General features: G+C 43.9%; 50 protein-coding genes (2 of these 50 only partly in view). 17 read left to right on the top strand and 33 right to left on the bottom strand.

Annotation, left to right across the window (positions count from 1 at the left end; genetic code table 11):
- The 3 genes from C5749_RS07115 to C5749_RS07125 all read right to left on the bottom strand — a co-directional run.
- Positions 1–787, bottom strand: the 5' portion of a protein-coding gene (locus C5749_RS07115; protein ID WP_105724312.1) for an alpha/beta hydrolase. Its footprint begins 23 nt before the window's first position; 787 of the gene's 810 nt are visible here — the first part of the coding sequence; its start codon is at positions 785–787; its stop codon lies beyond the left edge, outside the window.
- A gap of 9 nt (positions 788–796) precedes the next feature.
- Positions 797–1,438 carry a hypothetical protein gene (locus C5749_RS07120; RefSeq protein WP_105724314.1) on the bottom strand — a complete coding sequence of 214 codons (642 nt, stop codon included), beginning with the start codon at positions 1,436–1,438 and terminating at the stop codon, positions 797–799.
- Between the two features lie 113 nt (positions 1,439–1,551).
- The gene (locus tag C5749_RS07125; RefSeq protein ID WP_342748689.1) at positions 1,552–4,473 is read right to left on the bottom strand and encodes an FAD-binding and (Fe-S)-binding domain-containing protein; all 2,922 of its coding nucleotides are present in this window, start codon (positions 4,471–4,473) and stop codon (positions 1,552–1,554) included.
- Positions 4,474–4,704: 231 nt separating this feature from the next.
- Here C5749_RS07125 and C5749_RS07130 point away from each other — a divergent pair, with 231 nt between their 5' ends.
- From C5749_RS07130 to C5749_RS07145, 4 genes are all read left to right on the top strand, one after another.
- On the top strand, positions 4,705–5,187 hold the full coding sequence (locus C5749_RS07130) for an Lrp/AsnC family transcriptional regulator (RefSeq protein WP_105724316.1): 483 nt from the start codon (positions 4,705–4,707) through the stop codon (positions 5,185–5,187).
- Between the two features lies 1 nt (position 5,188).
- Positions 5,189–6,289, top strand: a complete 1,101-nt coding sequence (locus C5749_RS07135) for a DMT family transporter (protein WP_105724318.1) — start codon at positions 5,189–5,191, stop codon at positions 6,287–6,289.
- 104 nt (positions 6,290–6,393) lie between these two features.
- Positions 6,394–7,158 (top strand): DUF4397 domain-containing protein, encoded by a 765-nt coding sequence (locus C5749_RS07140; protein WP_105724320.1) that lies wholly within the window; start codon positions 6,394–6,396, stop codon positions 7,156–7,158.
- Positions 7,159–7,289: 131 nt separating this feature from the next.
- On the top strand, positions 7,290–8,249 hold the full coding sequence (locus C5749_RS07145; RefSeq protein ID WP_105724322.1) for a glycoside hydrolase family 43 protein: 960 nt from the start codon (positions 7,290–7,292) through the stop codon (positions 8,247–8,249).
- Between the two features lie 299 nt (positions 8,250–8,548).
- Here C5749_RS07145 and C5749_RS07150 read toward each other — a convergent pair whose 3' ends face one another.
- The 5 genes from C5749_RS07150 to C5749_RS07170 form a co-directional block, all read right to left on the bottom strand.
- Positions 8,549–9,208: a response regulator transcription factor gene (locus C5749_RS07150; protein ID WP_105724324.1), complete on the bottom strand. Its 660-nt coding sequence runs from the start codon at positions 9,206–9,208 to the stop codon at positions 8,549–8,551.
- Positions 9,201–9,983, bottom strand: coding sequence for a sensor histidine kinase (locus C5749_RS07155; RefSeq protein WP_105724326.1), 783 nt, complete (start codon positions 9,981–9,983; stop codon positions 9,201–9,203). The genes C5749_RS07150 and C5749_RS07155 overlap by 8 nt, the downstream gene beginning before the upstream one ends.
- Positions 9,953–10,606, bottom strand: coding sequence for a hypothetical protein (locus C5749_RS07160; RefSeq protein ID WP_105724328.1), 654 nt, complete (start codon positions 10,604–10,606; stop codon positions 9,953–9,955). The genes C5749_RS07155 and C5749_RS07160 overlap by 31 nt, the downstream gene beginning before the upstream one ends.
- Positions 10,607–10,619: 13 nt before the next feature.
- Positions 10,620–11,387 carry a hypothetical protein gene (locus C5749_RS07165; RefSeq protein WP_105724330.1) on the bottom strand — a complete coding sequence of 256 codons (768 nt, stop codon included), beginning with the start codon at positions 11,385–11,387 and terminating at the stop codon, positions 10,620–10,622.
- A gap of 430 nt (positions 11,388–11,817) precedes the next feature.
- Positions 11,818–12,432, bottom strand: a complete 615-nt coding sequence (locus C5749_RS07170; protein ID WP_105724332.1) for a S24 family peptidase — start codon at positions 12,430–12,432, stop codon at positions 11,818–11,820.
- A gap of 36 nt (positions 12,433–12,468) precedes the next feature.
- On the opposite strand from C5749_RS07170, the gene C5749_RS07175 reads away from it, so the two are divergent.
- The 5 genes from C5749_RS07175 (at position 12,469) to smc (ending at position 21,892) form a co-directional block, all read left to right on the top strand.
- Positions 12,469–12,897, top strand: coding sequence for a hypothetical protein (locus tag C5749_RS07175; RefSeq protein WP_105724334.1), 429 nt, complete (start codon positions 12,469–12,471; stop codon positions 12,895–12,897).
- Positions 12,898–13,020: 123 nt separating this feature from the next.
- Positions 13,021–16,071, top strand: a complete 3,051-nt coding sequence (locus tag C5749_RS07180) for a collagen-like triple helix repeat-containing protein (RefSeq protein ID WP_105724336.1) — start codon at positions 13,021–13,023, stop codon at positions 16,069–16,071.
- Positions 16,072–16,164: 93 nt separating this feature from the next.
- Positions 16,165–16,959, top strand: a complete 795-nt coding sequence (locus C5749_RS07185) for a DUF3575 domain-containing protein (protein ID WP_105724338.1) — start codon at positions 16,165–16,167, stop codon at positions 16,957–16,959.
- 156 nt (positions 16,960–17,115) lie between these two features.
- The gene (locus C5749_RS07190; protein ID WP_105724340.1) at positions 17,116–18,249 is read left to right on the top strand and encodes a clostripain-related cysteine peptidase; all 1,134 of its coding nucleotides are present in this window, start codon (positions 17,116–17,118) and stop codon (positions 18,247–18,249) included.
- A gap of 106 nt (positions 18,250–18,355) precedes the next feature.
- A complete protein-coding gene (gene smc / locus C5749_RS07195) occupies positions 18,356–21,892 on the top strand; it encodes a chromosome segregation protein SMC (protein WP_105724342.1) in 3,537 nt (1,178 codons plus the stop codon).
- Positions 21,893–21,898: 6 nt separating this feature from the next.
- Here smc and C5749_RS07200 read toward each other — a convergent pair whose 3' ends face one another.
- From C5749_RS07200 to C5749_RS07240, 9 genes are all read right to left on the bottom strand, one after another.
- On the bottom strand, positions 21,899–23,122 hold the full coding sequence (locus C5749_RS07200; protein WP_105724344.1) for an MFS transporter: 1,224 nt from the start codon (positions 23,120–23,122) through the stop codon (positions 21,899–21,901).
- On the bottom strand, positions 23,119–24,204 hold the full coding sequence (locus tag C5749_RS07205) for a galactose oxidase (RefSeq protein ID WP_105724346.1): 1,086 nt from the start codon (positions 24,202–24,204) through the stop codon (positions 23,119–23,121). Before C5749_RS07205 ends, C5749_RS07200 begins: the two co-directional genes overlap by 4 nt.
- Positions 24,205–24,212: 8 nt before the next feature.
- Positions 24,213–25,124 (bottom strand): dihydrodipicolinate synthase family protein, encoded by a 912-nt coding sequence (locus C5749_RS07210; RefSeq protein ID WP_105724348.1) that lies wholly within the window; start codon positions 25,122–25,124, stop codon positions 24,213–24,215.
- 19 nt (positions 25,125–25,143) lie between these two features.
- On the bottom strand, positions 25,144–26,823 hold the full coding sequence (locus tag C5749_RS07215; RefSeq protein WP_219847915.1) for a sialidase family protein: 1,680 nt from the start codon (positions 26,821–26,823) through the stop codon (positions 25,144–25,146).
- Between the two features lie 2 nt (positions 26,824–26,825).
- Positions 26,826–28,322 carry a LamG-like jellyroll fold domain-containing protein gene (locus C5749_RS07220; RefSeq protein ID WP_181151304.1) on the bottom strand — a complete coding sequence of 499 codons (1,497 nt, stop codon included), beginning with the start codon at positions 28,320–28,322 and terminating at the stop codon, positions 26,826–26,828.
- 8 nt (positions 28,323–28,330) lie between these two features.
- Positions 28,331–29,443, bottom strand: coding sequence for a sialidase family protein (locus tag C5749_RS07225; RefSeq protein ID WP_105724352.1), 1,113 nt, complete (start codon positions 29,441–29,443; stop codon positions 28,331–28,333).
- 12 nt (positions 29,444–29,455) lie between these two features.
- Entirely contained in the window at positions 29,456–30,922 is a 1,467-nt protein-coding gene (locus C5749_RS07230) for a RagB/SusD family nutrient uptake outer membrane protein (RefSeq protein ID WP_219847916.1), read from the bottom strand.
- A 24-nt stretch (positions 30,923–30,946) separates the two neighbouring features.
- Complete coding sequence (locus tag C5749_RS07235) at positions 30,947–34,120, bottom strand: SusC/RagA family TonB-linked outer membrane protein (protein WP_219847917.1); 3,174 nt, start codon at positions 34,118–34,120, stop codon at positions 30,947–30,949.
- 251 nt (positions 34,121–34,371) lie between these two features.
- Positions 34,372–35,067, bottom strand: a complete 696-nt coding sequence (locus tag C5749_RS07240; protein WP_105724358.1) for a FadR/GntR family transcriptional regulator — start codon at positions 35,065–35,067, stop codon at positions 34,372–34,374.
- 189 nt (positions 35,068–35,256) lie between these two features.
- Between C5749_RS07240 and C5749_RS07245 the strand changes: the two genes are divergently transcribed.
- On the top strand, positions 35,257–35,976 hold the full coding sequence (locus tag C5749_RS07245) for a DUF4198 domain-containing protein (protein WP_105724360.1): 720 nt from the start codon (positions 35,257–35,259) through the stop codon (positions 35,974–35,976).
- 95 nt (positions 35,977–36,071) lie between these two features.
- Here the strand turns inward: C5749_RS07245 and C5749_RS07250 are convergent, their stop codons facing one another.
- The 4 genes from C5749_RS07250 to C5749_RS07265 are packed head-to-tail and all read right to left on the bottom strand — an operon-like array spanning position 36,072 to position 43,209.
- The gene (locus C5749_RS07250; RefSeq protein WP_105724362.1) at positions 36,072–39,920 is read right to left on the bottom strand and encodes a cobaltochelatase subunit CobN; all 3,849 of its coding nucleotides are present in this window, start codon (positions 39,918–39,920) and stop codon (positions 36,072–36,074) included.
- Positions 39,920–40,258, bottom strand: coding sequence for a DUF2149 domain-containing protein (locus C5749_RS07255; RefSeq protein WP_105724364.1), 339 nt, complete (start codon positions 40,256–40,258; stop codon positions 39,920–39,922). Before C5749_RS07255 ends, C5749_RS07250 begins: the two co-directional genes overlap by 1 nt.
- A gap of 3 nt (positions 40,259–40,261) precedes the next feature.
- On the bottom strand, positions 40,262–40,852 hold the full coding sequence (locus C5749_RS07260) for a MotA/TolQ/ExbB proton channel family protein (protein ID WP_105724366.1): 591 nt from the start codon (positions 40,850–40,852) through the stop codon (positions 40,262–40,264).
- Positions 40,853–40,866: 14 nt separating this feature from the next.
- Positions 40,867–43,209 (bottom strand): TonB-dependent receptor, encoded by a 2,343-nt coding sequence (locus C5749_RS07265; protein ID WP_105724368.1) that lies wholly within the window; start codon positions 43,207–43,209, stop codon positions 40,867–40,869.
- 153 nt (positions 43,210–43,362) lie between these two features.
- Between C5749_RS07265 and msrA the strand changes: the two genes are divergently transcribed.
- Positions 43,363–44,034, top strand: a complete 672-nt coding sequence (gene msrA, locus C5749_RS07270; RefSeq protein WP_105724370.1) for a peptide-methionine (S)-S-oxide reductase MsrA — start codon at positions 43,363–43,365, stop codon at positions 44,032–44,034.
- Here the strand turns inward: msrA and C5749_RS07275 are convergent.
- From C5749_RS07275 to C5749_RS07315, 9 genes are all read right to left on the bottom strand, one after another.
- Positions 44,020–44,253: a hypothetical protein gene (locus C5749_RS07275; protein WP_105724372.1), complete on the bottom strand. Its 234-nt coding sequence runs from the start codon at positions 44,251–44,253 to the stop codon at positions 44,020–44,022. The two genes, msrA and C5749_RS07275, sit on opposite strands and share 15 nt — an antisense overlap.
- Positions 44,254–44,530: 277 nt before the next feature.
- The gene (locus C5749_RS07280; RefSeq protein ID WP_105724374.1) at positions 44,531–44,914 is read right to left on the bottom strand and encodes a DoxX family protein; all 384 of its coding nucleotides are present in this window, start codon (positions 44,912–44,914) and stop codon (positions 44,531–44,533) included.
- A 7-nt stretch (positions 44,915–44,921) separates the two neighbouring features.
- On the bottom strand, positions 44,922–45,389 hold the full coding sequence (locus tag C5749_RS07285; RefSeq protein WP_105724377.1) for an SRPBCC domain-containing protein: 468 nt from the start codon (positions 45,387–45,389) through the stop codon (positions 44,922–44,924).
- A 9-nt stretch (positions 45,390–45,398) separates the two neighbouring features.
- The gene (locus C5749_RS07290) at positions 45,399–45,719 is read right to left on the bottom strand and encodes an ArsR/SmtB family transcription factor (RefSeq protein WP_105724379.1); all 321 of its coding nucleotides are present in this window, start codon (positions 45,717–45,719) and stop codon (positions 45,399–45,401) included.
- Between the two features lie 67 nt (positions 45,720–45,786).
- Positions 45,787–46,188: a VOC family protein gene (locus tag C5749_RS07295; RefSeq protein WP_105724381.1), complete on the bottom strand. Its 402-nt coding sequence runs from the start codon at positions 46,186–46,188 to the stop codon at positions 45,787–45,789.
- A 3-nt stretch (positions 46,189–46,191) separates the two neighbouring features.
- A complete protein-coding gene (locus C5749_RS07300; RefSeq protein WP_105724383.1) occupies positions 46,192–46,644 on the bottom strand; it encodes an SRPBCC family protein in 453 nt (150 codons plus the stop codon).
- Positions 46,645–46,664: 20 nt separating this feature from the next.
- The gene (locus C5749_RS07305; RefSeq protein WP_105724385.1) at positions 46,665–47,042 is read right to left on the bottom strand and encodes an iron chaperone; all 378 of its coding nucleotides are present in this window, start codon (positions 47,040–47,042) and stop codon (positions 46,665–46,667) included.
- Complete coding sequence (locus C5749_RS07310) at positions 47,035–47,409, bottom strand: DoxX family protein (protein WP_105724387.1); 375 nt, start codon at positions 47,407–47,409, stop codon at positions 47,035–47,037. The genes C5749_RS07305 and C5749_RS07310 overlap by 8 nt, the downstream gene beginning before the upstream one ends.
- 18 nt (positions 47,410–47,427) lie before the next feature.
- Positions 47,428–47,853 carry an SRPBCC family protein gene (locus tag C5749_RS07315; protein WP_105724389.1) on the bottom strand — a complete coding sequence of 142 codons (426 nt, stop codon included), beginning with the start codon at positions 47,851–47,853 and terminating at the stop codon, positions 47,428–47,430.
- Positions 47,854–47,994: 141 nt separating this feature from the next.
- Between C5749_RS07315 and C5749_RS07320 the strand changes: the two genes are divergently transcribed.
- Positions 47,995–48,972: a GlxA family transcriptional regulator gene (locus C5749_RS07320; protein WP_105724391.1), complete on the top strand. Its 978-nt coding sequence runs from the start codon at positions 47,995–47,997 to the stop codon at positions 48,970–48,972.
- A 4-nt stretch (positions 48,973–48,976) separates the two neighbouring features.
- Entirely contained in the window at positions 48,977–50,398 is a 1,422-nt protein-coding gene (locus C5749_RS07325) for an RtcB family protein (RefSeq protein ID WP_105724393.1), read from the top strand.
- 9 nt (positions 50,399–50,407) lie between these two features.
- On the opposite strand, the gene C5749_RS07330 is transcribed toward C5749_RS07325, so the two are convergent.
- Together C5749_RS07330 and C5749_RS07335 are read right to left on the bottom strand one after the other, a co-directional pair.
- A complete protein-coding gene (locus tag C5749_RS07330; protein ID WP_181151305.1) occupies positions 50,408–51,511 on the bottom strand; it encodes a PepSY-associated TM helix domain-containing protein in 1,104 nt (367 codons plus the stop codon).
- Positions 51,512–51,519: 8 nt separating this feature from the next.
- Positions 51,520–53,685, bottom strand: a complete 2,166-nt coding sequence (locus C5749_RS07335; protein WP_105724398.1) for a TonB-dependent receptor — start codon at positions 53,683–53,685, stop codon at positions 51,520–51,522.
- Between the two features lie 241 nt (positions 53,686–53,926).
- Between C5749_RS07335 and C5749_RS07340 the strand changes: the two genes are divergently transcribed.
- From C5749_RS07340 to C5749_RS07355, 4 genes are all read left to right on the top strand, one after another.
- Positions 53,927–54,682, top strand: coding sequence for an SDR family NAD(P)-dependent oxidoreductase (locus tag C5749_RS07340; protein ID WP_105724400.1), 756 nt, complete (start codon positions 53,927–53,929; stop codon positions 54,680–54,682).
- Positions 54,683–54,745: 63 nt separating this feature from the next.
- Positions 54,746–55,663, top strand: a complete 918-nt coding sequence (locus tag C5749_RS07345) for a helix-turn-helix domain-containing protein (RefSeq protein ID WP_105724402.1) — start codon at positions 54,746–54,748, stop codon at positions 55,661–55,663.
- Between the two features lie 181 nt (positions 55,664–55,844).
- Positions 55,845–56,588 carry a hypothetical protein gene (locus C5749_RS07350; RefSeq protein WP_105724404.1) on the top strand — a complete coding sequence of 248 codons (744 nt, stop codon included), beginning with the start codon at positions 55,845–55,847 and terminating at the stop codon, positions 56,586–56,588.
- An 11-nt stretch (positions 56,589–56,599) separates the two neighbouring features.
- Positions 56,600–57,478 carry a PPK2 family polyphosphate kinase gene (locus C5749_RS07355; RefSeq protein ID WP_105724406.1) on the top strand — a complete coding sequence of 293 codons (879 nt, stop codon included), beginning with the start codon at positions 56,600–56,602 and terminating at the stop codon, positions 57,476–57,478.
- Between the two features lie 22 nt (positions 57,479–57,500).
- Here C5749_RS07355 and C5749_RS07360 read toward each other — a convergent pair whose 3' ends face one another.
- Positions 57,501–57,671, bottom strand: the end of a protein-coding gene (locus C5749_RS07360; RefSeq protein ID WP_342748690.1) for a helix-turn-helix domain-containing protein. The gene runs 747 nt beyond the window's last position; 171 of the gene's 918 nt are visible here — the last part of the coding sequence; its start codon lies beyond the right edge, outside the window; it ends in the stop codon at positions 57,501–57,503.

Consider the following 57,671-nt stretch of genomic DNA (forward strand, 5'->3'; position numbering starts at 1 on the left):
AACACTGTGCAAAAAATGCCATCTGAAAATCTATCGAGCGCGCCCAATATTCTCCGTTATGTTTACCCGGCATCGTGAGATAATGATGCGCTATATTCATATAGGTAAGCTTTTCATGCAACTTATTATTCACCTCGAAAAAGAAATCTTCTGTTCCACAATCTATAAATAATTCAAGGGATTTCGGTTTAACCAGGTGAGTTAATTCGATAACCGTATGCGCGTCCCATGTTTTCGGTTCTTGATGATATTCGCCTAAATGCGTCTTCATCCCCCAATTATCGGGAAAAGGACGGATATCCACACCGCCCGAGGTGCTACCCGCGAAAGCAAAAAGATCCTGATTGCGAAACGCCAAATACAATGCTCCATGTCCCCCCATACTGAGTCCCGTTATTGCCCGGTTAATCCGGTCACTTCCAACCTGATATTGTTGTTCTATAAAAGGTATTAGTTCTTTCGTAATATAGCTCTCGTAAAGGTAATTGTTCTTAGGGGTATCCCAATACCAGCTATTGAAACCACCATCAGGACAAACCACCAAATATCCATAGGTATCGACAAGTTGCTCGATATGGGGTGCAGTTTTGATCCAACTTGCATAATTGCCTGAATATCCGTGCAGCAAATAAAGAGTGGAGGTTGCCTTTTTATTTTCTGGAGAAATAACAACAGCCTTGATATCTTTGTTCATCTGTGCACTCCGTACGTTGATCGTATCGACAGTCGCGGCATGCAATTGTAGCATACCAGCGATTGTCGCTAGTAAAAGAAAAATATATTTCATATCTCCCTTTTACAAACCACTTGTAAATGCCGACAATATACGTGGATATTGCTCACCATCTTTCGCCCACATTTTGAATGAGCGATTATACAAATTCAATTCTGCAAACATTTCGGCTTCTTCTCCAACACTATTGGCCAAAAATAGCTTAAACGCATAAGTTCCATTTCCGGTTAAATCCACTACAGTCTTGTTGGAGGAAAATACAAGAGGTGCTATTACGGCGGCCGTCATCCCGCTATCAACTTGCTGCTTATAAAGCGTCGCCACAGCCTTCACAAATCTGTCAGACTCATTTCCGATGGAACTGAATTTGATCGCTCCCTTATGAAAGGCTTTTTCTTCGTTTACGTTTCCATCCTCAAAAACACCTGCCGGAATATTTTTAGTTATCTCGATTTGAAGTCCAATCGTATCTTTGTCGTTTAAGGACTTTCCAATATATACCATAGCGGAATCCGTCTCTGTCGATTTTACCAAGGACAAGAAGATAGCCGGATTATCCGTCGTAGACGTTGCTACATACTGCCTAAGGTTAGCCGTCAAGGCATCTTCGGTTGCATTTTCGTTACCCTTTTGGTTATTGCCACAGCTTATTAATGTCGAGGCCAACATCATAACTGCTGTCGCTTGTAAAATTGTACTTTTCATATTCCAATTGTATTATTTATTGAATAAATACAAACCTAAAAAAAATGCTTAGCATTCACGAATCCAATGTTAAATGAGTTTCATTCATGCCGATGCGCAACTCTTTTGTAGCATCATTGTAATAAAGCATCATATAATATTTCTACGGGATGATAAGATCTTCTTCCCGCACCATCCTTGATTTGATGACGACAAGACGTTCCTGCAGCGGCAATAAGCGTGTGTTCATCCGTCGCACGTACCGTCGGTAAAAGGACAAGTTCTCCTACTTTCATGGATACCTCATAATGCTCCTCCTCATACCCGAAGGAGCCCGCCATACCACAACAACCCGAAGGTATAATTTCCACACCGTAATTCTGAGGAAACGACAATAATCTCTCTGTATAACCAACCAAATGAAAGGCTTTTTGATAACAATGTCCGTGCAGCTTGACCGTCTTTATCTCCTTCGTAAACTGCTCTTGATGGATCTTACCAGCATCTATCTCCCTAACAAGAAACTCATCAATCATCCATGTCCGATTGGCTAACTCACGCGCCGCCTCGTACAGGTGCGGATCAACCAATTCCACGTACTCATCTCGAAAGGTAAGAATAGCAGAAGGCTCTATCCCCAAAAGAGGCGTCTCTTCTGTTATCAAGTCTTTTAAGAGTTCTACGTTTTTTTCAGCTATCTTTTTAGCTTCCTTTACAAAACCTTTAGATAAGTATGTCCGGCCGCTTTCCACGTGTTTTGGTATAATAACTTCATACCCCAATGATGTCAATAATTTATAGGCTGTTATACCAATAGCCGTATCGTTATATTCCGTAAACTCATCGCTAAACAAATACACCTTTCGTTTGTGGCTTTTCGCAGGTTGTTTCCGCACCCATTTAGATAACGTCGTGAAATTTACGGTTGGCAACGAACGTTTAGGCGCAAAACCTACCACAGATTTCACCATATCCGCAAGAAACGGTGTTTTGACTACCAAGTTATACAGCGGCGCAACATAAGATCCTAACCGCTGACTTTTGGTAAAATTGGCGATGACTGAAGAGCGGAATGGCACACCGTGTGCATCATAATAATGTTGTAGGAACTCCGCTTTCATCTTGGCGACATCTACGCGCGATGGGCATTCGCTTTTACAAGCTTTGCAGCTTAAACACAAATCCATCACCTCTTTTATCTCCTCATGGTCAAACCGATTTGCTTTTGTCGAATTTGTCAGAAATTGACGAAGCATATTTGCCCTTGCCCTCGTAGTATCTTTTTCATTCCGAGTCGCCATAAATGATGGACACATCGTGCCTCCAGTAATTTCTGTTTTCCGGCAATCACCGGAACCGGAACATTTTTCTGCTAGACGTAGAATATCCTCGTCTTTTGTAAAATCAAAATAGGTTTTTATCTGTTTACCATCTACCACTTTATCATAGCGCAAAGAAGTATCCATCGGCGGAGTATTAACAATCTTATTTGCATTGAACACACCCCGAGGATCGAAAATTGCTTTTGTCTCCTGCAACAATTTGTATACCTGTTCACCCAGCACTTTCCCGATAAATTCACCTCGCAAACGCCCATCACCATGTTCTCCACTCAACGAACCATTATACTTCAAAACCAAATCTGTGGTACGTTCCAAGATTGATCGGAATTTCTGACGCCCTTGCGTCGTTTTTAGATTAATAAAAGGCTCAATATGCAACTCTCCCGCTCCTGCATGTGCATAATAAGAAGCATGCACATTTTCCTCCTCCAGCAAGACCTGTATATCTTTTACGTATGCCGGTAGGTCTTCCGGCGAAACGGCACAGTCTTCAATGAGATTAACTGGTTGTTCATCACCTGGAAGATTCCGTATTAAGCCCAATCCCGCTTTACGCACATCCCAGACCAGGTTTGTTTGTTCTGCACCTACAACAAAAGGATAAGCATAGCCCAATCCCTTGTCGACCAAATCTTTTTTCAATGCATCTGCTTTCTGATAAAGCGCAGTTTCATCATCTGCTCTAAACTCGATAATGAGCAATGCTTGCGGATCACCTTCAATGAAAAAACGATTATATTGATAAGTAGGGTGCCCCACTGTAAAATCCAAAATGTATTTATCTACCAACTCCGAAGCTTCCGGGTGATGGGACAGCGCAACGATATTACCCTCCATACATTCCACCATGTCAGCAAAATGCACACATAATAACCCAATTTCCTTGGGAGGAAGCGGCATTAGGCTTAATTTCGCTTCAGTCACAATGCCAATTGTGCCCTCCGATCCTGCCAACAACTCACATAAGTTAAACGGTTTCTCGTCATCTATCAAAAAATCCAATGCATATCCCGTATTTCGCCGGGTCAAGATCTTTTTAGGATATCCCGATGCTATTGCCTCCTTATTTTCCGGAAGCGACAACAATGCATTCAGCTCTCGGTAAATTTTACCCTCCCGCGTCTGGGAAGCCAATTTTTTGAAAAGCGCAGCCTCATCCATCGCCTTAAAAACAACCTCTGACGTATCATCGAGCAACACCTTAGCTTCCAATAAGCACTTGCGCGTATCTCCCCAAACGATGGAATGTAAACCGGAGGAATTATTACCAATCATACCTCCAATCATCGCACGACTTGCTGTCGAAGTTTCTGGACCAAACATTAATCCATGCGCCCGAAGATAGTTATTCAAGTCATCACGGATTACACCGGGCTGTACACGCACCCAACGTTCACTCACATTCAACTCCAAAATTTGATTAAAACAGTGCGATACATCGACGACTATGCCGCTCCCTACTACTTGGCCTGCTAGGGAGGTACCGGCTGTCCGTGGAATGAGTGTCAAACGCTGTTCACCCGCAAATAAAATAAGGTTCTTTAAATCTTCCTTGCCTTGTGGAATCGCCACCGCAAGGGGGATTTCCTGATATACGGAAGCATCGGTTGCATAAGCCAATCGCATCGTCTGATGCTGTGGGTTTTCAGGCAAATAAAACAGCTCGCCCATTAGCAAGGAAGAAAGTCGGTTTAGTTCTTGTATAATCTGCACGTTTGTTTAATAGTTTGACAGGAACAAATTTATGTTCTTTTTTCCGTAAAAAGAACCAGAATCTCGTCGCTTCGGATATTTGAAATAATAGATAGAGCAAAGGAGGAACCCCTACATACTTTCAAAAAACATAATAGAAATAATATTCACTCAAAAAACATAATAAAAGAATTTTATTCTAAATAAATTAGAATGTTTTGAATATAATTCACAAATACTTATCTTTGCAGCATGACAACAAAACTGGAATTCAGCTTAGATCAAATTGATTATCAGATTCTTCGAATTATGCAAGAAAACGCTCGTACAAACAATGCGGATATTGCGCGGGAGCTGGGAATGGCACCCTCTGCTATCCTAGAACGGGTCAAGAAATTGGAGCAAAAACAGGTCATCCTCCAGTATAATGCGAAAATCAATCCAGATGCACTCGATCAAAAGCTATTGTCTTTTATTTTCATTAAGGCACAAGATCCGATTGGAACGCAAAAGGTAGGAATACTTTTAGCTAAAATTCCGGAGGTACAAGAGGTACATGATATTGCAGGTGATGACGGGTATCTAATTAAGGTACGCACGAATGATGCAGCCGGTTTAGTAGATTTGATGCGCAATTCATTAGGAAAAATAGAAGAGATTATTTCCACACGCACCACCATTGTATTAGAAACAGTGAAAGAAGAACAAAAACTTGTTATTCCGACAGAAGATTAATATGACAAAAGGAAATCAAAGTATACCTACTACAGGCAGTATAATTTTTGCTTACCTCGTAGTATACATCGTATGGGGTTCTACCTTTTTCTTTATTGAAAAGGCGTTGCGGAGCTTTAGTCCCTTTGTATTAGGTTCTATCCGCTTTATTATAGCCGGCTCGCTATTGATGGGATATTGTTATTTTAAGGGCTACAAACTCTTTGCAAAAACAGCCGTAAAAGATGCCCTATTTGTTGGTTTTTTATTGCTCTTCGTCGACATGGCCGCAATTATTTGGGCCGAACAGTATATTTCGAGTGCTATTGTTACTATTATCGCAGCAGCGACAGCTATCTGGTTTGTTGTTTTTGACAAACCAAAATGGAAAGAGAACTTTTCTAGTTTACCTACCGTATTAGGGTTGATTTTTGGCTTTCTGGGTGTATTTATGTTGTTTGCCGAACAACTTTTTGCACAGGAGGGCCCCTCTGGGGATAAAAGCATAAAAATTACAGCCATGTTCGTACTGGTCTTCGGAACTATTGCTTGGACAGTAGGGTCTCTTATATCCAAATATAGCAAAGAAAAAAGAACACTACAGATGCAGAAACGTGGAGAAGATGATGTACACGTCTTGGTAAAAACAGCCTGGCAAATGGTCTGCGCTGGCGTTGCCTTTACCGTAGTTGCCAGCATAAACGGTGAATATGCCCGTTTTCAAATACAAGACGTACTCCTAGCGGACTGGGGAGGAATTATCTACCTAGCTACTATGGGGTCGATTTTGGCTTTCGGTAGTTATATATGGTTATTACAGCACAGACCTGCAACGGAAGTCAGTACACACGCATATATAAATCCCATCGTTGCCTTGGTTTTGGCACACTATTTCACCGACCATCATGTCACCTCATTGCAGATTATAGGATTATTTATCGTATTAGGCAGCGTCTTACTAATGAACTGGAATCTTTACAAAAACAATAAAAAAGTTCGAGTCTACAAACGTGCGAAACGGATAAAGAAACTACGAGAATTAGCATCACATAGTAGTATCCCCCGTATTATGGCGCTTTCTAACTTTAATCAAAAACACGAAAAGAGAAAAGAGCACCTATGACTCATTAACCATCTAAGGATTATATGTATGATAAAAACTTTTTTTAGCTGTAGCATTTGCTTACTGTTACCCGTATTAATTCCAAAATATATCGAGCAAATACAATGAAAAAGTTATCACTACAATTTTGTTTTTTGTTACTTATCAGCCTCTTCACATTTAGCAGTTGTCTGAAAGATAATGATGATGGTCCGTGGAATGACATGCCTGCAGCTGGCGTCATGTATTTCGTAAATAGTTTTCCTGATGCAACGTCTGGTTTACTGTATCAACTAGACGGCAACACCATTAGCAATCCGCTAAACGGTGTGCCCATGGTATTAGAATATCAAAAATTTTCTGGCGCCCAGTTATTACACCCAGGTAATCGCAAATTAACGATAAGGAATTACAACAACGGTCAAGACGTTTTAGCAGACACGACACTGACCATCAAGGTAGATAGCGGCTATACTTCTTTTGTATATGGAACAGCAGAACAACCTATATTTGCCCTGGCGCAGGATAAGGTTGTGGAAAACTTGGGAGAAAATGAATCCGGCATACGCTTCTTGAACTTAGCAAATGGTGTGGGCGCTGTAAATTTACTTATTGAAGGCGAAGATGAGCCATTATACAATAATCGACCTATCGAAACAGGATCTTCAGTGGTAGCACACCAAGCTTTCCAAGCACAAACAAGCGGTACTTATACACTTAAGGTCACTGATGCGAGTGGCAACGTACTGGCAACAAGAGAAGGAAGAGAATTAAAAAGAAGCGAATTGGTAAATGGCCAACGGTATCACGCTTATTATACCATTATGTTGATAGGTAAAGCCGGCGACGAGAACACACCATTATATATTGGCGTGGTAGAACACCGCTGATTATCTTTTGACATGCAGTAGAGATGCAAACCCAAAGGGAAACCCTGCATCTCTACCTATACAATTAGGATTATAAGTACACAAAAAACAGATTGTTTTTTTATCTTTAAAAAACAAATAATCCTATTCATATGAACAAAGTAACGTTTTTTATCTGTTTTTATCTTTTATTGGGAGCTTCAGGTGTATCCGCACAACAGAACCCCGTTTTCCCAGGATGGTATGCGGATCCCGAAGGCATTATATATGATAATACGTATTGGATTTTTCCGACCTACTCCGCCCCTTACGAAGAACAAGTGTTTTTCGATGCTTTTTCCTCTAAAGATTTAGTCAACTGGGAAAAACACCCGCGCATTATTGACACCTCAGAAGTAAAATGGGCCAACAAGGCCATGTGGGCACCGAGTATTATAGAGAAAGACGGGAAATATTATTTTTTCTTTAGCGCAAATGACGTCCACGAAGGAGAAATCGGCGGTATAGGTGTATCCGTTGCCGACAGGCCAGAAGGTCCATATAAAGATTTGTTGGGGAAACCGTTGATCAACGAGATTGTCCATGGCGCACAACCTATTGACCAATTTGTTTTTAAAGATAAAGACGGACAATATTATATGTTTTATGGAGGTTGGCGTCATTGTAATGTAGTGAAATTAAGCAATGACTTCAAAAGCTTAGTGCCTTTTGAGGACGGCAACATTTATAAAGAAGTAACACCTGAAAATTATGTAGAAGGCCCCTTCATGTTTATCCGAAACAACAAATACTATTTTATGTGGTCAGAAGGCGGTTGGACCGGACCAGATTATAAAGTCGCTTATGCTATATCAGACAGCCCTTTTGGTCCGTTTGAACGTATTGGAACTATTTTGGAACAAGACGAGGATATTGCTAAAGGCGCAGGGCATCATTCGGTTATCAAAATCCCGAACGAAGACACCTATTATATTGTTTACCATCGCAGACCTTTAAATAAAACTGGAGCCAACGAACGGGAAACCTGTATTGACCGTATGACGTTCGACGAACAAGGCTATATCAATCCGGTAAAAATGACGGTTGAAGGGGTAAAACATGTTTTACGTTAATGTTCCATAAAGAAGGTTTTCTTCTTCATTTTTTCTTGATAAAAAACGAAGCAAAAAATCAAGGCTGAGTATGGTTCGGCTATCTTTTCTTGTCTATTCCTAAACAGAATTGAACTCGTTTCACTCAAACAAAATTCTGTTTTTTACGGAATAGCCGGCGCAAAGACGACCGCCGAATAATACAAGGCCGATTTACTCCGCTTGGCCGCTCGTCACTATTGATCGCGTTAGCTTCCGCCATTCCTCTCCATTGGAGAGGTGCCCGTTTAACGGGCGGGGTGGTCTGTACGATCCCTTAGCTAATCTAATTTTACAAATCCATTTTTGATAGCATACATCGCCAAGCCAGTTCGAGTTTTGAGCTGCAGTTTTTCACACACGGCATTACGGTAACCTTCTACCGTACGAACACTGACACACATCTCGTCTGCTATTTCCGCATAGCTCTTTTCGGAACAGATCTGCTTGAGAAATTCCGTTTCGCGGTCGGTGAGCTTGATAAAGGTACGAATGTCGCCTTCCTCGGTCAAGGTCTGAATGGATAGCAGCACCTTGCGGGTAATCAGTTCGTTGAAGAAATAGCCTATCGTCAGCACTTCTTCAAATGCCCGTTTGAGTTCACTGGGTTCTGCGTCTTTAAGCACATAGCCTTTGGCTCCATGCCGGATCATTTTGATGATAGCCGATTCGGCATCCATGGTGCTGAGTGCAAGGGTTTTGACCGTCGGACGGTTGATCCGTAACCACTCAGCCGTCGCATAGCCGTCCATTTCGGGCATACTGATATCGAGCAGGACAATGTCGGGCAATTGCTCCGCTTGCAAGCGATGGATCAAATCCCTTCCATTGGAAGCTTCCAAGATGACTTGGTAACCCAGAAAGCAATTGATGAGTCCGGCCAATCCCTTTCGGAAAAGAGCATGATCATCCACGATGGCGATATGTTTAGTATTAGTCATAAGGAATGTATAATATAATAGTTGTACCTTCCCCAGAAGCGCTGTTGATGTCAACGTGACCACCCATGAGCGCCGCTCGGGTTTTAATATTTTGCAGACCGAGGCCCCCTGTTCCAGTTTTTTCGATATCAAAACCGAGACCATTGTCGCGAATACAGATGCTTAACCCACTGTCTGCAAAGTCAAACAAAACTTCTATTTCGGTCGCCTGCGCGTGTTTCAAAATATTTTGTAGACTTTCCTGTACGATTCGAAAAGCAATCGCCTTGCTCTGCTCAGGCAACGTACGCTCCACGCCTTCTGTACGCAAATAACACTGCATCAAACCATTGCGGCCGATGCGCTGCAGTTCCTGACTAACGGCCTGCGTCAACGGTATCCATTGCAACCGTTCACTACTCAAGCTTTTCGCGATGTCACGCAGATCGGTCATGGCCTGCCCTACATTCGACTTGATATCCTCAAGCAAATCCTTGTCGACAGCAGTGGTTTGCCCGGCAATATTAAGTTGTACTTTCGCTAAACTCAGCAATTGCCCTACGTTATCGTGTATCTCCCGGCTGATGGAATCAAAGGTTTCCTCTTGCATTTCCAGCCGCGACTCCAACAATTGCTTCTGGTACGCTTCAGACATCGCCTTCTTCTCTTCCCTGTATCGGAATTTGCGCCGCTGATGGTTGAACATAATCAATACCATTACGCACAGCAAGGCCATGAACAGTACAACCACCGTAATGATGACGGCTAAGATCTCTTGGTAATGGTCAACTGGCATATAAAGGCATAGGTAAACAGGGAATACATCACAATATTAGAAATTTGTAAAGGGATCCACAGTAGCGTCGCCAAGTTAGCATGATATTCGGTTAAAAAACGGTACATCCCCATATAGGGTACACTACAGACATAAAAGAAAATCAAACCAATAGCAATCCAAAAAGTACCATTAAACCGCAGCATCATAGGTTCGTCTGCCGCTAATAATTGATAGCAGTAGATGACTGCCCAGAGAATTGTACACACACCTCCCGATATAAACACATAGCTATTCCATTCGTCCATCTGGAAAACAAAGAACATCAGAAAATACCAGCATACCGGATACAAGTATAGAAAAATCTGCATGATTTTCCGAAAAACACGAGATTTAACGAGTTGTCGAAAATAGTAAGCAAATGCTAGATATTGTACAAGATGAAAAAAGTTATAGATATGTACGCTTGTCGTCTCTGATGAGAACTCAGTTTTGTAAAAAACGCTCCACTCTACCAAACCGGTGTACAGTACCACAAGGGCGACAACTTGAACAGGCGAAGAATGTCTTCGCTTTAGGCTAACGATGGCCGTCAATGCAGCCATCGTTAATACTCCGAGATAAATATAATACACGAGGTTCATCGGACAACGTATTTTACTTAACTGGGTCTATATTTCGAGGAGGAGGAGGAGGAACAGGCCGCCCACTATTCAAACCACTATCCAGTATTCCTTCTTGTGCTTCTCGTGTTGATCTATATCTATCCGGGTCAATTTCCTCAAAGGAGGTATCTTTCCCATCCTTTACGTAAGTAAACATCACCGAAAGCCGTTGTAAATATTTCGGCACTTGCCCCCTGCGCAAAAACCTGCCTTCCGTCGCCTTATCGGCATAGGAAATCAACTGAACTTTTAAGCTGTTAATCCTGTCTTTCTCTGCCTGATACTTAAATTCGCCCAATATTTCCGTAATGGTTTCTTTGTCAAAAAAGACATACTCCGTTTCTGTATAACCATCATCGGTGGATTCATGCAGTAGTGTCGCCGTATCATTCTGGTAATTGTTACGCAGGGCATGCGCTTTTTCAAGCGTAATGGTTTCAAATGCTCCCTTCGTATTCAGTATATAATACGTCTCGGGTAGGTTCGACCATTGTTTAACGCCGGCGAAGAGCAACACGACATCGGGCTCCCCCTTAGTTGCGGCACCGAAGTATACTGCCAAGTTGCCGCTTTTTTCGATGAGTTTTTCAATGTCCACAATGAACGCCTTTATATCGCGTATGATAAAACTCTCCGGAGCCTTGATCCTGGCATCTAGCTTTTCAAGCATCGGTTTTTTCTTCGTCTTATACCAATTTTGTCTTGCGTCGCCCACGTGTGTAGGAATAAATGTCCTCGTTGGAAGCTTTTGTTGGTCCATAATTATGATACTTTATAATATAAAAAAAATAATGTTAGTTAAACTATAGCTCCAAGATACAAGATTATTTTATGGTTTTACAAGAACCACCAAAAATAATGATAACTGAGGTTGTTAAATTACAAGATAAAATACGCTCCCCATCATTTTAAAAGGACATTTTCTTACTTCAGAAATTTTATTGACTTTTTCCAAATACCGTAATCCCCCTCTCAACAGGAGGGGGATTTCACGGGGGGGGAAATGCCGCGATTCCACGCTTGATGCACATAGTGCAATGGAGATAACTTTGCTTATATCAAATGAAGAGATAGCGCGTATTAGCCGGGGACAAGCTAAAAAATGCTATGCGATGAAATGGATAACGAACCAATACTTTAAAAGACATGAAAACGAAATCACTTTACCACAATGTAAAAAGCGAATCTCCTCAAATAGAAATCATGGAGAGAATACCTTTTACCTTGTATACCGCCTTAACATCGGCTTTGCTCATGATGATATCATCAAAATTCTGGGCATTCTTCGCTACCAGCCGCCAGCTTTTATCATCCATTCCGCGAACATATCTAACAACATTCATGCGAGAAGAAAGAATAAGATATATATCACCGAAAACGACAGCTTCCTTGTCTACCTTTTTGACAAACACCACACTTCCGTTGGCGATTTCCGGAATCATGGCGTCCCCAGGATTAACGAAGGCAAAGTCGCTGCCCGCTAAAATGGGAATCTCCAGCTCATCCGTAACTGGAAGTGTCGTCAGATCAGCTCCAAAGGCATCCAGATCAATGCTGTACAAAGGGATCTTAGCTAGGCTGGCACCCGAGGCAAGCATTTGCCCTTCGCCCGTTAGCAACCAAGTTTCGGTGATCTCTGGAAAGCGATCGACGATGATACTTGCCAGATTTTTACTGATCGAATAGTTTCCCTTTTTTATCTGGTATAATCTTTCGGCTCTATTGAGACCGATTTCCCTTGCAAAGGAATTGACATTTAATCCAAAATATTGTACAACCCGATCTAATCTTGCCCAATCTGACATATTCAAAATTCTATTTGTATAAAGATATAAAACATCATGCACAATTTACAAATTTCAAGCCAAAACATAAATATTGGCACAAAGACAATAATTAATTGCAAATTTACAATTTATTATTGCTTTTATAATAACAATTCAATTATCTTTGCACGCAAACACAATCAAAAAAATAATGTATTACTCGTAAAAGAAAAGAAAATAATCCTTCAAATACCAACTATTGATAACCTATTAGCTATGGATCCAGTTAGAAACACAAAAGATGAAAAAAGTATAAATAAAATCACAAAAAAAGAAGTAATGAACTTATTATCAATAAATAAAATACCAATAAAAGATGAAGATTATGTAAAAGAACACCTCATTATAGAAAAGAAAAGTAAGACAGATTATTATGAAATTAAGGTAACAGACATCGATGAGTCGACATATGTCTTCCAGATTGAATTAAAAACGTACCCGTAAAAAATTAAATTTAAAAAATATTTGTATTACAATATTATATTGTATATTTACAATCAAATTAACAAACAAGTTTCGAGATGAAGTAGGAATTAACCGATCTCAAATTAATTAATAAAAACAGATATGAAAATCAAACAACTATCCAAAGTAGCCTTAGCGGTTGCACTCAGTAGTGCGGTCATGTTTGAAGGCTGTAAGAAGTATGATGATGACATCACACGACTTGAACAGGGCATCGAGCAGAATAGTTCTGACATCGCTAGCCTAAAAACACAACTTGCAACGCTTGCTGCTAGCAACGTAGTAGAATCGGTCACTTCGATAACAGGAGGCTTTAAGATTACCTTTAAGCGTCCCGATGGCACAACTTTTTCTTATGACGTTGTCAATGGAGATAAAGGAGACAAAGGGGATAAAGGGGATGCAGGAGACAACGGGACTTCACCATTGATCCGCATCAACGAAACAACTGGCAATTGGGAAATAGCACAAAACGGAACTGACTACGTCGACACCGGCATCAAAGCAAAAGGTGAAAAAGGAGACCAAGGAACACCTGGTACACCGGGCCAACCCGGGGCACCAGGCCAAGATGGGGCACCGGGCCAACCGGGGACACCAGGACAAGACGGACAAGATGGCCAAGATGGCTCGATAGTAACGATAGAAACGGTGAGCGGCAAACAGTACTGGCATATCGATGGCCAAAATACGGGAGTTCAAGCGTATTTTGGAGATATCGCCATGATTGCGACAGATGGCGGTTATAATGTCGTGTTCACAGATGCGGCGGGCAACTCTTCCAGCAGCGTCTTTTTAGCGACAGAAGCGGTAGCGGTTAACAGCCTGACATTGGTTCCATCCCTTCACAATTCCAACACACCGGTGGTCTTATTCCCCCGTATCGTGAATAATGCAACTAGCAGAACAACCTATATGCAAGGTTACGCCACAATTACTTACAATTTGAATCCTTTCGGGGTAGCTACTGCGAATTTCGAAGCCAGCGGTTTGTTAACCAAAAAAACCGAAGAAGTAACCTTCCGCTCGTCGGGAGCAACGCCAAGCGCAAGTTTTACGAAAGTGAACGAAATCAAAACTTTCGGTGACATTACTGTGAAATACAGACCCGTGAATAACACCGGAAATAACGTATTCCCAAATCCGTCGAGCAATGAGCATTTACACATCGCTTTGCAAGTTAAAAATACGAAAGCTGCAAGCAACCAGCAGTATGTAGCCTCTCCTTTCAACCTGGCAAAGGAAGAAATTATCGAGACAGACGAAGTAACGATCGAAAAAGCAATTAAAGCAGCAGAAACTGCCCCTTACGCGTTGGTGAATGGCTACAGCATGAGTGCATTTACTGGCACTGCATTCGTTGAAGGGGGGACAGGCGCGCCAAACTTGGCTTTGAGCAGCACCGCTGCCGCATCTAAAACTAACGCGCATTTCACATTGCACATCCGCAATAATGCAGAAAACGACCTGGGCAGCGGCAATTCCTACGAAGGTGCTATCGGACTGGAAAAAGAGCTACGAGGTTTCTTCGGACGTGCTCAGGTGGGCAACCAAATCGTCTCTATGGACGACAATGGACTAGATGGCTATGATTTACGTTTTGCGTTGGCAAATCCGAGCTCCACAGAAGCTAATTGGCTGAAAGTGGATGCCGCTACAGGTGCCATTTCTGTTAAAGAATCTACTCCCGGACAATACAATACAGCCGCGCTCGGCAATCACGCGATCGTAAAAGTTGACTTATACGCTACTACGACTTCAACGACATCTATTGCGACACGCTATATAAAAGTTGGCTTCACACAAGGCATAATACAGCCAGTTGACGTAAAAGGAAACATCAACCATATCTTAACCAGCACAGCATCAGCAACGAAAGATGTACAATGGATTGTGCCGACAACATTGGACGCAGCCTATAACACAACAGGCAAATCTGCGAACGATTTCCACAACTCATACAACTGGGTATTTGATGCGGCAGCAAGAACAATCGCTGATCCATCAGGTTCCGCACCGATTGGTACTGTTCCAACAACATGGTTTACTTTCCATGATATGGACAACGCGACGCAAGCTACCGCGAGAAAAGTAGAAATTAACCAAACACTAGTAAATCCGGGAACATACAAATTGACAGGTCGATATGTTCCAACGGCTTCCAATTCGGCAGATCCCGTGGTTAACGTAGAGATTTTGGTAAAAGTAAGCATCAATGGCAATATCGCTTACGCACCGATCCCTGCCTATTGGGAAAATAATGCAGCACGTGTTTACGGTACGCCTAATGGCAGCAGCTGGTACATGGGTGGCGACATGAATGAATATATCACCTTGAACAATACCATTGCTGGCCCTGGAGTGACATACAACTTCTCGATCCCATCAGCCGATCATCAAGCGATCGCGACATTTGGACCAGGCAACCTGTCTTCCAGCGCTATCGTTAATACATTAGGTGGCGAACAGCTACACGTAATGAATCCCGCAGCGCCGCAACATCATGCCAATGCAGCTCGTGATGCGTTCAACTACATTACTGGCTGGACATTTAGCAAAAACACCTTCACGGTACGTGTCAACTACTATCTGAACGGCAATCCGGTTCCGTTTAAAACCGAATCGATCCCTGTTCGGTTCAAGAATCCAGTGAAAACACTTGTCTTGAAAAACAATGGTACAGCCACAGTAACCGACAAACAAGGTGGTAATAACAACCAGGATCTAGCCCTTAGAAACTTCATCCGCGTAGAAGACTACCAAGGTGTTACTTTATTCAATTATCAAGGCGTATTGAACACCAACAACGCGTATGATAATACCAGACTGCAACGTTATGGTATCACCGTATTCGGAGGAAGCGCAGTGAATCCTACGTTGTCGACCTCTGCCGTGACATTGGATAGGGCATACTACAACAGCAATCCTTCTGTTGACATCTCTGGATCATTGCCGGCAACCACTTCCGTATCGATTGTGAACGTTGGTGGATCAGCTGCAGCTCGTTGGACGAACAACGGAGCAAACACGATCACGCAACCGATCACATTGGTGTTCAAGATCAAAGTTGCCAACAGGTACAACGACGGTCTAAACAACAACCTTTCTGACATCGAGCAGGAAGTTAAGGTGGTTGTGAATCCCCAAAACTAGTTTTATTCAAACACGGAGTAGTTCACTCATTAATAACAAGTAAGGAAGGTGGTATGGAGACATACCACCCTTCTTTTAAACAAAAAGAGAATTATGAATAAGTTATTGATCACCCTACTATTTGTATCTATACTTACACCTTTCCTACCAAATGCACAAACCCTATCACCCAAGCAAAACGGAAGAAAAAATATTGTCAAGTTCAACACGTTAACGCTACTGGGGGGTAAATTTTCTTTTGAATATGAACATTTATTGACAGACCGCATCACCGTAGGCACCGCACTAAGTTTACGTCCTAAAAAAGGACTTCCCTTTAGTTCCACAGTAAAAAATACTATAGATGATGAGGAATTAAACGACCTCATCGACAACTTCAAAAGCTCGAATTTCTCCATTACACCCGAAATTCGCTTCTATGCTTCGAGGCGCGGACCTTTTCGCGGCTTCTATATCGCACCCTATGTGAAGTATGCCAGCTATGGAGCCTCACTTCCATACGATTTTGAGGTAGATGTAGAAGATCAGGGAACAGGATATTACAGCCGAACAGAAACCATACCTTTAAACGGAAGTATACAAGCGTTTACGGCGGGAATATCATTCGGCACGCATTTTAAACTAGCACGAAACATTTATTTGGACTGGCGCATATTAGGACCGGGATACGGCACAAGTAAAGGAGCGGTATCCGGAAAAATGAATTTGAATACTGAGGAGCAATCGGCATTGCGCGAAAGCATGGAAGAACTAAAAGCCGATATGGGAGACCTCCCGCTGGGTATTATACTCGATTATGAAGTGAACGACAATGGGGCAGACATAAAAATATTACGCAGTCCTTGGGCAAGTATCCGCACCGGCTTTTCCATAGGTTATCGTTTTTGACATGAATACAGAAATAATAGAAATCATAGGATACATGACAGTCTGCGGGATACTATTTTTTTTGGCACAACGCGTCAAAGCCAAACTTCAAAAAGAACGACCCAGCTGAACCCCATAAAAATTCGCTAAATTTGATAAAACTAATAAATACACGCCATGAGAACCGCCCTGTTTTACTTCGTTTTTTTCTTGTTATATATTTTTCAGGCATGTAAAGATCCGGACATCGAACTCAACGAAGAAGACAAGTTCCGAACGGTCGTGGTTTACTTAGCCGCCAATAACAACCTAGAACTCGAAGCGCATAAAAATATAGAGCAAATGGAGAAGTCCTTAGGCAATGTCGATGGCAATCTGATTGTTTACGCGAAACTCCCTAACAATACACCATCACTCTATCACATCCAGAAGAAAGATGGCAAAAATGCCGAAAAAACAAAAATTAAAGATTACGAACCGCATGATTCCAGCGATCCCACCACCATGCGTCTTGTTTTAGAAGACGTAAAAAAAATATTTCCGGCAAAAACATATGGATTGGTGCTATGGTCGCACGCAACAGGTTGGATACCTAGTAGCCATGGCAATATTAAGCTAAAATCCTTCGGAGACGATGGTGGCAGTCAAATGGACATCACAGACCTCCACTCCGCATTGCCCTATACCTTTGATTTCATTCTATTTGATGCCTGTTCCATGGCCAGTGTGGAAGTATTATACGAAATCAAAGAAAAAGCGAAATATTTCATTGCATCACCAGGCGAAGTCATTGCAAACGGCATGCCCTATGACAAAATCACCAACGATCTCTTCGCTACAGACATCAATACCTATCGTCTTTTGGCAAAAAAGTACCATACCCATTATGACAATCTTTCCGGCTTGCGTCGATCAGCCACCATCTCTGTTATTGATGCTTCTAGGTTAAAACATCTCGCACAGGAAACCAGACAAGTCCTTCTTTCACAGCAACCCGCCCACGCAGATTACAACCGTGACCAAGTACAACGTATGGATTTTGACCGATTGGGCAATCCACTGATTGCATTCGATTTCTTTGACTTCATGAAACAGAATTACAACCATGCCACATCCTTTCAAAATTTAAAAACCGTACTGCAAGAAACTGTGCTATTTAGTGCCAACACACCTTCTTTTAACGGCTATCCGATTGACAAAAATTCAGGCTTAACCTGCTACATTCCGCACCCAGACAATGAAAAAACAGCGCACGCCTATTACCGCACTTTGAAATGGTATAGGGAAAGTGGCTTCGATAAAATATTATAAAGGACATGAAACGCAGCAGGAATTCCCCAAAGGGAAACGCTTTCCTATTCTAAATAAAAAACTGTATTTTCGCCTGTTTATTTTTTTGAGAAATAAGGCATAGCATATGCAGTTAGTAAAATTAGAGATTAAAGGATTTAAGAGCTTCGGGGATAAGATTACCATTAACTTTAACGAAGGTGTAACCGCCATTGTTGGGCCCAACGGATGTGGCAAATCGAACGTTGTGGATGCCATTCGATGGGTATTAGGTGAACAGAGTACCCGAATGTTACGTTCGGAAAAGATGGAAAACATCATCTTTAACGGAACGGCAAACCGGAAACCAGCAAACTTGGCTGAAGTATCCTTAACCTTTGAGAACGATAACAAACTGCTACCGACCGAATTTTCGACCGTTACCATTACCCGCAAACTGTATCGTAATGGCGACAGCGAATACCGTCTGAACGATGTAAAATGCCGTTTAAAGGATATTACCGATCTTTTTTTAGACACCGGTTTAGGTGCAGACACCTACTCCATTATTGAACTGAAGATGATTGACGAGATCATCAACAACAAAGACAACTCTCGCCGGAATCTGTTTGAGGAAGCATCCGGTATTTCCAAATATAAGGTACGTAAGAAACAGACCTTGTCCAAACTTAAAGACACGGAAGCCGATTTGGATCGTGTAGATGATCTTCTGTATGAGATCAACAAGAATTTAAAACAGCTCGAAACACAGGCTAAAAAAGCAGACAAATATTTTCAGCTTAAAGAGGAATACCGTGAAGCCAGTGTTGGATTAGCGTACTACCGTTTGGAGGGGTTCAGCTCGGATTTAGAACGCATCGCCGAACAAGAACAGTCCCAACAAGAACGTATCAAGCAAACATCGGCTAAGATTGAAAGCCATGAAAATCAGCTCCGCAGCTTGCGCCAAGATATTCTCGCCAAAGAAAAAAACCTCGCGATGCAACAAAAGAGCACAAACGAGTATATCAACAAGATTCGTTCCTACGAATCGGATAAAAAGATAAAAAATGAACGTATCGTTCACTTGCAGGAAAAAGAGACCCGAATTACAGCAGAACTCAACAACGACAGAAAGCAGCTAGAACACGTTCAATATACACTTAAGAGACTGAATGAAGAGCTTTTTGAAGAGCAAGGGAAACTAGATGTTTTTCGATTAGATATTGAACGTAACCAAACTGAAGTGGAAGAACTTCGAGGACAACAATCATCGGCAAAAGCGAAGCTAGACACGTTTACCCAACAGAACAGCGAGCTTCAAAACAGCATTTACAAATTAGAGAAAGACATTGCTGTTCTAAACATCCAAAAGGAAGCGCTACAACAGGAATCGGTACGTACGATGACGGATGCTTCGGCTAAGGTGGAAGAGCTCAACGAGTTCAACAAAGCAGTGGAAGATCTGGAAGAACGAGTGGAACAGCAACAAAGCCAATACGATACGGCTATGCAGGCTGAAAACGCATTGCAACAACATATCCAATCCGTTGAAGAACAATTGAATGAAACACGTGCGCAGCTAAATCGAGAATCCCGTTTGGTAGACGCAAAACAAAACGAATATAACCTTACCAAGTCGCTAGTGGATAACCTCGAGGGTTTTCCGGAATCCATTAAATTTTTACGCAAAAACGCGGGTTGGAAGAAGTCATACCCGCTCTTTTCGGATATTCTCTTTTGTAAAGAAGAATATCGGGTGGCTATCGAAAACTACTTAGAGTCGGTCATGAACCATTATGTGGTACAAGACCAAAAAGAAGCCGTACAGGCCATTCAGTTACTGAGCGACGCATCCCGCGGAAAAGCAAACTTTTTTGTGTTAGATGCTATTGCGGCCGTCAAAACTAAGCCGCAGACACCCGAAAATACAGTACCAGCTTTAGACGTCGTCAAAGTAGATAAAAAATACAGCTTACTCTGCGAGCAACTATTGCAACATGTATTTTTGTTAAAACCCGAAGCTTCAGATAGCTTAGAAGAAGCCTTACCAAATGGCGATTTGGTCATCTTGCATCCCGAGGGAAAATTTTCTAAAAACCGCTTAGGCCTAAATGGAGGTTCTGTTGGCCTATTTGAAGGGAAACGTATTGGTCGAGCCAAAAATCTGGAAAGCCTTACTAAAGAAATCAAGGAACTCAACCAAAAAATCGAAAAATTACAGCAAGACGAGGCGGATAACGTAGACAAATTAGCCGAATTACGCATTGCCTCGCAAAAAGATATTATCGATGAGCTACGTATGGTATTAAATCGTTTGAACAACGAGCTGATTTCCGTAAAAACCAAACAGGAACAATATCAAACGTTCATTGCCAACAGCCAGAACCGTAAACAGGATATTGAAAGCAAGATTACGGTAATTCAGTACGAGCTGCAAAAAGCGGAGCCGGAGTTACAGATACTGAAAGTAGAGGCAGAATCGGGCCAAAAGCAATTAACAGAATTGCAAAACGCCTATGCTGAAATTGCCGAGACCCTGAACGAAAAGTCGGCCTCGTTCAATCAAGAAAACATCCGTTTCCACCAGCAGCAAAATAAAGTTTCCAGCTTACAAAAGGATTTGGAATATCGGGAAAGCCAACAAGAAGCCTTCGAAGCCCGGATAGCGAAAAATTCGTTGGAGTATGAACAGGTGAAAGTAGATATGAAAGATACTTCTCACATTGCGGATCATAACGACGACGATCTGGTGGCGATGTATACGCAAAAAGAAGAACTGGAAAAAGGTCTTCAAGAGATCGAAGAAGACTTCTATACTACACGCCGGGTGATTAACGAACTAGAAGAAGAAATAACCCAATTACGTCGTAGCAAAGATCAAGATGACTTTTTATTATCCGAATTGAAAGATAAAAAAACCGCTTTACAGATTGACCTTAATAGTTTAAAAGAGCGTTTATCGGTCGAATTTAACATTGATATCCAGTCCTTGCTCGAGGGAGACATGCCAGAAATTTCTGCCAGTGAAGAGGAATTGGCAACAGCTTGCGACAAATTCAAGAAGCAATTGGATGCCTATGGCTCCATTAATCCGATGGCAAAAGAAGCGTACGACGAAATACAGGAACGGCACGACTTTATTGCCAAAGAGAAAAATGACCTGCTTGATGCGAAAGCGTCGTTGCTGGCGACCATCAACGAAATAGATCAAACGGCCAACGACAAATTTATGGACGCGTTCAATACCGTCCGTGAAAACTTTATGCATGTGTTTCGTTCCCTGTTTAATCAAGAAGATTCATGCGACATGGTATTAACCGATCCGGCCAATCCGTTGGAATCAGATATCGACATTATTGCGCGTCCGAAAGGCAAGCGGCCGTTGTCAATCAACCAGCTGTCCGGAGGAGAGAAAACCCTGACCGCAACAGCATTGTTATTCTCGTTATACCTGCTGAAACCAGCTCCATTCTGTATATTCGACGAAGTGGATGCGCCATTGGACGACACCAACATCGACAAGTTCAATAATATCATTAAAGATTTCTCGAAGAACTCACAGTTTATCATCGTTTCACACAACAAACGAACGATTGCAAGCACGGATATTATTTATGGTGTCACGATGGTAGAGCAAGGCGTTTCACGTGTGGTGCCAGTAGATCTCAGAGATGTAGCGTGATAAACCCTACCATCTAATTTTCACTAATAATAGGCCTAAACTTCCGCAAAGTAAAAGGATGGCAGTAACCTGATAGATGATAGAGAGACCGATCTGCGCATCCATCAATGCTCCTCCTAAGTATACCATGATGCCTCCCACAATGGTGCTGAGACAATTTAAGAAGCCGTAGGCCGTTGCCACGTACCTTCCCTCCACAATTTGTCGCAAAAGTGGCATTAAGTTAGCATCATTGAATCCTCTACCTAAACCGAAGACAACCATTCCTGCAATAGCAATACCAAACGTCGAGGTCGATGACAGCAAGAACAAACAGGGTGCCCCCAACACAAACCCCAGAACAATGGCATATAATCTTCCCTTAGCAGATTTGCGCACCCAATAATCTGCCAGAAGTCCACCCAATACAACTCCGGCAAAGGAGCCTATCTGTATGTACCCCGTCGCAGAGAGTCCCGCTGCTCCCAAATCCAGCGCGTATTGTTGTTTCAAGAACGTGGGCATCCAACCGTTGACAATCCAATTCGCCATTCCCAATATGGCGAAATAAATAAGAACAATATAAAATGAACGTAATTGGAATATAGCGCGAAAAGTTTGTCCGACAGCTATCTTCTTTTCAGAACCAGCGATCGTTTTTTTGTCTGCGTCCCTTTCTTTGTCTCGATATTCGACTAGCGTAAACCAGAGAATCATCGCATAAAGCACACCGATAAAACCGAACAAATGGAACCCGAATCGCCATCCCCATAAATCGGCCATGTATCCGCCTACCCCTCCGAGCGCCATTCCAGCATATAGACCACTCATATGTAACCCAGTAGCCAACGAGCGACTCCTGCCACGATGATAATCTGTAATCATAGCTAGTCCAGCTGGAATATAACAAGCCTCGCTCACGCCCATCAAGAAACGTGAAATCAGCATTTCTTCAAACGAACGGCAATAGCCTGTCCAAATCGTCATCAGCGACCACACAAACACGGAGAAAACAATCAGTGTTTTGCGGGCGTACTTATCGGCCAAATAGCCCCCGAGCGGGCTAAACAGACCGTATGCGATGAGAAAAATGGTTGTCAGCAAACCGAACTGGGCATCCGTGAGGTTAAACTCATTTACGATAGGATCGCGCATTGAGGTAATCAGTATGCGATCAAAGTAATTTAAGAAAGCTACGACCCACAATGCCGCAACGACAAACCAGATATAAAATGTTGATTGATTTCTCATGGATACTTCATTTTACAAGGTAGAAGGCTCCCCTGAATCACCTGGGGTGTCCTGATACCCGGCTTCACCTCTCCCATTGGTAACACCACCGTGTCCGCTAAAATAATAGCGGTAGTAGTTACAGGAGGTAAACTATCCAACAAGTTCATGGCTTGTTGATCATACCATTTTTGCCGTTTAATATCAAACATGTGGATTTTATTAGAGAACCCTGGATGGCTTCTACCTAATTGTGTCTGCGCCAGCTCACCATCATCTCCTCCGAAGATGAAAAATTGCTCTTTATCCGAATCAAAAAAGCAAGGACTAGGCGCCGCTGCGACAGCACGAGGCATATCTGTCAATTTTTCCCAGCCCTCCCCAGGTCGATAACGATATGTATCCCGTAAATACTGTCTTTGACCACCTCTAAGCGCCACACCCGAAAAAACATACAATGCCGTTCCGTCAGTTCCTAGGACCGCGAGCATTCTACCTTCTCCCGGCAAGGGAGGGCAGACTTCCCAACCCCGTTCAGGTTGCTTTAAATCCATCCGGAAACATACATTCTCCGGCTGTACCGCATCCGGCTTAGTTAAGCCCCCAACAACATACCAAGAAGTTCCAACGAGCACACCCGACATATTGGCGAGCGGCATCGGCAACGGTTGTAGTTCTACAGTCTGTAAAGAATCATTTTCCAACGTTATCCTGTATACCTTGTCCCGATGTCCTGTTTCATTACTCCCTCCCGCTACATAAAAAGCATTTTCCAAACTAGCAGAAGCACCATATCCCAAACGTGTAGGTAATCTACCACGTTCGAGCCATTCCCTGCCATTGTCCTCTAAAAAGAATATCTTATCGGTCCAATGTTTCGTACCACCTTCCCAAGGTAGTTTTCCGTCAGGAAAATTAGCACCTCCTAGCAGGATAATTCCATCATCGAGCTTTCCGGCAAAAGATCCCGCAAAACCTACTGCATCGGGAACAGGGGGTATCATCGACCATTTCCAATCATTTTTGTGATGCTGTGCATCTCCAACGTTGCAAGACACCATGGTTATAACGGGTAGTAATAATAATAAAAATACATCACGCATATTAAAATCTATAAACCATTGACCAATTCCAAAAAACCAGAAGCGGTCAAGTCTTCATACAGTTTGTGTTCCGCTTCAGTGTCTAACGATTGCAAGGGTAACCGAGGATTTCCGAGGTCTAAACCTATCTTTTTCATAATAGCCCGTTGCGTCGGAATTGGACCATACTTCACGATCAATTGTACCATTTCCACGGCATGGAAATGAAGTTGTTCCGCCTCCTTAATTTTCCGTTGCTCAAATAAATTCATCACCTCGATATAGAGTCGGGCAGCATAGTTATATGTACTACCAATGGCTCCTTGTGCTCCTACGGCCAGTGCAGGAAGCAGCAGTTCATCGTATCCGAAAAGTATATCGTATTTACCGTCCTTGTAATGCAAGCACGCCTGGTATTCGTTTATGGTGGAAGCCGTATATTTAATACCAGCAAATGTAGGTATATATTGTTCCGCTAATTCCAAAAATTTCATCATATCCACGTGAATACCTGTAATGTTTGGAATATGGTAATAATAAAAAGGTGTGTTGGGGGCAGCCGATGCAATTTCCGCCATGCTATCAATCAGGTTTTTAACCGTACTCGGTTTAAAATAAAAAGCAGAAACAGCAGAGATATAATCCGCTCCTATGGCTTCTGCATGTGCTGCCAAACGCCTTGCCTCCGTAACGGAACTATGTCCGACATGCACAAACACCCGTAAGCGCCCACGAACAGCTTTCATATAGGCTTCCGCCACCTGCATTCTCTCCTCCGTCGACAGGCTTGGTCCCTCCCCATTCGTACCACAAATGAATATCCCCGTCACTTTTTGTTGCACCATGTGCTCTGTAATCTCAGGTATTATATCAAAATTGACCGATCCATCTGATTTGTATGCTGCAAATGTCGCTACTATTAATCCTTTAACTTTCTTCATGTCATGTAAAATGTCTGATTTATTTTTCTACGTCTTTAATTATATCCGATACTGCAATTTTCTGAAAAACCATATCTGCCTGACTACTCTCATACAAAACACCGATGTGATCGTCGTCGACAGACGTAATGCAAGAATATGCCCTACTGCTTCCCTCGTCTAGCAGTAACTGAAGTTCTTCAGGCCAAGTGTCACCGTTGTCTCGGCTGGCTTTCAGTGTCATATGGATCCTTTTAGACTTATGATTGGGATTAGAAAAAAACAAAATCGATTTCTTCCCGTTATCAGAGGCTATATCGTGTCGGAATAAGCTGGCCATACAGGTCGGTTCCGGCAAATCACGAAAAGAAGTAGGATGTTCTTTCCAGGTAGCACCCAAATCGGAAGACACGCTTACCGCCCTGCCGTTATCTGTTCCCAAATTATCCCTATTTTTATTCGCTCGCATATTGAGCATGAGCTGTCCATCGGGCAGTGCAACAACCGCACACTCCGTCGTTCCCCCTTCCACGTCGATTGCTTTTGCAGAAGACTTCCACGTTTGGCCACCGTCCTTACTATAAGTGATATTCGAAAACGGCTTCCCAGTATGATCACGACCCTGTGTTGGGAAAACAAGGGTACCATCCGGCAAGGTTATACCATTCCCCGGTGCCGGCGCCCATAACCACCAATCTTTCTTTTTTCCCATCTTGGTGATGTTTATCGGCTCGCTCCAGGTTTTACCGTCGTCGACACTCTTCACCAACATGAATTGGGAACTTTGTTTAACGTCGAAACCGGCCTGAGAACCCCTCTTTCGCCACTGATGATTCCAAACAGTGCTCGTATCTTGCAAGTTATCTATCCAGTTCCCATTGTCGTCTAGCACGCCATACATCCACGTAGCCGCGACGTAAATCGTACCATTCATGCTATCCACTAAGATGCAAGCATCCGATACACCGTTGAACTTTTGTGGCAAACCGCCCCATTCGCCCATATCCATCGCAATTTGCATAGGCTTCCAGGTCTGACCTCCGTCTTCGCTACGGTGCAAACCTATATCCATATGCCCCTGCAAATCGCGAGCACTCTCGTACCGTGCGTCAAAGATGGCTAGCAAGGCTCCTTTTTTTGTACGTGCCAGCCCCGGGATGCGCGAAGTATGTACTTCATCCTGATTGTGCTGCCTTACCGCAACCGCAGGATAGAATGTTTTTTGATCTACAATTTGGGGTTTATAGCGTTTTTCTGCCACTAGCATCTCCATCGTTTTCAACGCAAATTTATCCGCTAGTTTCCACGTAGCCGGCATGGCACATGCGACGTAGAAATAAGATTCTTCTTCGTCCAAGACCACATTACCTGTAAAAACCTCATCCGCGTTATAACCCATCTTTTTACGGGCAAATAACGACCATTCCTGGCTTGGTTTGTTCCTAAATGAACTATCCGATTTAGCATAATAAACAGACACCTCCGCGTTACCCGTAGCGACAGCATCTGTTTGCATCTGTAAAGCCATCTCACGCAAGCGCTGTCCTTTCTGTCCACTAATTTTTATCTTGGAAACAATTGTCTCCTGTGCTATGACCACCGGTACTTGGCGTTGGAATTCCACATATTCCACAGTTTTCCCCTTTGCATACATGCACCCACCGAGACACATACCGAGAAAGAGAACATAAAAACCTTTGACTAACTGTAATTTACTCATCCTTAAAATTCAAATAGTGATTTAACTTCTGTTTCATTCAGGGCTTTCTTATAGATGATAAGATCATCCAAATCGCCCCTAAAATAGTTGTCGAATCCAGAGACCAGCTCCTGCAAAGCGATTTTAAACGGTGCTGCGTTGGAAACCACTTTCGTGTTGTTTGTCGTACCCTCCCGAACAAGCGCACCGTTTACATAGAGCAATGATCTATTTCCATTTCGTACACAAACAACATGGTTCCATCTTCCATCGGTCACTGAACGGTCGCTATTTAAGATAAATCCCCCCGTGGCGTCTTCCACGGCAAATCGCATCTTACGATCTGTTGTATTATCTCCTAAACGTAGCCATGTTTGGTTATCGCCGGATCCATTCTTCCCACTTTCCTGCCACACCATCATTCTAGAAGTATTGGATGATCTCATCCACACCGAAATTGAATAATCCTGGCTTAAAAAGTTAAGCGCTTCGTGATCTGGTATTATCAAACCACCAGTACCACCAAAGGTTGCTACTTTTCCTACCGCCCCTGACCTATCCGCGCCATGAAATAACGGTGCATCCCCCTGCACCTGCGGAGAAAGTGTATGTACAGACAAATCCGTTAGCTTATTGTCGAACGGGATAAGGAGTACCAAGTTACCGTTATCTACCACACGAACGGCCTTTTCTTTTACTATGGTTTTACTTGTATACTCATTAGAAACCGTTAGTTTGACCTGATATATACCCGGTTTGGCGTAATGCACTATAGGCTCCTTTTCATTCGAAACACTTGATGAGGCGCCCTCAAATTCCCATTGCCAGCTTTCCGCTAGCCCAATAGATGTATCGAAAAAACGCACCTCATACTCGGTCGGAATGGTGTTATATTCTGCATCAAAATCAGCTTTGAGATCTCGAGGATCTAAGACCGTTAAATATCCTACCTTTTCCCTGCTGTCACTGTATCCCGGATTCGAAACGGTAAGGGTCACATCGTAAATTCCTGGATTTTCAAATATTACTTTCGGTTCGTTACCCGTATATTTTATCTCATCGTTTTCACTTTTGAATACCCACTCCCAAGAAGTTGCAACGCCCTTTGTCAGATTCTCGAACGTAATTTCTTCTTGTATATATATGGTTGTATTCGTCGTTGCAAAATCCGCTGTGAGCGGACCATACCCTACCGTGATATAGTCTTCCCGAACCACTTGATGGGAAGCATTTCCCCGGGTGGCCAAAAGTGTAACCTTATATGTACCAGGAAGCTCGTAAACAACTATAGGATTGGCCAATATCGATGTATCCGGTGACGCACCTTCAAATATCCACTGCAATCGGGACGGCATACCTTGCGACAAGTCCGTAAACATCACGGTATCACCCGCGGCAATTTCATTTTTATTAACTGTAAAATCTGCCTGTAAAGGCCCCAAACCCGTATCATTTTTGCTACAGGAAACCACGATAAGGAGCGGCAGCATAACTACACTCAGTATTGTTTTCATCTTCATTAGGTTCATTATTTAAGGTTATCCAAAGATATGACTTCAAATGCAATCCCCTCATTTGCATCCGATACACCGCGTTCATAGAGCATAGCTAAACTATTGGGATCCAATAAAGCCATGTCGGAGTACGCTGCAAATTCGCCGTACAGCAATTGCTCTTTCGGATAGGTTTTTCCATCGTCATAGCTAACACGCAACGTCATGTTCCTACGTCGCGTTTCGTGAGCTGGATTAGCAAACAACAAGATCGCTCTGTCATTTGTATCCGTAAAGGTGAGCATACTTCCCTGGCAGACCGGATCAATCAATGTTTGATGTACCTCGGGTGTGCCCCAAGACAGGCCTCCATCAGTGCTACGCGAAAGTAACCTCCGCTTATCACTATTTGGACAACGCATATTCAGCAAAAGGTCTCCATTGGATAGTTCAGCTACCGTGCACTCATTAGGCTTAAACACGGGATGGGAAGGAATACCCCCCAGCTTCCACGTTTCACCATGATCATCGGAATAGATGCTGTGTGCATTCCCCGTATGGTCGCAAGGAATAACTAGACGGCCTGTATGTTCACCTTTCTTAAGCTGTATACCATGGACAGGCCCCGTCGCGTACCAGGTCCAGTTGTCTTTTTTAACAGATGCCGTGATGTTCTTCGGTTCTGTCCAAGTAACGCCGTCATCTGCTGAGCGCGTAACATACACTTGGTCATTATTCAAACACATCAATAAATGGATTTCCCCCGTCACTTCATCGACTACAGGAGCTGGGTTTCCGGCCGTATTATCACCTGCGTCCCAAATAACAAACATATCGTCCCAGGTTTCTCCGTTATCCACCGACCTCCGAAGAACAAGGTCTATGTTTCCATCGTCTGCACAATTATCCTTTCGCGCTTCTGCGAACGCCAACAAACTACCTTTAACAGTCTTTACCAATGCGGGAATTCTATAGCAAGCGTAATCTTTGTATCCTTTCTGAAAAATATAGGGTGCGTCCAACTCATTGTTGTCGCGGTCAAAATAATCATCCGGAATACGCTCTCCCAATTCATTATCGCAAGAATGAAAAGTAAAACAAGCGATTATCATCCCCATCAATATTTGTCTATAATTACTAGTTCTCATTGCTATCGAAATTTAAAATATATATCCATCGGTTTGTTCAAGCAAGGGATTCAAGTCTATCTGCGCTTGCGGTATCGGGAAAAACAAGGGAATATTTTTACCCTGCAAATTAGGAACTTCTTCATATGCGTCTATCGTCCCACCAAAGTGAAAGCGTACCAAATCCGGCCAACGTTTCAGTTCGAAATAGTTTTCTTTGAAAGACTCGTTTAAAATGGCTTCCTCAATGCTCCGTTTTGTCTGCGGACCAGTATACGGACCAATTCCCGCACGCTGACGTACCTCGTCCAGCGCTGTTACCGAGGCGTTCAATTGTTCGAGTCCAGCTAAGGCTTCTGCATATAATAATTGCAAGCCGCCCCACCGATAAATAATAATATCGTTATCGTAATGTCTATCATCGCTAAAGCTAGTTCCACGAAATTTGTTATCGAAAATGCCGATCGTACTTCCATTTGCGGCTACAGCCCTGATGATCGACACATTTGTCCTTTTATCGTGCGGATACGCTGCAAAAGCTTCTATCAGCTTGGTGCTCGGCGCATATACACTACGTGCACCGTTCAGCGCATACGGTATTTGCGCAGCATTGACAGCATTTTGCACAAAAATATTCCGGGGCTTTAATCTGCTACTATAATGGTCGGACTTCTCATCACGTTGAAAATGCAGGGAAAACAATATTTCTGCATTCTTTTTACTATCCGTGGCGAAGATATCACTAAACTCGGCCATAGGAGATACGGCTGCCAGCGCTATCTGTACCGATTGCAGCGCTTGCTCCAGATCCGCCTGATTTCCTTGAAGCACTTTAGCCTTCCACAAAAGTAATTCAGCCTTCAGCGCATGTGCAGCCGGTTTGGAAGCTCTCGATTTGTTTAAAACACCCTCCTCTGGAAAGAGTCCAATAGCCTGGTCCAGATCTGTCAATAGCCGTTGCGCCACGTCTGCAGCCGCCATACGTGGCAAAGGCTGCTTATCATCGCTTTCCGTAGGTTCTAATTCCAGCGGAACATCCCCAAATGTCCGAATCAAAATGAAATATACGTACGATCGGATGAACACTGTTTCTGCCATCGCCCTGCTCCGATCACGCTCATTTACATAGTCAATAGTAGGCGCATATTTAAGCAACATGTTACACTGCTGAATTACTTCATACAGCTCCAGCCAGTTCGGTGCGTTGGCATTGTTCAGGTTTTGTTGCCAAGCCGGCGTTACACCAGATTCCAACCCCTGCTCGAAAGTGTCTCCTCGGTCCTCTAACCAATACGTGGTATTCATTACGCCATTGGTCCCCGTACCACTACCTCCGCGAAATTTATTGTAAATGCCCGTTAAGTAACCATTTACGTCGTCAGGCGCATTCCAAAAGCCATTGCCAATGATGGCGGATTCTTGGTCAACATCCAGTATGCTATCACAACCCGATAACAAACAGATGGAACAAACTAAAATTAAAATATTCTTAAAACGCATAATACATTTGTTTGATAATCTTCATTAAAATGTCGTCGAAATCGCAAGGTTAAACTGTCGTGGCCTAGGATATTCACCTTGGTCATTTCCCTTATATATCTCTGGGAAGAGACCATCGTAAAACGTCAAATATCCCAAATTAAAGGCTGCCACCGTGAGGTTTAGTCCCTTCAACCGCGCTTTCTTGAGCCAATTTCCTTGAAATTGGTAAGATAACGAGAGCTCCCGAAAGGCCAAGAAGTCTCCCTTTGAATAATACAGCGAATTATTGCTGCTATATCCTGAAGTTCCGCCTATACCGTTAGGATTACGCAAATGGTTACGGAAATTGTAGTCCGCGTCACTTTGTACCGTGTAACGTGGAATTTCAGCCACGTCACCTTGCTCGTTCCATACGTTATCGCCCAACACATCCTTAATAATCATGTTGTTATTCCGTGCGCTCGCCATCACTCTGGCTTTCCAAGAATTATCGATTACGTGCCCAATTGCATAGTCCATTACAAATCTAAAGGTGAGCGATTTATACCGAAAGGTATTGACCATCCCGCCTTGTTTATCTGGTCGTATATAACCCATGAATACCATATCGCGGTAATCGATGATACCATTTCTATCCTTATCATACCAGATGGCGTCTCCACCGACTTTCTGCCTTCCGTTGGCCTCCACATCTTCTTCCGCGTGCATCGCTTCTTCGTCTGTGCTGTACACGCCGATCATCTGATAAGCATACCGGGCACCAAACCGCTCACCCTCTGCAAATCCACCGACCTTGACATACTCCTGTTTGTCGGTATCCCAGACAAAATTCCCTCCGCTTCTATTCTTGTCCTCTTGATTTTCCGGCATCTTAATTACCGTTGCCTTATTAAATGAGAATGTGAATCCGAGGTCCCAATTGAAATTTTCCCCTCGTATAGGTTGACTCGAAAGCTGCAAGTCAATTCCTCTATTGCGGATAGAGCCAAAATTGCTTCGGATAGATGCGAATCCAGTGGAAGCCCATAGCGGTCTCATAAATAAGCGATCACTCGTCACTTTGTTATAATATTCCGTCGTCAACTGCAACCTGTTGTCAAAGAATCCCCAGTCAGCCCCTATATCAAATGACGTAGTCGTCTCCCAGATCAGATTACGGTTAGCTAATACGGAATTATTTATCCCTACAGCACCATCATAAGGAAAACCGGCTGTATATTCGCCCTGCGCATCCGCTATGGATAACTCATTGTTTCCTGTTTGGCCCCAGCTGGTTCGAATCTTCATCTGATTCACGTAGGGTGAAATGTTTTGCCAAAAACTTTCCCGGTGCAAGTTCCATCCTGCGGAGAAACCAGGGAAAAATCCCCACCGGTTATTTTCCGCAAATCGGGAAGACCCATCCACGCGGAAACTGGCCGATAGCATGTATTTCGCCATGTAATCGTAGTCTGCACGACCAAAATAACTCATGATTACATCGGTCGCTTTAACTGTCGTAATACGCTGCGTTTCGGGCGCCGTCGCATTCAGTGTCGGAATATAATCCGTTGGCGCATTATATCCGCTACCTCTCATTTGATAAGTATGATCGTTAATATAACTCGAGCCTAGCAATACGTTGATATGGTGCTGCTCCGCAAAACGTTTATCATACGTCAGCAAAGCATCCGCTTGAATCTTGCGAAACTGATCATGTACCGCACTCGCATTCCGGTTACGGTTTGTTTCATTGGAGGCTTCAAAATAATTCTCGATACCCTCCGTCGTGTTGTAGTATAACGCAGGAGCAAACTTGAGTCCGGGTAGGATATTATAATCCAGTCCCAGTCCTATCGTCGTCCGATATACCTTTACATCATTATATTTTTCTTTGTAATACACCTCATAATGACGACTCCGGAAACTGGCGGGTCCCTCGCCCGGTGCAGGCAATCCGTCCTCGTAGTAATCACGATACGTAAATGGCATTGTGATCGAACGGGAAAGCACATTTTGATAATTCCATGGCGCATTGGAGGTCCTCATCTGATAGGAAAAATTGGAGCGTAGCTTCATTTTTTCATTCAAGTTGTATTCGCCGTTGAAAAGCGCGCTGTAGTTCTTATATTCCGTCCCTACAACGGTACCCGCCTGATTGTTATGCCCCAGTCCAAGATAATAATTACCCACATCTCCACCTCCGCTTACGTTCAGATCATATTGAGTGGAACGACCATTTTGCAAGGTCATGTCCTGATAATCCGTTTCCTTAAAGATCAAATGCTTCTGCGTCACCGGATCGATCATCGTCTCCCAACCCTGGTTTTCCATCAAATCCGCCACATAGTCCTGGCCGTACTCTTGTAGATAGGTATCCAAGAAAGCCAACGTATTCCTACTATTACGTGGATTACCCGTAGACATCCCATAGGCGCCGCTAGACAGGAACATCTCCGGATTCGTTTTATTAAACTTGTGAGTATTGAGTCGACTGATGTAAATATAATCCCGCGCACTAGCAAAATCGTATCGTTTACCTAGTTGTTCTAACGCCGGTGTAATTTTAAAATTGATGGTCGGTTTCCCTGCGCTACCAGACTTTGTTTTAATGATAATAACGCCATTAGCAGCGCGTGCTCCGTAAATCGCGGTGGATGCAGCATCTTTAAGCACCTGCATCGATTCAATATCATCCGGATTTAAATCCGAAATATTTCGCATCGTTCCGACAACACCATCCACAATCATTAACGGCGCGTCACCCTCCGGCGACGTTGAACTTCCACCGCGAATGAAAATCTGTGGATTTGCCCCCGGCTGGCCGTTAGATACCTGTAAAGAGACCCCTGCAACCTTTCCCTGCATCTGCAATAATGGGTTTTGCCCGGGGGCATTGGCGAACTCTTGCGCATCCACTTTACCGACAGAAGTGGTCACCGTCGCTCGGCTTTGCTCACCATAGCCGATAACCACCACCTCATCCAAATCAGTCTGCTCCTTTGTCAGCAGCACATCGAGATTCCCCTCTGTGGGAACCTTTACCACTTGCCTACGGTATCCTACCGCAGTAAAAACGAGTTCACTGTCGACTTGCTGTGCCTTCAATAGGAACGTCCCCGCTGTCGATGTCGTCGTCGATGAGCCACTACCCGTTACCGTCACGCCTTCCAAAGGCGTTCCTTCGCTGTCCTTCACTTGTCCCGATACATCTCGAATCTGTCCAAATAATGGCATACAACAAATTGATAAAATAAAAAAAGAAAATAATTTCTTTAAAACTGATTCCCTCATAATCAGAATTTTAATGATTTAAAATTGATTTATTTAATACTTATGTAGAACATATAAACAAATATAAAGTATTAAAATTAACACTTGCAACTTTTTAGGTTATTTTTTTAAGAATTTTGTTTTTTTAGTATTAATTGGCTGTAGAGGTGGTCTTATAAATGAAAAAAGGAGAACTTTTCTCCTTTTTTCATCTTTTAGCTTAATCGATCAAAATGTGGGCTTAGATGGATTCGCATAGCTTCTTTAAATTCCTGTGGCGTTCCGTTTTTTATTATCTCTACTAGATCCCCATGTCCAACATCGCTTATAGGTGGAATACCGTATAGCTTCTCTTCTTCAGAAACGACATATTCAAAAATAGGCAAAAGCAAATTTTGGAAGCGCATAATGGTCGTATTTCCCGTCATAGCGTATAACTTGCCGTGAAAAGCAATCTCATGCTTCACTTTAAAAGAAGCTTTATTCTGATTTATACTCTTTTGTACAATTCTTTCGAGTTCGGCCACATCGTCATCTGTTTTTCTACGAAAAATCAAATCGGCCAATCCCATTTCCAACACCATCCGCAGTTCAAACAAATCTTGCAATGTCTGTTGTTCTAAAATCAGTGGATCTAATACACGTTCAAAACCACCGAATATGTCGGGTTCCGACAAGACCATACCGCGCTTCTTTTTTGATTCAATCATACCTAGCATCTTCAATCTACTCAAAGCTTCCCGCACGACATTGCGGCTCACCTGAAGCGCTTCCGCAAGTTCCAATTCCTTTGGTATGGCATCTCCAGGCTTAAACGCATTTTTCTTAAAATAGTCGAGCAGCCTTTTTTCTACAATATCTGCCATCGTCACACTTTCCACCTTTTCTATTTGATACGACTCTAATCCCATATGTTTAAAATTTGTTCAAATGTAGCACATAAAAATAGTATAAATTATTGTTTTTTTTTAAACATAGCTGATTATGTCCCTACTCATTGTTTCTAAAAGTGAACCTTCATGGACGATTTGTATCTATTTTGTTGCAGATTAATTTCAAGTGCGTATATTTGTCTGGAATCAGTCTAAATAAAATATAACATGAAGAAAACTCCATTATTCGTGCTTTTTATAGCACTCCTATGCAACAGTTTATCACAGACGGCCTATGCACATGCTCTTTGGATAGAGGCGTCGCAGGTTGGCAAGAAAAACGGGACACAGACTGTCAAGGTGTTTTATGGTGAATACGAACACGGCACTAGGGATCTGGTCAAAGATTGGTATGCTGATGTAAAAGAACTCGAGCTCTGGGTGCAACATCCCAGCGGTCAATCTACGAAGCTGGAAACGAGCGTCGCGGCCGATCACCTTTCAGCTTCTTTTACTCCAGAACAAGAGGGACTATATCTCTTCCATACCACCCATGCTGCAAGTGAACTAGGCGGGCAAACGAAGTACGTTTTTTCAGCATCTCTTCCTATAGTCGTAGGCAAATCGGATCGGATGACCGCCAATCCTAAAGAAATAAACCTGTTAGCCTTTGTTGCGCCCAGTGAAAATCGAGTAAAGCAAACAGTCGATATCGTTGTCATGGACGAAGGAAATGCGCTTGCCGATGCCGCTGTTACCGTAATCAGTGCAGAAGGCTGGGCAAAAACCTTTAAAACAGACGCATCCGGAAAAGTAAGTTTTCAGCCGCTATGGGAAGGCATGTATGTCGTCGAAACAAGCAAATATTCCCCTGAGGAAGGTATTTGGAATGATAAACCACACACCCATGTTTGGCATGGCGCAACCACTGTTTTCACCGTCAATTAAAATTATATGTCAGTACTCCTATTATTGGAGTAGCGAGGCACTATGAGCAAAAAGCATGAGCTAATTAGACAAGCTAATCGGCTCATGCTGCTTTGCTACGGCCTGTGACTTCCACCTAGAAAACCAAGCCCAAATACCAACACTAAGACCAGGAGTATCTTCCCATCCAGCTCTTTTTCCATCGGGGTATTTTCTCCCGCTTTGAACAACGTCTCTTCCTTCATTTTATAGCCCTTCAACGACTGATCCGCCGCAGTTCGCGAGGTCTCGGTAGGTTGATCATAAGCACTTGCTGGTATCTTGGCCGCCGGGGCCTCTCTGCCCCGACCCGTTAGATCCGCAGCGCCGGCGATATTTTCTGCTTTTGCGATAGCCTGCACCGTTTCCAGATAAACCATTTTCAAGTTATTTACCGTTGTTTCGTCGGGCTTCCAGTATTCTTTTCGTGTCACCTCCAGCATCTTTTCCAGCATGGCTTGATATGCATATAAGTTGTCTGCGTCTGCGAAACGCTGCTTCATGTCCAGCTCATATTTATCCGCCACGTATACATCATGCCATTCCTGCCAATCCTCAGGACGGATAGCCTGATCTGTCGTCGCCTGCCAGCCCCACATATTATCCGTTACCTGACCGATCATCCGTGCTCCCGCATAGCCCTCGTCCAACATGTTTTCTATCCAGCTCGGGTTCAGATACCGCGTATTCATTTCCCTACCGATAAACTTATCCAACGATTCCTGCCGCATGGCCGAAGGGTCTGTCAGGTTGCTTACCATCACATCAGGCTCCGTACCATCCAGCGTCTTAATGGCTAACGTCATTCCTCCAAGATACTGGAAGAAATCGTCATTATCCAGCACACCATATACATTCGTCGAACGGCTATGCACGACAGCTTTCGTTCCCGAAAGCGCTTTACGAAACATGGATAGCGCAAGATCTTTCCCCGTCATCTCCTGTACCTCACCGTCATCCGCACCCCAAAACCCCTGTCCGTAGAGATGCCCCGAACGGTTAAAATATACCTCCGCGATATCCCGATTATCTTCCCATTTATCCGATGCCTGCACCGCATTATCTACACCAATACCATAGGTTCCACTGGCCGATCCAAACAGTCTCACCATCGCCAAGCGCTGGCGTAGGTTGGCATCATCCACCCCTAGATCCGCTAGCTGACGCGCGGTCGAATCCACGTGTAGCCGCACCACGTTATCCTTTTCCGGAGCCTCATAAGCTAGCGCTACCGCCTGATCCAGTAGCTGCATCATCTGCGGAAACATATCCCGGTACAACCCCGAGGGCGTAACCAACACATCTACGCGGGGACGGTTCAAGCTATCGCGCGGAATCAACTCCACGCCTTTTACTTTGCCAAACCCATCGTACGTGGGCCGCACACCGAGCAGATTCAAAATCTGCGACTCCATGATTCCTTCATGGCGAATGGTCTCGACCGACCACAAATTAAACGCCACCTTATCGGGGAATACCCCTTCGTGCTGCTCGAGGTAACCCTTTACAAGTTCGTCTGCCAGTGCGCTACCCGCTTCATAGATATCGGCGGAAGGCATGCGTGATGGATCCAACGCATAGAAGTTTCTCCCGGTGGGCAAGGCATCTGGGTTCCGTATCGGATCGTTCCCCAGAGCAGGTTCGATGAACTTACCCTCCAATGCATCCAATAGCGCCTGCATTTCTGCGGGCCCACTGCGCATAATACGATCAAAAAATACATCCGTAAGGGAGTCCCTTTCGTGCTGTGGCACATTTATCTGTCGGCCTGACATTGCCACTGCCGTAAGACGCGCCTTGGCCGGGTCTGGCGACACGCCAAACGTATGCATCCCCATGGGAGTTTGCTTCTCGTTCAGTTCTTGTAGATAATGCTCCAAGCGCTGCACATCGTTACCAGTTATATCACCTTCTATATCCAGATCGCGTCCGATGTTTATCTGTTTGGCCAGCCGCTTGATTTTTTTCAGGTGCGCATCAGCTAGAACCGTACTCTTCTCCGAGGCCACACTATAATCATTTATCGCTCCCGCAAGCTCCCGCAACTCAGGTCGCAGTCCCGCCTCCTGAAAAGGCGGTGTCAGGTGGTCGATAATCACTGCTCCTCCACGCCTTTTGGCTTGTGTACCCTCTCCCACGTTGTCCATGATATACGGATAAATATTCACCATCGATCCCAGTAGTGCGTCTGGTGCATCGTCGGCGTCCAACCCCGCCTCCCGACCCGAGAGCCATTCCAAAGTACCGTGCGTACCCAAATGGATAAGCGCATCGGCCTGCTGCTGTTGCTGCAAGTAAAGATAAAATGCGATATATTGGTGGTGGGGCGGTAAACTCACATCATGAAACAACGCCTCTTCATCCTCGTCCCAGCCTCTCGCAGGCTGTGGCATCAAGTGGATGTTGCCATAGGTCACCTGTGGCAGCACCAAATAACGCTCTTTTTTGTCGTCTGTCCATACCATGATCCTGGCGGAATCTGGTTCACCCCATTTATCAACCACCTGTTGCCGGAATCGCGGATGGAGGTTGGCAAACCATTCCTTATACACTTTCATCGGTATCAACACAGGCCGCTCTTCCCTTACCAAACGCACCAGTTCCTCCGGAGTCTGGGAACCGATATTTCTTCCCCCAGACATAACCCTTTCGAAAACTGCTTTTTCTGATAATCGGTCCGAGCCTACATCATAACCATTTTCATCCAATGCCGTTAAGATACGGTATATACTATGAGGCAATACGTTCAAATAGCTTGCGCCGATATTGTGTTTGCCCGGATGTCCGTTATAATAAATGAGTGTTATCTCCTTCTTTGCATTGGGTTTCTTGCGCAATGCTGTCCACGCCTTCACTTTTCCCACAAGATGCGCTATCCGCCCCGACAATTGCGTTTTTTGTTTGAAACGATTCCCCTGCTGATCGGCGACGATTTCCTGCGTAGCCAAAACAGTGGGTTGGATCTGCCCCATTATTTCCGGTCGGGCCAACGCCAGACTCCGCTGAGCTATAGAAATCCCGATGGTAGACTCCGCCCACGCTGCTTTCGTTTGCGACACCGAAATTCCATTGATAACCGGTACACCTAAGGCGCTAAACGCCACGGCCAGCTTTTCGGGGCTTCCTCCCGGCAGCGACGAACAATTGACTAACACGTCTATACGTGGTTTTCCTTTTGCATGGATACAAAAATCTTCTAATACCCTTTCCAAAGGGAAGCCATAGCAGAGCATCACATTGAATCCGGCATCTGCCAGACCTTTTGCATAAGCACGCAGATAGCCGTCCTGTCCGGTTACGAATTCATATCGAAAGCCATAAATAGCTACCCAGGGCGCATCTGCCGAGTCCGTCTCATAAGCTTCTTGAAAATCCTCTACTGCTGTATACAGCTTTCCCGTTCGCCAATCGATCATCGCATAATCCGGAAAATCCATGGGACCCTGCGGCGCAAAGATACCACCCAGATGCCTATCGCAAAGCAATTGCACCAATCGCGTCATATTCAACCCGTTCGGATTATCAAAATAAGGCTCCAGCGTCGCGTCAAACTGCATTCCCCAAGCCTCGTAATTGGCCGCTTCGGCCGTATGCCCTACGGCATATACCACGCCTCCACGCTCTATGACTTTCTTCATTTGCTGGGCAAAACGCTGTACCACCTGCGGCGTATGCACATAGCACACAACTACATCCGCCGTTTCCACTGCAGAAGCCCCATTCTGGGTGGTTACGATGTCAAACCGATCCGAAAATTGCGGTATCCGGCCTAAGGTATCCATCGCATCGACCACCGGTTTGCTATAATTATCCGACATCAACAGCGCTATCCGTAAGCGCCTTTCGGCATCCTGCGCTTTCAAGGACGGCGATACGATAAAGAAAAGCACCACGCCGCAGAGTAAACACCAAAACTTTCTTACCATTAATTTTCGGGGATATAAATGACCTGTCCGTCTTCCAGCTGGTAGGCTGTTCCCAACCGCTCGCCCTGTCCCGCGGCTTCTTCCGGCGACACTTTCTGGACCTTTATTTCTTTACCCTTTTTATTGATAATTTCCATTTGGCCGTCCTTATTTTTCTTAGTCAATGTAAATTCCGTCTGCGCGTCGAATAGTTCTAGCATATTCAGCGCAGACATCAACGCCAGGATCATTGCCACAATCAGCACGATACTGATGTCAAATAGATTAGCCACCCCGCTAATGGGGTCTTCTAATGGCTCTTTCGTACTACTCGATTTATATTTGTTCAGTAACCTCATTTTTTATATGATAACATTATTATCCATAGCATGCACTTTTTTCACCGAAGGCTTACCGGCTTCGGTGCGCAGTTTTCGTTCGATGATAGCCTCGCAGGTCAGGAAGTCCCGTGAGAGCCATTGTTCGCGTTTTAAGGAAATCAAATACGCGAGGATACCACATACCAGGCCGATAATGGTCGCCGTAAAAGCCGTCACCATATGGCTGGCCATCGCAGACATATCGCCCGTAGATAGGGTAGAGAGTGATTGCCCCATCGGGATCAACGTACCCACAAGCCCTAGCGAGGGGGCCACTTTGACCAAAAACCGAATCCTATCCAATTTTGCGTTCTCCGCCTTTTCCCACAGCTGCACCAATTCCGTCAGATTGATATCAGCCTCTCGTTCATTTGTCAGTAATGTTTCTATTTCCGCTTCGTACTTCTGCAAAAATAGCAGGACACGCTTCTTTTTACGACGGAAGACCACTTCACGAACAAATGCGCCCAATGACCATAGTACCCAGAAGACCATTAATAGAAGCCCTAGAAAAACCGGCAGATGCAATAGACTACCAATCTGGAATAAAAGATTTTCAATAAGTTCAATCATGATTTCATGTTATTTTACAGTTGATAATTAATCCCTACGAAGAGTGTCCTGCCGGGTGCATAGTAATAGCTCGTCGGCGAAGTATAGCTCCCGTAATACAACTTGTCGAATACGTTGTTGATCGTCAGGTTTACGCCCATTGGGCCGATACGCCTTTCCAACTTCAGATCGACCACGCGCACCGCATCCATTTTCTTTTCGGCAGTATTTTCCAGATCGCCAAAAAACGTATCGGTGTGCCTGCCCCAGATACTGATGTGGCCTATCCGTGGATTGTCGTATATAAAAGCTCCTGAATAGATATTGCGCGGATTGTCGTTCATTTCCTTGCCCTCATATTCGGGGTTTGGTTCATATTTTTTTATTTCTGACTGGTTGTGAAAGTAGCTGGCCTGTATCGTCACAAACGGAGAAATGTTATATTTTACCGAACTTTCCAGCCCCCAAAGACCGACCTTACCGATGTTGATATATCGTCTTACCGGCAGACTGCCCGGATCGAAGTACTCCGGCACTTCCGATGCATCGATCAGCACGGCAGATAGGAAATCGCTATACTGCGACCGATATACGGTTGCCGAAAGCTCCAACTTGTCCATCAATTGCAGATCCGCTCCGAAATCAATCGAATAGCGCATCCGTTCCGGTTTCAGTTCCGGATTTCCCAACCGGAAAGAAGAGCCCAACGGCGCAGCATTGTACATATAGAATGCTCCCGGCGCCCTGAACCCTGTAGCATATACCGAGCGTAAACGCAAGTTGGCCAAGACATCATAGGTTAGCCCCACCTTGGGCGTCCATACCGAGGAATGCGCATTGTCATACGCTATAAACACCCCATCACCCGACATATCATCCGCAAAACGTCCATTGCGGTTTGCCCACCGGTCGAAGCGTAACCCTAGATTGGCATGCAGTTTTTGGGTAAAACTGATATCATCATTCAGGAAAAAGGAAATAAAATCTTGCCTGCCACTGAAATTCTGATCACCCTTTTCGGGGTAATGTTTTCTCGATGCCACCTCCGTAAAACGCAGATCGGCACCCACCGTGATGTCATGGTTCCAAACGCTATGACTCACCTTAGCAATCATCCCATACGTATCGAGCGGCACCCGAGAAATGTAGTTCGTTCTATTAAACGCCAGCTCTTCCGCATTCCAGGCTCTGGCGTGCGATGCGCGGTTTTGCAAGTTGTAGTAGACCACAATATCTGGAGCAAACTTTGCCTCTGTGTTGTGGTAGCGTAGTTGATAATTGCCCGTGAAGGTGCGGTCGTCGTAGATGGTTGAAGTGCCCGATATTGGCTCCTGCTGGTTGAAATCGGCCGTAGCGATAAACATCCCGCCGTTGTCAAAATCGTACGTCAGTTTTGTATTGATGTTCAGCAAAGACATTTTGGGCTTTTGATAATGGTCTTTCCAAAGGCTGTCTGCCATGTAAGCATAACCATCGGTGTGTTTATATTCAGCAAACGCAATCGCTCCCCAGCGCTTGGCAAACCGCTTTCCTACTTTCAGACTCGCTTGGTAGGTATTCATCGATCCGTAGCGAAAATCAGCTCCTACGATAGGTTTGTCTGTGGGGAGCTGCGTAACGAGGTTAATGGTTCCGCCCATGGAGCTCGAACCATAAATAGATGAACCCGGACCGCGCACCACTTCAATACGCTCCAAACTGTTTCCGGCCAAACTGTTCCATTCCGAAACCCCTCCTGTATACGCATCATTTATGGGTACTCCATCTTTTAGTACCAAGGTTCGGTTTGCTGCCCCTGTACCTCGTAATATGACCCCTGTATGTGTGCCCGTGGTCGTCAGTCCGCGACTTCTATCTACCATCACGCCGGGCACAAAGGCCAAAGCTTCATCGATCGTCTGGATCTGCTGGAGCTCCGGCGCACCTCTGTGCAGTACCGACACACTAGAGGCAATCTTACGGAGTTCTTTCGGCATAGTAGATGCCGTGACCGACACCGCATCTAAAAATTGAGGTTTCGGCCTTAGTACCCACTGTAGGTGCTGTACCTCGCCTGCCAATAGTTCAATATATTCTTCCCTCGGCAGATAATTGACATGTGACACCTCCACATGCAGTGACCTGGCTGTTGTTATTGTACATTCACCATTTGCATCGCTTACTGCTACTACGCCTCTTCCCCTCTGGATGATAGACGCGTTAGGAATCGGGCGTCCGAGCGAGTCTTCCAACTGCACAACCAGTTGCACAAGCTGCTGCCGAGTCTGCGCCCGTCCCTGCACGGTTAGCACAAACAGTAAAGCCATCAATATGAATAGCCCCCTCCACGGGCCATTGCGTGAGATTTCGGAGATTGATCTCTGTTTTAAAAAATTCATAGTTGTTTATTAAAAAGCAATTGAGTTGCAATTATAACAACTATAATCATTAAATGCAACAAAGATGCATACAATGAGTAAGTTCGATTTGTATGTTACAGAAAAAGAAGATTTAAAAATTCGTAACTTTAAATAAATTAAAAGGACATTGTTATGAAAAGCCAACAGATCATTCCCTGCAGCAGCAGGTTAAGTTTCTTCCTGCTATTTACCCTTTCGATCTCCTGTGCGCAGACGAAATCCAACAATGATCCCACTGCGATGCAGAGCCATAAAGCCATTAATCTGGCAGCGGATACAGCTACATTTGCCGCCGGATGTTTCTGGTGTGTTGAAGAACAATTCAAGCAATTGGCAGGTGTCAGTGCCGTGATATCCGGCTATACCGGTGGCCACGTCCGCAATCCTAGTTATCGACAGGTAACGACTGGCAGAACGGGGCACGCCGAAGCCTGTAATATCATTTATAATCCTGCCGAGATCTCTTACGATGAATTGCTCGCCGCATTCTTTGTTGCCCATGACCCCACGCAGCTGAACCGTCAGGGTGCCGACGTGGGCACCCAGTACCGTTCAGCGATTTTTTACCATAACGCAAATCAAAAGCGCCTTGCCGAATTTTATATCAAGCAATTGGATGACGAAAAGGCATACGACAAAAAGATCGTAACGGAGGTTAGTCCTTACGATAAATTCTATGTCGCGGAAGATTATCATCAGGATTATTATGTCAATAATATGAGCGAACCATATTGCCAAATGGTCATTCAACCCAAACTGGAAAAATTTAGAAAGGTGTTTAAAGGGAAACTAAAACAACAGTAAGCTTTTGGCATAGTTTACCGCAACCCTATGTGCATGTTTCGCCATATCACTCTCCGCCAGAATTGTCTGCTGTAACTCCGCAGAACGTTCTTCGTCATTCCTAGGTGCATCGTCGTTGCTTTCACTTTTGATTTCTCGTTCTTTGAGGCTATTTATTAACTCAGGTTTAGTTTTGGACAGAGAGTATGGTTCTTCTGATTCTTTTCTTTCGTGGTTCATATCGTCTTTATTAATTGTTTATATACAAAAATACACGGCTGGATGACAACTGTATGTCAGTAGGATGTTGCGGTATAACGCCCTCCCGACGAAAATGACGTCATTGTCAAGATTATTTTCTTCCTTTTCAATTTAGTAAAAATCAAAAAGTTTATGATTGTGTTTATTGTACTCACCATACAAAGTTACGTGTGAATAGAAAATCTGAGCCATGGTAAAAACGACAACTTGAGGGGTAAATCATGACAAAAAGTATCAGTTGGATTTAGGGCGATATTCATTTTTTATGGATTAAAAGTTTCCGCGTATTCGGTCGGAAATACCAAGACACCATGGTCAACACAAGTAGCAAGGAAGGTCCGAAATATTCCATCGCTTCGTCGCCAACAGCAATATGGGTAAAAATTGCGCCTGTCATCAAAAAGAAAAAACCGGCATAAGCCCACTCTTTAACCAACGGAAGTCTAGGTACCAGCACCGCTACACCCCCCAATATTTTCCAAACGCCAATAATTGTCAAAAAATAGACCGGATAGCCCAGCTCATTCATTTTTTTGACTTCCTCGTCCATCCGGATAATCTGAACAATCCCTGTTGAAAACATCCCTAAGCTCAACCAGAGGGTTGCTATCCAATAAATAATTTTGTCTCTCCTTTTCATCGCACATTTATATTAGTTCACCCATTATTTTTTCCAGTTGGTTATGCGCCATATTGATTCCCGCCGCAAATGGCATTTGTAGTATCATATCCCTGTCTTCCACCGACTTGTATATCACATGCATAGTCAGTTTACTCCTATCGTCGGCCAATTCCGTAAATTCCAAAAATTCAAGCTGCACCGGGAATGGTGTATTTTCCATTTCAAACGTTCTGGTGATTCTGGTATTAGGCACCAATTCATGGATAACACCATTCGCCCGGAAAAGGATATTACCCTGTGCATCCTTCGTCTCAAATTGGTAGCTTCCGTGCGGTTTACTTTCCATTTTCAGGACTTTGTTGCCCATCCATTGCTCCACCAGTTCAGGTTCGATATGGGCTTTGAACAGCAGGTTTAATGGCAGTTCAAACTCCCTCGTAATGACGATTTCCTGTTTACCATCTATGGCATCTATTTTTGTCTTTTTTTCCATGATATTCGTTTATGTTGATTTATAGTTTTTCATGAGGCTTTCTAATTTATTAAACCTGTCATCCCAAAGCTTTCGGAACGGTTCAATGAAATCGGCGATTTCTTTCATCTTATCTGCATTAAGATGATAATAAATTTCTCTCCCCTGCTGTTCCTGTTTCAACAATTCGCAGGCGGTAAGTATCTGCAAATGTTTTGAAACCGTTGGTCTGGCCGTATCAAAATTGGAAGCAATAACCCCTGCTGTCATGGACTGGGTAGCCAGCAGCAAGAGGATCGCTCTTCTAGTGGGATCGGCAATGGCCTGGAATACGTCTCGTCTTAAATTCATTGCGAAGTCATTTGACTACAAATATAAATGTAGCCAAATGACTTCGCAAGTATTTTTTAAAAAAAATTTACATCGCTAATATCCATCTCACCTCAAACATATCGATTATCTCTACCAATTTTTGGCTCTCTTGATCGACAGTGGCAGAATGTGCAGTACCAGATCCGAGCTTTTCAATTAATGACTGCCTTTCACCCACGGTCTTGCAATGTAGAAAAACGGCCATATAATTGCCGACTTTCCTTCCTTCATTATATACAAGATCTGACCCATGGATAGTGATACTATCAGAAAAAAGTGAGCCAATAACGATAGGATTTTCTGGATGCCCCTGCCATTCTGTTTCAAAAGGCTCGAACAGCAGTGAACCGCCAAAGCAAGTTTGGTAAAAGGCGAGTGCTTCCCTACAGTTACCCGAAAAAGTAATGAAGACAGCACTCGCACATTTGTCACGGTTAGAAACGATCATAGTTTATTGCCCATCAGGTATTTCAGGTTCTACGAGCTTAATTAACTTGTCGAGCGACTCCTGCCAACCCAAGTAACACATCTCTGCAGGAATTGCTTCGGGAATACCCTCTTGTACCACTTTCAGTTCTGTACCACATGAAACCTTATTCAGCCATACGGTTGTTGTCATTTCTCCCGGTAGAGCGGGATCGTCAAACTTATCGGTATATTTAATAAACTCATTCGGCTTTATTTCCACATACGTTCCACCAAAAGAGTGTCGATTTCCTGTACTGAAATTAATAAATGTCATGTGGTATGTCCCCCCTACCTCAAAGTCCATCTTTTGGACTGTACATACGAAGCCATAAGGCGGCAACCAAGTTGCATGCGCTACAGGATCTGAAAATGCGCGGAATACCTTTTCGGGACTTGCCTGGATTACGCGGTGTAATGAAACTGAATTTTCCATGATAGTGAAATTATTTAAGTGAACTATTTATTTTTTTCTCCTTTTTCTTCATTCTCTTCCTTGCGAAAAGTGATTATTTTTCCGATCAATGCTTCAGGCAGCGGCTTATCCATGGGCATCTGTATGACCGATTTACTTGTTTTATAGCCCTGCAGATCGGCTTTAAAATGTTCCCAAAACGCCTCGCTATATGGGTGAGATAACGAAATATGTTTGGGAAATGCACAATAGTATAGCAGATATCCTTTGTATTTAAAGCATGGAATTTGATAGCTAATGCCTTCTACTGCATCTGGTACTATTTCATGAATAATTTTCCGGATAGTCTGCATCCGTCCCAACGCTTCGCCACTGAACGCCTCGTGGTATTCATCGATGGTCTGATAATTTGTTTTAGCCATTGTTCTGTATTTTAATGTTATACCGATAAGAAACAGCAAGAATACCCAACACGACCAAAGGCATCAGCATGAAGCCGATATTTTGATCTACACAAGCATGGCTGATGAAGGCGAAGATCAAATTGAAAGTGAGTCCGGCATATGCCCATTCTTTTAATTTTGCAGGTGCTTTTGGATAGGAAATAGCCAACACGCCCAGTACCTTACATATGATCAATGCGTATGCAAAGTAATCGGGGTAGCCCAAAGGTCTGGTACCTATAGTCGCTTGCTCTGGTGAAAAAAGTAGTGCACTGAGCGGCATAACGCCTTCCCACAGGATAATGATAGTAGTTGCTACCCAAAAGATTATCTTATTTCTTTTCATAATAGTAAAGATTAAGGTTTACGACTGGGTTGATTCAACATAACGCACAAAGTTGTGCAATATAGCCTGCCACCCTTGTTTCTGAAATTCCGGATCGTTCTCAGTTTCCGCATCAAATGTGGTTTCTATTTTGGTTTTACCACCTTGTGGAGTAAACAATGTAGTCGACCTTCTGCCATCGGACATGGTGTACGAGATCTCTTTATGCAGCTCTACGCTATCATAAATGCCTTCAAAATCAAAACCAAAGCTACCGTCTTTGGCCTCCATCCTGTTTTTAAACTTCCCGCCTACTCTCAAATCATTTTCACTGCTTGGCGTATGCCAGCTTGAATCGGGCGTGTTCCATTGCATGATATCACTTGGTGTGTTCCATGCCTTCCAAACATCTGCTACGGGAGCATTTGCTACTGCTTCTACCGTAATTCTTGTTACTTGTGTCATCGTTAAACTTCTGATTATTAATTATTATAATCCAAAATTAATAAAGAATACACGACTACAACTATTGCAAAAACGACAGCCTTAGGGGTAAATTATGACAAAACTATTTGCTAACTTGTTGCCCTAAATAATTTCATCGCTATGCAGATTTCTGTCTTTGTTCCTGAGTATGGTGTTATTGAAGCCATTACACCGCCATTCCGAACCTTTCAAACTGCCAACGAGTTCCTCACCGTATTCGGCAAGAAGCCTGTTTTTACAGTCGAGTACGTCGGTCTGCAAGATTATGTACCGGCAAACAATGGCGAATACGTCATCAAAACCAATAGGCTACTCCAAGATGTAACCGAAACGGACTTATTGATTATTCCTCCAACCTTCGGTGACACGGTCAAAGGAATCCAAGCCAACGCAGAAGCGATCCCCTATTTTAAAAAACTGTACGAAAAAGGTTCATGTCTCGCCAGTTTATGTATCGGAGCCTTTCTTTTAGCCGAAACTGGATTGCTCAACGGTAAGAAATGTTCCACACACTGGGCACATGTAAACGAGTTCAGAGAACGATATCCTCATGTGGAAGTCGAAGACGGTGCGATTATTACCGAGCACGACAATATTTACAGCAGTGGTGGGGCAAGTAGTTTATGGAACCTCATCCTATACCTGGTAGAAAAGTTTTCCGACAGAGAAACAGCCGTCATGATCTCCAAATATTTTGCGCTGGATATCGGGCGGGATAGCCAATCCCAATTTGCGATATTCAAAGGGCAGCGAAATCATGGAGATGATGCTATCAAAAAAGTGCAGGACTACATTGAAACCCACTATCAGGATAAAATTTCCATCGAGATGTTGGCCAATTTGGTCCATATAGGTCGTCGAACCTTTGAAAGACGATTTAAGGAAGCCACCAATAATACCCCCATTGAGTATATCCAGCGGGTACGGATAGAAGCCGCTAAAAATTTCTTTGAGGCCTCCCGAAAGAACGTCAGCGAAATCATGTTCGATGTAGGTTATACCGACACCAAAGCATTTCGGGATACCTTTAAAAAGATTACGGGGCTTACCCCTATTGAGTACAGAAATAAATTTGCGAAGGTGGCTACTGAAGTTTAAAAATATGGAAAATAAAAGAATTAACGGTAACGACTTACTTGACTTAGGATATAAAGAAAACCATGCCATGGGCGTGGCATTGAAGATCAATAAGAAAAGACTCGGTTTCAGTCGAGAGCAGATGTTGGTAAAATTCAAGGATGTACTGGATCACCCAGAGTCTTATTTAAACGACAAGACCTTTAAACCCTTGGCAGAAATCCTGTTAAATATCGACGCGATCGAAAAAGAAACGATTTCTTTGAACGAAACTCCAAATGAGTATGCTGTATATGGCGAAGACCATATTGAAGAAGGAGCTAAAAAGCAGATGGACGTCGCGATGAAGCTGCCTGTAACCGTCGCAGGTGCCCTTATGCCCGATGCACACCAAGGTTACGGCTTACCGATCGGTGGCGTATTAGCGACCAATAACGCCGTTATCCCTTATGGTGTAGGTGTGGACATCGGTTGCCGAATGGCACTTTCGGTATTTGATTTACCGGCTGATTATCTGGATACCAACCACGATACGTTAAAAGCGGTGCTAATGGGTAATACACGTTTTGGCGCAGGTCACGGTTATTTGAAACACGAACGCGTGGATCACGCTGTTTTGGACAATGACCTATTCGATACCCATGATTTTATCCGATCGTTGAAGGACAAAGCCTGGACACAGTTAGGCTCTTCCGGTGGCGGGAATCACTTTGTGGAATTCGGCGTAATAGACTTTGCAGAGGCAGACAAAGCCTTGGGCGTAGCGCGCGGAAAATATTTGGCGCTATTAACGCATTCCGGTTCGCGTGGACTGGGTGCAACCATCGCGGGTCATTATACCAAACTCGCGAAAGATATCTGTAAGCTACCCTATACAGCGCAAAATTTGGCTTATTTGGATCTGGATACGGCCGAAGGACAGGAATACTGGTTAGCGATGAATCTAGCTGGCGATTACGCCTCGGCCTGTCATGAGGTTATCCACGATAAGATCAAAACAGCATTGGGTGCCGAATTACTGGCCAAGGTCGAGAACCACCACAATTTTGCATGGAAAGAGCAGTTTGAAGGAGAAGAAGTGATCGTTCATCGTAAAGGTGCCACCCCGGCAAGTAAAGATACAATGGGTATCATTCCGGGTTCAATGGCTACCCCAGGCTTCTTGGTAAGAGGCAAAGGAGAAGAAGCAGCCATTAACTCGGCGTCACACGGTGCCGGACGTCTGATGAGCCGTACACAGGCGATCAAAACGCTGGCATCCGCGGATTTGAAGACAATGCTTGAGCAACATGGTATTACGTTACTTGGAGCCGGAATGGACGAAGCGCCTATGGCGTACAAGGATATTCATACCGTGATGGCCGCGCAATCCGATCTAGTCGATGTTGTGGCGACCTTCTCTCCTAAGATTGTCCGTATGGCAGACGACGGGTCGAGGGAGGATTAAATAGATCGCTCAAGCACGGCGCTTTTTCTTCTTTCCCCATTTTCGGTTGTACCATATCAAAAAACCCGTTAAAGGAAGGCTGGCACAAAACATGGAACAGATGAAAGCAAAAATTTTGCTAGGCAGCCCCATGAAAGAGCCAACATGTAGATCAAAATTCATGGCGCGAATCTTATCGGCTGTGTTCAAATCATCTGTACCGTAAGCATAGAGCAACTGAGCTGTTTGTCGATCATAATATAACCACTCGAAGTGGTACGTTCTGCTTTTTAACATACGGACTTGAAAATCGTAAGGCGCATCTTCCGCTTCCCGGACACGCATCGACACCATATCTGCTTTCGGATAGCGCCGCAAGACATCAGCAAACGCACTATCCAAACCACGCTTGTCGGAGCCTCCCGTTGGCGCTGACTTAGGGATTTCCCATTGCGTGCGATGCTGTCCTCCACTAAAACTATAGGTAAAAGCTTGGTCAAACCAAGAGAAAGAATAAACTAGCCCCGTCATGGCTAGCACTAAAGCAGGGATTAACATATAAAATCCCCAAACGTTATGTAGATCGTAATTCAACCTTTTAAAAGAAGCCTTCCATTTAACAGTAAATGATTTTTTTAAATGCTTTCGGTTCCATTTTTTAGGCCACCAGAGTACCAGTCCACTTAGGCAAAGTAATAAAAAGATGAGGATAGAATATGCCACAATGGGTTGCCCGATTTCCTTCCCTAAGAGCAGGTTTCGGTGCAGTTCGAGCACGACCCGAAAGAACTCTCTGTTTTGGTCTTCCACATAGATAACGTCCGCGGTGTAAGGGTTGACATACACCCTATATTTAGCACCTGCACGGAATACCCATGTGCGGCCAGGGGCAGGCTGTATATCAGCCCGGACAATCTCGTGCGAAGCAGGTACGGCGGCTTGTGCCTGGGCAACCATGACCGAAAGCGGTTGATATGGAACATTTTCTATCTGGACATAGCATCTATCGCGATAGGCTAACTCCCTTATTTCATCAATAAATACATAGAGGCAGCCCGTTATACTGACAATAAAGGTAATCAAGCCCGTTATTAAGCCTAACCACAAATGTAACCATCCATTTAGCTTCTTCAATAAGCGCATCAGTACGTATAGGTCAGGTTTAAACTTGCGCGGGCACCATTCCCCATCGTATATCGAAGATTATCTGCACTAAATTGACTATAAAATGGGTAAAACGATTTGTTGAAGATATTTTCAACTCCAAAGCCTACACGCACCGCTTTATGCAATTGATAGGAGCCGCTTAGGTTAAAAATATTGACTGGTTTAACAGGTCCCGTTCCCACCCGATAACGACCATCTTCCAGCGGATCAAAACGGTCTCTGCTTCCAGTGTACACCCAAAAAAGCTGCAGGTCCAGCTTATCCGTTGCACGATACCTTGCGTACGCCGTTGCCTTCGGCGGTGCGATACGCGCAAAGCCTAAATACTCTTTGGTACCATCTTCTTTCTCCGCTTTACCCTCCACATAGGCGTAGGTAGCCCCTAATCCCAACGATGCCGTCAGTTGTGCATCGAGTGTCAGCTCATAGCCATGTACACGCTCAGGATTACGCTGCGGCAATAAGGTACCACTCTCGTTGGCCACTAAATTCGCTCCTAATTTGGAGGTACTGATATAATATGCCGCCGTTAGATTAAAAATCGAAAAGCGGCTGCTAAACCCAGCCTCATAATTATTCGTGATGATTGGATCCGTCTGCAGCAGTGCCATATCCTGAACCGTTGCGGCTCTTAATATACGCCCCAGCTCATTCAGGCCAAACGCTTGGGAAAAGCTGACAAAAGGGTTGAAATATTCGTATTTATTGTAACGTAGGCCAGCATTGAACATCGCACTTTTATAATTGATCCGTCCACCTTTAACAGCTACTACTCCCCCTCCATCCGCATCTTTAGGGAGCGTTTGGTAATCTTCTACATCTACCCGTGCATTCTCATAGCGGATCCCTCCTTTAAATATCAGGTGGTCAAACATATCAATTTTTAGCTGTGCATACGGCGCCATGTTGGTCATATCCATATTCGGTATGTAAACGCGCCCATCTAGCAATGGCTGGTAAGTATCGTCCCCCAGCAGATCCATTCCATAGGCTATCGTACCCTTCACCCGTCCGTTACCGAAAGGTGTAAGTAAATTTAGGCGTAGCCCTTTCTTTTTTGAACTGATCTGGGTCTGCCCCGGCCCGTACCATCCATTTGCCTTGGCAACATAGCGGTTCGTAGACAGAAATCGATGGAAATAACCCGTTAAATCCATCTCCGTATGGAATGGCAGATTACGTAGCGTATACGTGGCAAACACGTTATGGTTTTGCGGCGTTCCAGCAGGATCTCCCGGATCCTCGCCCTTTATCCCTATAGCCGGACGCTCACCATATACACCGGGTTCCACCACATAATCACTGTTCTGCAAACTTTTGAAAAAGCTATACGCCACGGTAAGTTCGCTCTGTTTGTTAAATCGGTATTGACCTTTTGCGAACGTGTTCAGCGCATAGGATTGCTCTAGCCCATCTTCCTGTCCAAGGACACTTCCATCGGCAGCTTTCAATAAGCCGGTGTAGTTATAAGTTGCACTCGCCACATACGAAAATTTGTCGAGCGTCCCGTTGAAAGATTGCGACAGCCTGTATCCGACCGAATTATTAAGTGATCCCGGATGACCATTTAACCCTAAAAAGGTTTGCCCTGCAATACGTTTATCCGCATCGGGCTTCTTGGTAATATAGTTTATAATACCACCTCCCGATCCGTTACCATAAATAGAAGTTGCCCCTTTGATAACCTCCACACGCTCAATGATAGCCGGGTCAAGTGAACGTATATCCCGGTTGCCGTTCATCAGCGGGGTGGATTGCGGTATCCCATCGATCAGTACCAACACATTACGCCCGCGCAAAGTCTGCCCGGTATTAGTCGCCTTGTTGGTGGATGGCCCTAAGCCAGGAACAGTAAATGCCAATATCTCGCTGATGGACGGGTTAATATTGATCTGCTGCTCGATCTGCTCCTTACCCAGTATCGTCACGGACGACGGCACTTCATCGATCCGCTCGGGCATACGGCTAGCTGTCACCAAGACTTCCTGAAGCTTTTCATTTTTAACCGAATCATCGGTACGGTTCTGTTCTGTAACCGGCGTAGTATTTGTCCGAGCCACTCGATCCTGTTGCCCCTGAGACATTTGTGGCAACATCACGATAAGCAGCAGATGGCATAAGAAGAGGAACGCCTTTTTCATATTTTTACACGTTTTTTGATAGATTCAGCTATTTAAATAATTCTTCAGAGTCGATTGTCGGATTTGCATACAGACAAATCGACGACAAATCTATAGTTTGTTTAGAACTAATCCAAATAATAATTACAATAACACCACGTTGTAGATATTGTCGGTTTCGACTACAACGATTCCGTATTGAGATACAAACCGCCTGTTTATTAGAATGATCTTTGCATCGTCACTATAAAAAAGAAGAACAATGAGTAAAATAGCATTCGTAACCGGCGGAAGCCGAGGGTTAGGAAAAGACATGGCGCTTCGTATTGCCGAAAATGGCCTGGACGTTATCTTGACGTACAAAAGTAACAAAGACGAAGCCACCAAGGTAGTTGAAGCGATCGAAGCCAAAGGACAGCAGGCATTTGCCATACAACTGGACACTTCAAAAACAGAAAGCTTTGATTCTGTCATTGCAGAGGTCCGAACCAGCCTAAAACAAAAACGCGGACAAGAAACAATTGATTTTTTAGTTAACAATGCGGGCATTGGGCTTGTTAACCCAATTACAGAAACCACAGAAGAACAGTTCGACACGCTTTCGAATATCCACCTCAAAGGCGTATTTTTCTTAACACAAAAACTTATTCCGCTACTTAACCCGGGCGGAGGAATAATCAATGTCTCTTCCGGCCTGGCCAGATTCAGCATGCCTGGCTACGCTGCCTATGCCATGATGAAAGGTGGCATCGAGGTTTTCTCCCGTTATTTGGCAAAAGAACTGGGCAGCAAAGGCATCCGGGCGAACACGATCGCTCCCGGCGCTATAGAAACAGATTTCGGTGGCGGAGCCGTTCGTGATAACGAGCAATACAATAAAGCCGTTAGTTCGGTCACAGCTTTAGGTCGCGCAGGTTTAGCTGAAGATATCGGTGGCGTTGTGGCATTTTTATGTACAGAAGATGCCCGCTGGATTAATGCACAGCGCATTGAAGTTTCGGGAGGGATGAACATTTAACAAAAAATGCAAAAAGAAAAGTAGAAGTTTGTATCTTCTACTTTTCTTAAAGGAACAGCGCATATGAACGAATTAATCCGAATCGATACGATTACTGAATTTCACCGATTGAACGGCATACCGCTTCCTGATCACCCACTCATCAGTGTGGTGAACTACGGCGATCTTCTCAAAACTGAGGGACGTTTTCATTACTTAAAATCGTTTTATACTATTGCCCTAAAAAAAGATGTCGTCGGGAAATACCGCTACGGGCAGCAATCCTATGATTTTGACGAGGGTTTAATGACGTTTTTTGCGCCACAACAAGTACTCCAAGTCCAACATACCCAGGACGACGTACACCGCTCCCCCTCAGGATATATCTTACTTCTTCATCCTGATTTTCTTTGGAGCACCAGCCTTGCCGAGAAGATCAAGCGGTACGCATTCTTTGGCTATGAGGTCAATGAAGCCTTATTTCTATCCGAAAAAGAAGAAATAATTATTCTCGAAATATTCCGACAGATCCGGCAGGAATATTCGGGCAATATGGATGATTTTAGCAAAAACATCATTATTTCCCAGATTGAATTGCTGCTTAACTACTCCGAGCGCTTCTATAAACGCCAGTTTCTCACCAGAGACCAAAGCAACCACGAAATCCTAACGCGGTTCGAAAGAACGTTGGATCGTTATTTTAAAAGCGACGCATTGCTGGACAAGGGCTTGCCTACTGTGCAATATCTGAGTGGTGAACTGCATATCTCAGCGGATTACTTAAGCAGCACGCTAAAACACCTCACCGGACAAAATGCCCGACAACATATCCAACATAAAATCATCGAACAGGCGAAAGAGAAACTATCGAATACACCGCTTTCTGTCAGTGAGATAGCATACCAGCTAGGCTTTGAACATTCACAATCGTTCAGCAAACTATTTAAACAAAAGACAAAACAAACACCTTTGGAGTTTCGGAAAAGCTTCGATTTGAGTTAGATATTATCAACCATTATTTATACATTCAGAAATGTGCGTATCACCCTAGCATTATATTGTATCTCGTATTTTTAATGCTACGTAGGAAATAGTTCCCGACGGAATTAGTTTGTCAATTCATCGTAGAAACACCGATATTTGGCAGTAATTTTGATTGATCTTTCCGAATAGTTAAAAAACCATGATAGAAAAAAACATCTTAAGATCTACCGTTGTATTAGCCATCCTGGCATTAACGACACAGTGTCGGCCTTTGCAGAATGTAGCAAACAACAACAATAAAGTACAAAACGATTCTACATTATATGCCGTCTTAGCAGGCGAAGAAAAATACACGCTTCACGGTGTTATCCCAATCAAATTCAGCGTCACCAACCCCACCGATGACACCTTAAAATTCACCCAATATCATACACCGTTCGAGGGCATGATGAGTAAATTCCTTACTATTACAGACAGCGCAGGAAACGACATCCAATATATAGGCGCGATGACTCGCCGCGTGATGCCGCCGCCGGCAGAAACCTATCATGCTGTAGCACCGGGCGAAACCAAATCCGTAACCTTTGATCTGAACCAAGTATATAAAATAGAAAAAGCCGGTCCATACACCTTGCAATATGCAGGAGGAAATATTAGTGGCGTGGCCAGCGGTGAGCCTATCGTTATTACCGTTGAGCATGGCGGTGAAGCGAACATTAGCCGCACCCTGATCATCATGCTTTCTGAAGAAACTTCGTTGGAAGCGATTGCCGAAGAAGCCGCTTCTTACGGAGCAGACGTGCTATACAAATATAATGCGTTGAACGGATTGGCCGTGAAGATACCGGAAAGCAAATCGGTAAATGAAGCCATGGAACATTTTAAAAAGCTGCAAGGCGTTGTCAGTGTTTCAAAAGATCAGATCAGCACAATACAGCATTAAGACACAGTAATATGAACAAACTACTCAAAAAACTAACGGCGGGCGATCAATTCATTATGGAGAATCACCCTACGGATGTCCGCGCAGAGATAACAGAGGAAGAAGCTATCCAAGGATTGAAAAAAATCAGAAAAGAAATTGCGGAAATCCAAGACGTCATCTATGCACACAACCGATATGCCGTATTGATCTGTTTTCAGGGCATGGATACCGCTGGAAAGGATTCTCTTATCCGGGAGGTATTCCAAAAATTCAATGCCCGCGGGGTTGTCGTCCATAGTTTTAAAACACCTACTTCCAAAGAGCTGCAACACGACTACCTGTGGCGTCATGCGATTGCCTTACCCGAAAAAGGTAAGTTTGGCGTTTTCAACCGCACCCATTACGAAAATGTGCTGGTCACCCGTGTGCATCCCGAATATATCCTCAACGAAAACATCCCCGGCATAACCAGTGTTGAAGATATACCGAAGGATTTCTGGAAAACCCGATATGATGAGATCAATGCTTTCGAGCGACATGTGGTTAATAACGGAACCATTGTTCTCAAATTCTTCCTACACCTCAGCAAGGACGAACAGAAAAACAGACTCCTCAGACGACTGGAAGAAGAAAAGCACAACTGGAAATTCTCACCGGGCGACCTGAAAGAACGCGCGTTGTGGGATCAATATATGGCCTATTACCAAGAAGCAATACAAAACACTTCTAAAGACCACGCGCCTTGGTATATCATTCCATCAGACAGCAAACCTATCGCAAGGTATTTAGTAGCGAAGATTATACTGGATAAACTCAAAAAATACAAGGACATTCAATATCCAGAGATGCTGCCCGAAATCGAACAGCACAAGGCCGCTTACAAAAGAGAATTAGAAAATCAGGGGTGAGCTCATCGATGATTTACCTAAATTAGTTAAATGACTGCCTAAACTCCAAAGGAGTCTGCTTGGTTTTTTGCTTGAACAGTTTACTGAAAGATTGCGGATGCTCAAAGCCCAACCCATAAGCGATCTCACTTATAGACAGGTTGGTGGTACTCAATTGTTCTTTAGCGTAATCTATCAGCTTGTTCTGGATGTG

The organism is Sphingobacterium gobiense, assembly GCF_002980575.1.
Taxonomy (GTDB): domain Bacteria; phylum Bacteroidota; class Bacteroidia; order Sphingobacteriales; family Sphingobacteriaceae; genus Sphingobacterium; species Sphingobacterium gobiense.

Excerpts from the sequence above, each read along its gene's own strand:
- C5749_RS07120 (WP_105724314.1), bottom strand. The coding sequence starts at position 1,438 with ATGAAAAGTACAATTTTACAAGCGACAGCAGTTATGATGTTGGCCTCG.
- C5749_RS07130 (WP_105724316.1), top strand. The coding sequence starts at position 4,705 with ATGACAACAAAACTGGAATTCAGCTTAGATCAAATTGATTATCAGATT.
- C5749_RS07135 (WP_105724318.1), top strand. The coding sequence starts at position 5,189 with ATGACAAAAGGAAATCAAAGTATACCTACTACAGGCAGTATAATTTTT.
- C5749_RS07140 (WP_105724320.1), top strand. The coding sequence starts at position 6,394 with ATGAAAAAGTTATCACTACAATTTTGTTTTTTGTTACTTATCAGCCTC.
- C5749_RS07145 (WP_105724322.1), top strand. The coding sequence starts at position 7,290 with ATGAACAAAGTAACGTTTTTTATCTGTTTTTATCTTTTATTGGGAGCT.
- C5749_RS07150 (WP_105724324.1), bottom strand. The coding sequence starts at position 9,208 with ATGACTAATACTAAACATATCGCCATCGTGGATGATCATGCTCTTTTC.
- C5749_RS07155 (WP_105724326.1), bottom strand. The coding sequence starts at position 9,983 with ATGCCAGTTGACCATTACCAAGAGATCTTAGCCGTCATCATTACGGTG.
- C5749_RS07160 (WP_105724328.1), bottom strand. The coding sequence starts at position 10,606 with ATGAACCTCGTGTATTATATTTATCTCGGAGTATTAACGATGGCTGCA.
- C5749_RS07165 (WP_105724330.1), bottom strand. The coding sequence starts at position 11,387 with ATGGACCAACAAAAGCTTCCAACGAGGACATTTATTCCTACACACGTG.
- C5749_RS07170 (WP_105724332.1), bottom strand. The coding sequence starts at position 12,432 with ATGTCAGATTGGGCAAGATTAGATCGGGTTGTACAATATTTTGGATTA.
- C5749_RS07175 (WP_105724334.1), top strand. The coding sequence starts at position 12,469 with ATGCACAATTTACAAATTTCAAGCCAAAACATAAATATTGGCACAAAG.
- C5749_RS07180 (WP_105724336.1), top strand. The coding sequence starts at position 13,021 with ATGAAAATCAAACAACTATCCAAAGTAGCCTTAGCGGTTGCACTCAGT.
- C5749_RS07185 (WP_105724338.1), top strand. The coding sequence starts at position 16,165 with ATGAATAAGTTATTGATCACCCTACTATTTGTATCTATACTTACACCT.
- C5749_RS07190 (WP_105724340.1), top strand. The coding sequence starts at position 17,116 with ATGAGAACCGCCCTGTTTTACTTCGTTTTTTTCTTGTTATATATTTTT.
- smc (WP_105724342.1), top strand. The coding sequence starts at position 18,356 with ATGCAGTTAGTAAAATTAGAGATTAAAGGATTTAAGAGCTTCGGGGAT.
- C5749_RS07200 (WP_105724344.1), bottom strand. The coding sequence starts at position 23,122 with ATGAGAAATCAATCAACATTTTATATCTGGTTTGTCGTTGCGGCATTG.
- C5749_RS07205 (WP_105724346.1), bottom strand. The coding sequence starts at position 24,204 with ATGCGTGATGTATTTTTATTATTATTACTACCCGTTATAACCATGGTG.
- C5749_RS07210 (WP_105724348.1), bottom strand. The coding sequence starts at position 25,124 with ATGAAGAAAGTTAAAGGATTAATAGTAGCGACATTTGCAGCATACAAA.
- C5749_RS07215 (WP_219847915.1), bottom strand. The coding sequence starts at position 26,823 with ATGAGTAAATTACAGTTAGTCAAAGGTTTTTATGTTCTCTTTCTCGGT.
- C5749_RS07220 (WP_181151304.1), bottom strand. The coding sequence starts at position 28,322 with ATGAAGATGAAAACAATACTGAGTGTAGTTATGCTGCCGCTCCTTATC.
- C5749_RS07225 (WP_105724352.1), bottom strand. The coding sequence starts at position 29,443 with ATGAGAACTAGTAATTATAGACAAATATTGATGGGGATGATAATCGCT.
- C5749_RS07230 (WP_219847916.1), bottom strand. The coding sequence starts at position 30,922 with ATGCGTTTTAAGAATATTTTAATTTTAGTTTGTTCCATCTGTTTGTTA.
- C5749_RS07235 (WP_219847917.1), bottom strand. The coding sequence starts at position 34,120 with ATGCCATTATTTGGACAGATTCGAGATGTATCGGGACAAGTGAAGGAC.
- C5749_RS07240 (WP_105724358.1), bottom strand. The coding sequence starts at position 35,067 with ATGGGATTAGAGTCGTATCAAATAGAAAAGGTGGAAAGTGTGACGATG.
- C5749_RS07245 (WP_105724360.1), top strand. The coding sequence starts at position 35,257 with ATGAAGAAAACTCCATTATTCGTGCTTTTTATAGCACTCCTATGCAAC.
- C5749_RS07250 (WP_105724362.1), bottom strand. The coding sequence starts at position 39,920 with ATGGTAAGAAAGTTTTGGTGTTTACTCTGCGGCGTGGTGCTTTTCTTT.
- C5749_RS07255 (WP_105724364.1), bottom strand. The coding sequence starts at position 40,258 with ATGAGGTTACTGAACAAATATAAATCGAGTAGTACGAAAGAGCCATTA.
- C5749_RS07260 (WP_105724366.1), bottom strand. The coding sequence starts at position 40,852 with ATGATTGAACTTATTGAAAATCTTTTATTCCAGATTGGTAGTCTATTG.
- C5749_RS07265 (WP_105724368.1), bottom strand. The coding sequence starts at position 43,209 with ATGAATTTTTTAAAACAGAGATCAATCTCCGAAATCTCACGCAATGGC.
- msrA (WP_105724370.1), top strand. The coding sequence starts at position 43,363 with ATGAAAAGCCAACAGATCATTCCCTGCAGCAGCAGGTTAAGTTTCTTC.
- C5749_RS07275 (WP_105724372.1), bottom strand. The coding sequence starts at position 44,253 with ATGAACCACGAAAGAAAAGAATCAGAAGAACCATACTCTCTGTCCAAA.
- C5749_RS07280 (WP_105724374.1), bottom strand. The coding sequence starts at position 44,914 with ATGAAAAGGAGAGACAAAATTATTTATTGGATAGCAACCCTCTGGTTG.
- C5749_RS07285 (WP_105724377.1), bottom strand. The coding sequence starts at position 45,389 with ATGGAAAAAAAGACAAAAATAGATGCCATAGATGGTAAACAGGAAATC.
- C5749_RS07290 (WP_105724379.1), bottom strand. The coding sequence starts at position 45,719 with ATGAATTTAAGACGAGACGTATTCCAGGCCATTGCCGATCCCACTAGA.
- C5749_RS07295 (WP_105724381.1), bottom strand. The coding sequence starts at position 46,188 with ATGATCGTTTCTAACCGTGACAAATGTGCGAGTGCTGTCTTCATTACT.
- C5749_RS07305 (WP_105724385.1), bottom strand. The coding sequence starts at position 47,042 with ATGGCTAAAACAAATTATCAGACCATCGATGAATACCACGAGGCGTTC.
- C5749_RS07310 (WP_105724387.1), bottom strand. The coding sequence starts at position 47,409 with ATGAAAAGAAATAAGATAATCTTTTGGGTAGCAACTACTATCATTATC.
- C5749_RS07315 (WP_105724389.1), bottom strand. The coding sequence starts at position 47,853 with ATGACACAAGTAACAAGAATTACGGTAGAAGCAGTAGCAAATGCTCCC.
- C5749_RS07320 (WP_105724391.1), top strand. The coding sequence starts at position 47,995 with ATGCAGATTTCTGTCTTTGTTCCTGAGTATGGTGTTATTGAAGCCATT.
- C5749_RS07325 (WP_105724393.1), top strand. The coding sequence starts at position 48,977 with ATGGAAAATAAAAGAATTAACGGTAACGACTTACTTGACTTAGGATAT.
- C5749_RS07335 (WP_105724398.1), bottom strand. The coding sequence starts at position 53,685 with ATGAAAAAGGCGTTCCTCTTCTTATGCCATCTGCTGCTTATCGTGATG.
- C5749_RS07340 (WP_105724400.1), top strand. The coding sequence starts at position 53,927 with ATGAGTAAAATAGCATTCGTAACCGGCGGAAGCCGAGGGTTAGGAAAA.
- C5749_RS07345 (WP_105724402.1), top strand. The coding sequence starts at position 54,746 with ATGAACGAATTAATCCGAATCGATACGATTACTGAATTTCACCGATTG.
- C5749_RS07350 (WP_105724404.1), top strand. The coding sequence starts at position 55,845 with ATGATAGAAAAAAACATCTTAAGATCTACCGTTGTATTAGCCATCCTG.
- C5749_RS07355 (WP_105724406.1), top strand. The coding sequence starts at position 56,600 with ATGAACAAACTACTCAAAAAACTAACGGCGGGCGATCAATTCATTATG.